The sequence below is a fragment of the Paracoccus zhouxuedongae genome (assembly GCF_041927815.1).
Classification (GTDB): Bacteria; Pseudomonadota; Alphaproteobacteria; order Rhodobacterales; family Rhodobacteraceae; genus Paracoccus.
This window is the reverse complement of record NZ_JBHFHM010000002.1, coordinates 277943-333708: the sequence shown is the minus strand read 5'-3', so window position 1 is coordinate 333708 and position 55766 is coordinate 277943. Positions and strand designations below refer to the sequence as shown.

Here is a 55766-nt window from a genome sequence, read left to right as displayed (position 1 = left end):
TCGGGGCGGCCCTCAAAGGATTGGCGCTCCAGCGCAACCGCATGGGCGCGGATCTCGGCCAGAAGGGCGCGCTGCATGTCGGCCACCCGTTCATGCCGCAGCGCGGTGTCGCGGCGGCGTGACAGCGCGTGGGTCAGGAACCAACCCAGGGCCACCACGCCGCCACCGACAAGCGCGGTGACAAGCGCGGCGGCCACGCGTTCGTTCCACATCAGGCCCCAGACGGTCACAGCGTCACGCGAACTCCATGATGACGTCATCGACGCGCAGGCTTTGGCCTGGCGCGGCGTTGATCTTGGCGACCACCCCCTTGCGTTCGGCGCGCAGGATGTTTTCCATCTTCATCGCCTCGACGGTCGCCAGGGCCTGCCCCTCTTGCACCTCGTCGCCCTCCTCGACGCTGATCTTGACGACCAGGCCGGGCATCGGACACAGCAGATATTTCGACGTATCCGGCGGCAGCTTTTCGGGCATCAGTTTGCCCAGTTCGGCCTGGCGCGGCGTGCGGATAAAGACCTTGAGGTCAGCGCCGCGCACCCGCACCCGCATCCCCGAAGGCATCTTGCCGACCTTCAGAACCAAGGGTTCGCCATCCACCGTCAGGCTGGCCAGCGGCTGACCCGGCGTCCAGTCCGATGTCACGCGCATCGACGTGCCATCGGCAAAGCGGATCGTGGACCCGTCATGGTCGGCGGCGATTTTCAGCGCGAAATCCTGACCTTGCAGGGTCACGACCCAATCTTCCCCGACATGGCGGTTGTGATTGCCCAGCGTGCCGGAAATGCGGGTGCGGCGGATTTCCGCAACACGGTTCATCGCGGCGCAGGCGGCGGCGATGCGGCGCAACAGCCGGTCATCCAGGGTCGCGCCCTGGAAGCCCTCGGGGTATTCCTCGGCGATGAAGGCGGTGGTGATATTGCCCGACACGAAGCGGTCGTGATCCATCACCGCGCTGAGGAACGGCAGGTTGTGGCCGATCCCCTCGACCTCGAACGTGTCGAGCGCGAGGCGCATTTCCTCGATGGCCTCGGCCCGGGTCGGCGCCCAGGTGCAAAGCTTGGCGATCATCGGGTCGTAATACATGCTGATTTCGCCGCCCTCATAGACGCCGGTATCATTGCGCACGATGCCGCCGCGGTCGGTTTCGCCTTCGACCGGCGGGCGATAGCGGGTCAGCCGGCCAATCGAGGGCAGGAAGTTGCGATAGGGATCTTCGGCGTAAAGGCGGCTTTCCATCGCCCAGCCGTTGATCTTCAGATCATCCTGCGTGAAGGGCAGCGGCTCGCCATTGGCCACGCGGATCATCTGTTCGACCAGATCGACGCCGGTAATCAGTTCGGTAACCGGATGTTCGACCTGAAGCCGGGTGTTCATTTCCAGGAAGTAGAAGTTCTTGTCGCCATCGACGATGAACTCGACCGTGCCGGCGCTGGTATAGCCCACGGCCTTGGCCAAGGCGACGGCCTGTTCCCCCATCGCGCGGCGGGTCGCCTCGTCCAGGAAGGGGCTGGGGGCTTCCTCGATGACCTTCTGGTTGCGGCGCTGGATCGAGCATTCGCGTTCATGCAGATAGACGGCATTGCCGTGCTGATCGGCCAGCACCTGAATCTCGATATGGCGGGGCTGGGTCACGAACTTTTCGATGAAGATGCGGTCGTCGCCAAAGCTGGCGGCGGCTTCATTCTTCGAGGATTCAAAACCCTCGCGCGCCTCTTGTTCGGTCCAGGCGATGCGCATCCCTTTGCCGCCACCCCCGGCGCTGGCCTTGATCATCACCGGAAAGCCGATTTCCTTTGAAATCTTCGCGGCCTCATCGGCATCTGCGATCAGGCCCATATAGCCCGGCACGGTGGACACGCCCGCCTGCTGGGCCAGCTTCTTCGAGGTGATCTTGTCGCCCATCGCCTCGATCGCGGGGCTGGGCGGGCCGATGAAAACGACGCCCTCTTTTTCCAGCGCGGCGGCGAAATCCATGCGTTCGGACAGAAAGCCATAGCCCGGATGCACGGCCTCGGCCCCGGTCTGGCGGATCGCATCCATGATCTTGTCGATCACGATATAGGATTGCGCGGCCGGGGGCGGGCCGATGTGAACCGCCTCATCCGCCATGCGCACATGCAGCGCATTGCGGTCGGCATCGGAATAGACGGCCACCGTCTGAATGCCCATCTTGCGGGCGGTCTTGATGACCCGACAGGCGATTTCGCCGCGGTTGGCGATCAGGATCTTCTTGAACATGGCCGTCCCTTCGGTCTTGCGGGGCCTTGCACGCGGCCCCGGATGGTCAAACGAAAACGGCCACCGGGGCAGATGCCCCGATGGCCGCGATGTCGGTCGGACGCGCCCGAAGGCGCGGGAAATCAGTAGGTGCAGACGCCCGCGTCGTCGCACAGCGCGCCAGCGGCGGCGCCCAGCAGCGCACCCTTGCCGACGCTTTGGTCAAAGGCTTTCGCGGTGACCGCGCCAGCCGCCGCACCGATAAGGGCGCGGTTGGTGTCCGGCGTGGTGCCCAGACCGCCGGGCTGTTGGCAAGCAGCCAGCAGACCGACCAGGGCGACCGCGGCGAGGGGTTTCGTGAAACGCATGTTGAACTGCCTCCGATGGACGTTGTTATGACGCACATATTGCCGCAGCCTGCCGCACGGGGAAAGTCACTTTTACGAAACCGTGATCCAGAGATCGTGCAGGTGGTCGCGACACGGGATGTCATTCGTCCCCCCAATCATCGTCGCCATCCAGTTCCAGGTCGGAATCATCGGCGAAAACCTCGGGGAAGCTGGCCATGGCCTTCTTCACATCGATTTTCAACAACGCCTCGTAAGAGGTTGGATCGAATGAATTTTCGGCCGGCACGACCTCGCGCCCGAACAGCCAGGACAGGCGCCCGCCGTCCAGATTGCCGCGTTCAAAGGGCTGGTCACCGAAATGCTGCCACAGCGCCGCCATGAACATCAGGTCGGCGCGCCGGTCGATGGCAGCGCGGTCACGATAGCGTTCGCGCGAAATCAGCTTGGTCGCGCCCTTGGGATTGGCGCGGCGGATGGTGAATTGCAGGTCGGATGAGGGAAGGCGGCCCGGAAAGCCGCGATGTTTCAGCATGATGAACCCCTGTCTTGCACAAGGGCATCAACATGCCGGGCGGCGCCCCGCCCGGCAAGATCGTAACGGCGTGGATCAGAACTTGCCGCGCGGATCGGGCACGTCAACGGTGACCGGGGCAACGACGACCGGCTCGGGCTTCGGGGCGCAAGCGGCGACCAGCAGGGCGAAGCCGACGACGGCAAGGATTTTCTTGGACATGACAGTCTCCTGTATGGCCGCCCGTTCGGGGCGGCGCTGCTCGGGGTTTTGACGCAGGCCAAGGCGGCCCCATCAGCCCCGACGATAACCCCGTGAGAATGATGGGCAAATCCGCAGCGCGTGGAATAGTTGCGCTGTTGCATGTGGGTGACAGAGGGCGCGGCGGGCATCAGAACACCTCCCACTGGCAGGTCAGAGGCGTCTGCGGGTCACTCGGGTCGGCACCTTCGGGGGCGGTCAGGCTGAAGCCCTCGAACGACTGGACCAGATCGCGGTCGCTGTCGCCAAAGGTGATCGGGCGCTGCATCAGGGTGATGACGACCTGCGCGGGCAAGGGGCCGGGGCGACCCAGGCGCGGCACCGCGAAGGTCTCGCACAGGGCGGTCATGTCGGCGCGCAAGGCCGCCTGTTCGGCCTCGTCGGGACCGGCGCCCAGCCAGGGCGCGACAAAGCGGAAACGATGGGTCAGCCCGGCGGTGCCCAGATTGTCCTGCGCGGAATCCGCCCACCAGACCTGCCGCCCCGAGGGCAGGTCGATCGGATCGCCAACCGGCTGGGCCAGGTCCGCCTGCGGCTGGCGCAGGGCTTCGATCAGCGCGGGGTTGTCGATCACCTCGCCCACCGGCTGATCGCCGGGCGTGCCGACCGGATCGGCACCGGGGGGCAGGTCGCCTTCATCGGTTTCGATGACCGGAGTGGTGGCCTCATGCGCGGCCAGTTCGGCATCGGTCAGGCCTGCCTCGGCCCCTTCCTGATCCAGATCGGGGGCCAGCGGCGTGGGCCGCAATTGCCAACCGGCAGCAGCCAGAGCCGCCACCAGCAGCGCCGCGCCAAGACCGATCTGACGGGGGGAAAGTGCCATGCTTACAACGGGATATTGTCGTGTTTCTTCCACGGGTTCGCCAGCTTCTTGCCGCGCAGGCTGGCAAAGGCCCGCGCCACCCGCTTGCGGGTCGACCGGGGCTGGATCACCTCGTCGATGAAGCCTTTTTCGGCGGCAACAAAGGGATTGGCAAAGCGGTCCTCGTAATCGCGGGTGCGCTCGGCGATCTTGTCCTTGTCGCCCAGCTCGCTGCGATACAGGATCTCGACCGCGCCCTTGGCCCCCATCACCGCGATCTCGGCGGTCGGCCAGGCATAGTTGAAATCGCCGCGCAGATGTTTCGAGGCCATCACGTCATAAGCCCCGCCATAGGCCTTGCGGGTGATGACCGTGACCTTCGGCACCGTCGCTTCGCCGTAAGCGAACAGCAGTTTCGCGCCGTGCTTGATGACGCCGTTCCATTCCTGGCTGGCGCCCGGCAGAAAGCCCGGCACGTCGACAAAGGTCAGGATCGGGATCTCGAACGCATCGCAGAAACGCACGAAGCGCGCGGCCTTGCGGCTGGATTCGATGTCCAGACAGCCCGCCAGCACCATCGGCTGGTTGGCGACGACGCCGACGGTCTGGCCCTCGATCCGGCAAAAGCCGATGATGATATTGCCCGCGAAATCGCGCTGGATTTCGTAGAAATCGCCCTCATCCGCGACCTTCAGGATGACTTCCTTCATGTCATAGGGCTGGTTCGGGTTGTCGGGGATGATCGTGTCCAGCGCCGGTTCGATCCGGGCCACATCGTCGAAGAAGGGCCGCACCGGCGCCTTGTCGCGGTTCGACAAGGGCAGGAAATCGAACAGGCGGCGGATTTCGTAAAGCGCCTCGACATCGTTGTCGAAGGCGCCATCGGCCACGCTGGATTTCTTGGTATGGGTGGACGCGCCGCCCAGTTCCTCGGCGGTCACGACCTCATTGGTGACGGTTTTCACGACATCCGGGCCGGTCACGAACATATAGGACGTGTCGCGCACCATGAAGATGAAGTCGGTCATCGCCGGGCTATAGACCGCCCCGCCCGCGCAAGGCCCCATGATGACGCTGATCTGCGGGATAACGCCCGAGGCCATGATGTTGCGCTGGAACACCTCGGCGTAACCGGCGAGGCTGGCCACCCCCTCCTGGATGCGGGCGCCGCCCGAGTCGTTCAGCCCGATCACCGGCGCGCCGTTCTGCATGGCCATATCCATGATCTTGCAGATCTTTTGCGCGTGGGTTTCCGACAGACTGCCGCCGAAGACGGTGAAATCCTGCGAAAAGACATAGACCATGCGGCCGTTGATCGTGCCCCAGCCGGTGACCACGCCGTCGCCTGCCGGACGGTCCTTTTCCATGCCGAAATCGGTCGAGCGATGGGCGACGAACATGTCGAACTCTTCAAAGCTGCCTTCGTCCAGCAAAAGTTCGATCCGTTCGCGTGCGGTCAGCTTGCCACGGGCATGTTGGGCGTCGATGCGGCGCTGGCCGCCGCCCTGGCGGGCGATCTCGCGGCGGCTTTCCAGTTCGGCCAGGATGTCTTTCATGCTGTCCCCCAAAGGTTTTGCCGGACCTTAGCTGCGCGCGGGCAGTCACAAAAGTGAAATCGGGAAGATTTGCAAAATCACCGCCGCAGAGAAGCTGCGAATTGCAAATCTTGTTGCGCAAAAAAAGGCCGCCCCCGAAGGGACGGCCAAGGTCTTGCCGCATCTGCGTGCGGCCTGCTGCGATAGGTTCGGGCCGGTTTCCACACCCCCTGCCCGTCCCCCGTAACGCCGTCAGCTACAACCCGAGGTCGCCCCGCAGGTGTTGCATTTCATGCAGGTGCCGTTGCGCACCAAAGTGAAGTTGCCGCATTCGCCGCAGGCCTCGCCCTCATAGCCTTGCAGGCGGGCCTTGGTGCGCGCGTCCATCGCGGTCACCGCCACGCTGCTGACACTTGCCTGCATCGCGGTGATCCCGGCGGTTTCCGGCACCAGCGTGTTCAGCGCCGCCACCGGGTCGGTGCCGGTCGCCTGAAGCCCGCCTTGCAGCACCACAAGCTCTTGCGGCAGCCGCTTGCGCAGATAGCCGGTCGAGCTGATCTGCTTCAGCATTTCCAACGATTTGGACGCGCGCCCCTCGCTGACCTCGGCGACATTGGGCTGACCCTCGGCCGAGCCGCCGCCCAGATCGTCGAAGCTGGCGCCCTTGGGCTGGACATGCGCCAGATCGGTGCGATCCAGATAGCTGACGGCCAGTTCGCGGAACACATAGTCCAGAATTGACGTGGCGTTCTTGATGCTGTCATTGCCCTGCACCATGCCCGCCGGTTCGAACTTGGTGAAGGTGAAGGCGTCCACGAACTCCTCCAGCGGCACGCCGTATTGCAGGCCCACCGACACCGCGATGGCGAAGTTGTTCATCATCGCCCGGAAGCCCGCACCTTCCTTGTGCATGTCGATGAAGATCTCGCCCAGCGAACCGTCGTCATATTCGCCGGTGCGCAGGTAAACCTTGTGCCCGCCGACATTGGCCTTTTGCGTATAGCCCTTGCGGCGGCCCGGCAGCTTTTCGCGGTGGCTGCGGACGATTTCCTTGACGATCACCTTTTCGACGATCTTTTCGGCCAGAACCACGGCCTTTTCCTGGGCCGAGCCGCTGGCCAGCACCTCGGCCGCGTTCTCGTCATCCTCGACCAGCGCGCTGGCCAGAGGCTGCGACAGCTTGGAGCCGTCGCGATAAAGCGCGTTGGCCTTGATCCCCAGCGAATGCGACAGCTCATAAGCGGCCAGCGTGTCCTCGATGCTGGCGCTGTTGGGCATGTTGATCGTCTTGGAGATCGCGCCCGAGATGAACGACTGCGCGGCGGCCATCATGGTGATGTGGCTTTCCACCGACAGATAACGCTTGCCGGTCTTGCCGCAGGGATTGGCGCAGTCGAAGACCGGGTAATGTTCGGGCTTCAGGAAGGGCGCACCCTCCAGCGTCATGGTGCCGCACACATGATCGTTGGCGGCGTCGATCTGGGACTTGGTGAAACCCAGATGGCGCAGCAGGTCAAAGCCCGGATCGGCCAGCTTTTCGGCGGGAATGCCCAGCGTCTGCTTGCAGAAATCCTCGCCCAGTGTCCATTGGTTGAACACGAAGCGGATGTCGAAGGCGGATGCCAAGGCGGCCTCGACCTTTTCGATCTCGCGCGGGCCGAAGCCGTGACCGGCCAGCGCCGTCGGGTTGATGCCGGGGCAGTTGCCGATGCTGGCATGGCCGACGGCATGGGCGACGATTTCCTCGATCTGGGCGCTGGAATAGCCCAGCGTCTCCAGCGCGGCGGGAACCGATCGGTTGATGATCTTGAAATAGCCCCCGCCCGCCAGTTTCTTGAACTTGACCAGCGCGAAATCGGGTTCGATCCCGGTGGTGTCGCAATCCATCACCAGGCCGATGGTGCCGGTCGGCGCGATCACGCTGACCTGCGCGTTGCGATAGCCGTGCTGTTCGCCCAGGGCCAAGGCCTCATCCCAGCTCGCGCGGGCCAAGGCGATCAGCGAGGGGTCGGGGCAATTGGCCGCGTCCAGCGACACGGCGGGGACGTTCAACCCCTCATAGCCCGCGCCATGGGCGGCGGCGCGGTGGTTGCGGATCACCCGCAGCATATGCGCGGCATTGCGCGCATGGCCGGGGAAGGCACCCAGTTCGGCTGCCATTTCGGCGCTGGTGGCATAGGCGACGCCGGTCATGATCGCCGACAGTGCGCCGCACAAGGCCCGGCCCTTGTCGCTGTCATAGCCGAGGCCCATGGTCATCAGCAGGCCGCCGATATTGGCATAGCCCAGACCCAAAGTGCGGAAGTCATAGGACCGCTGCGCGATCTCGCGCGAGGGGAACTGCGCCATCATCACGCTGATCTCCAGCGTGATCGTCCACAACCGGGTGGCGTGAACATAGCCCTCGGCGTCGAACTGACCGGCATGATGGAAGGTCAGCAGGTTCATCGACGCCAGGTTGCAGGCGGTATCGTCCAGGAACATGTATTCGCTGCACGGGTTCGAGCCGCGGATCGGCCCGTCCTCGGGGCAGGTGTGCCAGGCGTTCACCGTGTCATGGAACTGGATGCCCGGATCGGCGCAGGCCCAGGCGGCATGGCCGACCTGATCCCACAGATCGCGCGCCTTCACCGTCTTGGCGATCTTGCCATCGGTGCGGCGGATCAGTTCCCAGTCGGCATCATCCTTGACCGCCTTCAGGAAGGCATCGGTGACGCGGACCGAGTTGTTCGAGTTCTGCCCCGAAACGCTGGTATAGGCCTCGCTGTCCCAATCGGTGTCATAGGTCGGGAACTCGATGCTGGCATAGCCCTGACGGGCGTATTGCAGCACGCGGTTGATATAGGTTTCGGGGATCATCACCCGCTTGGCCGACCGGATCGCGGCTTTCAGCGCCTCGTTCCGGGCGGGGTCGGTCGCATCCTCCATCGACCCGTCCCAGGCCTTGATCGCGGCGAAGATGCCGTTCAGCTCGCGTTCGTGCATCTTGGAACCGGCCACCAGACTGGCGACCTTCTGTTCCTCGATCACCTTCCAGTTGATGAAGGATTCGATGTCGGGGTGATCCATGTCGCAGATCACCATCTTGGCGGCGCGGCGCGTGGTGCCGCCCGATTTGATCGCCCCCGCCGCGCGGTCACCGATCTTCAGGAACCCCATCAGGCCCGAAGACTTGCCGCCGCCCGACAGCTTTTCCCCCTCGCCGCGCAAGGACGAAAAGTTGGTGCCGGTGCCCGAGCCGTATTTGAACAGCCGCGCCTCGCGCACCCACAGGTCCATGATGCCGCCTTCGTTGACCAGATCGTCCGAAACCGACTGGATGAAGCAAGCGTGCGGCTGGGGATGTTCATAGGCGCTGGCCGATTTCACCATCTGGCCGGTCGCGGGATCGACATAGAAATGCCCCTGCGACGGGCCGTCGATGCCATAGGCCCAATGCAGGCCGGTGTTGAACCATTGCGGGCTGTTCGGTGCGGCCATCTGATTGGCCAGCATGAAGCGCATCTCGTCGTAATAGGCGCGGGCATCGGCTTCGGTGGTGAAATAGCCACCCTTCCAGCCCCAATAGGCCCAGGCCCCGGCCAGACGGTCGAACACCTGCTTGGCGCTTGTCTCGCCGGTGAAGCGGTCGGCTTCGGGCAGGGCTGCCAGCGCGTCGTGATCGGGGACGCTGCGCCACAGGAAATCCGGCACGCCCTTTTCCTTGACGCGCTTCATCGCGGCAGGAACACCGGCCTTGCGGAAATATTTCTGCGCCAGCACGTCAGAGGCGACCTGGCTCCAGCCCTCGGGCACTTCGACGTTTTCGTTACGGAACACCACCTTGCCATCCGGATTGCGGATCTCCGAGGTGGTCGTGGTAAAGGTCAACTCGCCATAGGCGCCGGTCGCGGCGCGGGTAAACTTGCGTTCGATCTTCATCTGCCCCGTCCTTTTGTCAGTCGCTGGTCGCAGGGTCATTGCCCCGCCACGCCGAAGCCGCGGGCATGGCGCAGCCAGCGCGGCCCAAAGGCCACGTCCACCGGGCATCCCGGCGCGCTGCTGTCCTGATCCGCGCGGGCTGGAACCACAAGATGTGGTGGCCTTGCATCCGGCCTACACAACCTGCCGTGGGTTCACGGGGCCGTCAACAAAACATTCACGGTTTTCCACAACGGATTTGGGTTGACCCGTTGACCGCGATCTTGGTTGGGATTCGTCCACAGATGGTTAATGCGCCCAAGCCGCGGGGCGCGTCTGGCAAAATCCAGCGATCCGGCCCACTTACCCGTCAAGGTTGCGTCTTGCTGTGAAGATCGGGGCCGGACGACCTGCCCAAGGACAGTGTTGCAACAAGTCAACGGCCCGGCTGCGGGACGTGTAAACCGCCCTGTAAACCGGTCGTCGTTGATGTCTGCTAAGTGATGGTCGGGGCGAGAAGATTCGAACTTCCGACCTACGGTACCCAAAACCGTCGCGCTACCAGGCTGCGCTACGCCCCGACGCGGCCTTCCTAACCCAGCCCGGGGGCGAGGGAAAGCGGCAAAGCGGCGGTCAGCGGCGGCAGGGCCAGGCGGCGGTCGCCTGATCGAGACGCGGATGGGCCATCGGCTGACCGACAGCCAGACCCAGGCGGCGGGCGGTGCCTGCCTTGACCTCAAGCACGGCCAGAACACCGGTGCCGCCGGGGATCGGCGTCTCGTCCATGGGCCTTGCGTTTTCGTGGATATGGGTGATGCGGCCCGTGGCATCGGCAAAGATCATGTCCAGCGCCAGCGGCGTGTTCTTCATCCAGAACCACGCCTCGCGCGGGGATTCATAAAGAAACAGCATTCCCGCATCAGCCGCCAGATCGCGCCGGTGCATCAGCCCCCGCGCGCGGCTGGCGGCGTCGGCGGCCAGTTCCACAGCAAAGACGCGCGAACCGGCGGCGGTGGCCACCAGCAGACGGTCATCGGCGCAGTTGGCGGGGGCGGCCACGGCGGGCGCGGCCAGCAGCGCGACCAGACCCGCCAGCACGGCAGCCCGCGCGCGCATCAGGCGTCCTCGGCCACTTCGGCCGGGCGGGCGGCGCTTTCCCAGGGCAGCACCTGCGCCGCCATCAGCCCGCGACGGCCATCGACGATGCGCAGCGCCACCGCCTCACCCGGTTGCAGATCGGCAAAACCCGAATGGCGCAGCACCTCGATATGCAGGAAAATGTCGTCGCACCGGCCAAAGACATTGGCAAAGCCGAAGCCCTTCACCTTGTCGAACCACTTGACCCGCGCAGGCTCCAGCGGGCGGGCGGTGATCTCGGACAGGTCGCAATGACACAGATCCTCGATCGGCGCGGGGGTGTTCACCTCGGGCGGGGCGATCGACAGCACCTCGACAGCCTGGCGGCCACGCGCGGTGTCCGAGACCATCACTGTAACCTGTGACATGTCCGCGACCGAGCTTTGGCCGAAATTGCGCAGCACATTGGCGTGCAGCAGAATATCGCGTTCGCCCGAATCATCGACGATGAAGCCGAAGCCCTTGGCCGGGTCAAACCACTTGACCCGTCCCACGATTTTTCGGGGCATTTCCACGGAATTATCCATGTGACCTTCCATAGCCGACCGGACCGGACCGGCCTGGGTCAGCGCCTTCCAAAGAACGGCGCGACCCGGTTTTCGGGGCGAACGCCGACAGAGTGTCAATAAATCATCTGTTTCCGGTTCGCGGTCAAGGATTAAGTCTGACTATAACCCACCCCGCCCCATCCGCCGCCTTCACGTCCGCGTCATCATCCGCGGCTAGGCTGCCGCGGGTCCAGCGGAATCGGTCGTGCAGGCGAAAGGCGCCATCGGCCCAGAACTCGATTTCCACCGGCCGGATGCGGAAGCCGCCCCAGAAGGGCGGACGTGCGGGAAACGGGCCGTGGCTGGCGGTGACGCGCGCCACCTCGGCCAGCAGCGCGAGGCGCGAGGACAGCGGCTGGCTTTGCCGGGACGCCCAGGCCCCCAGCCGGGATTTCAGGCTGCGGCTGGCGAAATAGGCGTCGGCCTCGGGGCCATCCTCTCGCATGACGGTGCCGCGCACCCGGATCTGGCGACGCAGCGCCTTGGAATGCAGCACGAAGGCGGCTGTGCCGCTGGCCTCGATCTCGCGCGCCTTGGCGGACCCGTAGTTGGTGTAGAACACGAACGATCCGTCATCGCCCTGCCCGTCGATGGATTTCAGCAAGACCATGCGGACATTGGGCAGACCATCGGCATCGACCGTGGCCAGGGCGATGGCATTGGGATCGTTCGGTTCGACCGCCTCGGCCTCGGTCAGCCAGCGGCGGGCAATGTCGAAAGGGTCGTCTCCGGCGAAGATCCCCGCGCGATCCGGGCCGTCGTTCTGCGAATGATCGTGCTGCGGATGGTCGGTCATCGGGCACCCCCTGTTGGCGCGAACAGCCGCGCTTGATGGTGGGCGGGCTTTCGCCTAAGACATATGCAACCTAGGGTTTCACTTATGCGGGACAGCACGATGACTGGCAAGCTGATGGACGGAAAACGTGGCCTGATCATGGGTCTCGCCAACGACAAGTCGATCGCCTGGGGCATCGCCAAGGCGCTTGCCGATCAGGGTGCGGAGCTGGCCTTTTCCTATCAGGGCGAGGCGCTGAAAAAGCGCGTCGGTCCGTTGGCCGCGCAACTGGGCTCGGACATCGTGCTGCCCTGCGACGTGGCCGACATGGACTCGGTCGATGCGCTGTTTGCCGGCCTGCAAGACCGCTGGGGCAGCCTGGATTTCGTCGTCCATGCCATCGGCTTTTCCGACAAGGAGCAGCTTCGCGGCCGCTATGTCGACACGACCCGCGACAATTTCATGATGACGATGGACATCTCGGTCTATTCCTTCACCGCGGTGGCGCAGCGTGCGGCGGCGATGATGCCGAATGGCGGCAGCCTGCTGACGCTGACCTATTACGGCGCGGAACGGGTGATGCCGCATTACAACGTCATGGGCGTGGCCAAGGCGGCGCTGGAGGCCAGCGTGCGCTATATCGCCGAGGATCTGGGCAAGGTCGGCATCCGCTGCAACGCGATTTCCGCCGGGCCGATCAAGACGCTGGCGGCATCCGGGATCGGTGATTTCCGCTACATCATGAAGTGGAATGAGCTGAACAGCCCGCTGCGCCGCAATGTCACCACCGAGGATGTGGGCAAGTCGGCGCTTTACCTGCTGTCGGATCTGGGCAGCGGCGTCACGGGTGAAACGCACCACGTCGACGCGGGCTATCACGTCGTCGGCATGAAGGCGGTGGACGCCCCCGACATTGACGCCGTGACCGGGCGCAAGGACGACTGATCCTGGACCTTGGGCCTTACCTGACGCTGATCGCCACGATGAGCCTGGCGATCCTGTCGCCCGGCCCGGCGATCATCTCGGCCATTCAGATGGCCTTCGCGCATGGCCGCGACAAGGCCATGCGCTATGGGTTGGGGCTGGCCTTCGGCGCGTCGCTGTGGGGGCTGTTCTCGCTGGCGGGGCTGGCGGTGGTGTTCCGCATCTATCCGGCGCTGTTTCACGGCATGAAGATCCTGGGCGGGCTTTATCTGCTGTGGATGGCCTGGGGGCTGTGGAGCACGGCGCGCGACGCGCTGCCCGCGCCCGCGCAAATGCGGTTCGGCAGCGGCTTTGTGGGCGGCGTGGCGCTGAACCTGTCGAACCCCAAGCCCGCGCTGTTTTACGCATCCCTGATCCTGACGCTGTTTCCGGGGCATCTGTCGCTGGCGCGGCAGGCCAGCATCTATCTGACGGCGCTGTCGACCGAGGTGTTCTGGTTTGTGGTCGTGACCGTTTCCATGTCGACAGCGGTGATGCGTGTGCGCTATTTCGCGGCAAAGTTCTGGATCGACCGCGCGACGGCTGTGGCGCTGGCGGCTCTGGGCCTGGTTCTGATGCTTGGTTAGAGGGACGACATGACCGACCGCCTGCCCCATGAAAAAGGATTCCACGTCAGCTGGGATCAGCTTCACCGCGACGCCCGCGCCCTGGCCTGGCGGCTGCAAGGCCACGGCCCGCTGGAGGGCGGCGAATGGAAGGCCGTGATCGCCATCACCCGTGGCGGCCTGGTCCCCGCGATGATCGTCGCGCGCGAACTGGACATCCGCACGATCGACACGATCAGCGTGAAATCCTATGACAAGTTCAAGGCCAAGGACGGTTTGCAGGTGCTGAAATCGCCCGACCCTTCGGTGGTCGGTGATGGCACCGGCGTGCTGGTGGTCGATGATCTGGTCGATTCGGGCCGCACGCTGGAACTGGTGCGCCAGATGTTCCCCAAGGCGCATTTCGCCACCGTCTACGCCAAGCCCAAGGGCAAGCCGATGGTGCAGACCTATGTGACCGAGGTCAGCCAAGACACCTGGATCTTCTTTCCCTGGGACATGGCGCTGCAATATGTCGAACCCTATCGCGGGTCGGACTAAGCCGTTCGCCATCCGTCGCGGCAGCGCGCGATAGGGGCCGCGCGCGGGGGCTGACTGCCCCCGCACCCCCATCCATGCCTCGCGTGCGTATTTTTACAAGAATGAAGGCGGCAGGATCAGGGTGGCGCGGAAGTCGTTCACATTGGTCAGGGTCGGGCCGGTGATGACCTGATCGCCGATGGCGCCGAAGAAGCTGTGGGCGTCGTTGTTTGCCAGCGCCTGTTCCGCGTTGGGTCCGCGCCTCAGCGTATCGGGGGCGATAATCGCGCCGGCCACCTCGGCCGCGCCGTCGACGCCATCGGTATCGCAGGCAATCGCGTGGATGCCCGGCGCGCCCTTCAGCGCCAAGGCCATGGCCAGCGCATATTCGGCATTCGGCCCGCCGATACCGGTGCCGCGCCGGGTCACCGTCACCTCACCCCCCGATAGCATGACCAGGGGCCGGGTCAGGCCGGGCTGGCGGGCGAGCGCAAGCTCTGCGTGGCGGGCGGCGATGTCGCGCGCCTCGCCCTCGATCGCGTCGCCAAGGATCGTGACATCGCAGCCCTGCGCGCGGGCCAGATCGGCGGCAGCGGCCAGCGACTGCGCCGGGGCGGCGATCACGCGGTTGGTCACGCCCGCCAGCCGGGGATCGCCCGGCGCGATCACCGCTGAGGCCGCAAGCGCCGCTGGCACCGCGGGGTCGGGCGTGATGCCCCAGCGAGTCAGGATCGCCTGCGCATCCGCGCCCGTGCTGGCCTCGGCCACCGTGGGGCCAGAGCCGATCACCGCAGGATCATCGCCCGGCACGTCCGAGATCATCAGCGCCAGCATCCGCGCCGGATGGGCCGCCGCCGCCAGTTGCCCGCCCTTGACGCGGCTGAGGTGTTTGCGGACCACGTTCATCTGGCCGATCGGCGCACCACTGGCCAGCAGCGCGGCATTGACCGCCTGCTTCACGGCCAGATCGACCGTCGGCGCGACCATCAGCGCCGACGCCCCGCCCGAGATCAGCGCCAGCACCAGATCATCCGGGCCAAGCCCGCCGAGCGCCGCCAGCATCGCCTGCGTCCCCGCCAGCCCCGCCGCATCGGGCACCGGATGCGCGGCGCCGATCAGCCGAATGCCGCGCAGCGGGCGTTCGTGCCCATAGCGGGTCAGCACCACACCCGCGCACGGCCCCCAGACCGATTCCACCGCCTCGGCCATGCGCGCACTGGCCTTGCCCGCGCCGATCACCACCACCCGACCAGGCGGACGGGGCGGCAAATGCGGCGGGATCACCCGCATCGGATCAGCCGCCGTCACCGCCGCGTCAAACAGCGCGCGCAGGAAATCTGGCGGGGAAATGCGGGGGTTGGGCATGGCAAGCCTTCGGTTTTCACCAGCACAGCCGCACAGCAGCCCCCTGTCAAGCGCGCGCCCGCGCACGTTCGGCGCTTTTCCTGCCCGCCGTTCCGGCCTATAAGCGGCAAAATCCACCCCGTGACGCAACGGCACAAGGCCCGCGCGGGGCCAACGACAGGCAGGAACGGCAAGGCCGAGGACCGCATGACCCAGAATACCCATGACAAAGACGTGGCCTTCATCGAGGCGCTGGCGGCACTTCTGAACCGCAATGAACTGACCGAGCTGGCGGTGACGCGCGAATATGGCGACCAGGATTCGCTGAAGGTGCGCGTCGTCAAGCAGCCCGCCCCGACGATGATGGCCGCCCCGATGGCCGCCGCGCCCGCAGCCCCGGCCCCGGCGACCGCCGCCCCCACCGCTGCCGCCGCCGCGCCGCAGGTCGATCCGGCCAGCCATCCGGGCGCCGTCACCTCGCCCATGGTCGGCACCGTCTATCTGTCGCCCGAACCCGGCGCGGATACCTTTGTCGGCATCGGCGCACAGGTGAAAGAGGGGCAGACACTGCTGATCGTCGAGGCGATGAAGACGATGAACCACATCCCTGCGCCCCGGTCCGGCACCGTCAAGCGCATCCTGGTCGAGGACGGCAGCCCCGTCGAATACGGCACCCCCCTGATGATCGTCGAGTGAGGCGCGGCCCATGTTCGACAAGATCCTGATCGCCAACCGCGGCGAGATCGCCCTGCGCGTCATCCGCGCCTGCCGTGAAATGGGTATCGCCAGCGTCGCGGTGCATTCAACCGCCGATGCCGATGCGATGCATGTGCGCATGGCCGATGAATCGGTCTGCATCGGCCCGGCGCCCAGCTCGCAAAGCTATCTGTCGGTGCCCGCCATCGTCTCGGCCTGCGAGATCACCGGCGCGCAGGCGATCCATCCGGGCTATGGCTTCCTGTCGGAAAACGCCAATTTCGTGCAGGTGCTGGAAGATCACGACATCACCTTCATCGGCCCCTCGGCCGAGCATATCCGCATCATGGGCGACAAGATCACCGCCAAGGACACCGCGAAAAAGCTGGGCATCCCGGTGGTGCCCGGCTCGGACGGCGGCGTGCAGGACGTGGCCAGTGCCAAGACCGTAGCGGCCCAGATCGGCTATCCGGTCATCATCAAGGCCACCGCCGGCGGCGGCGGGCGCGGCATGAAGGTGGCCCGCGACGAAAGCGAACTGGAAATCGCCTTCCGCACCGCCCGATCCGAGGCGAAGGCCGCCTTCGGCAACGATGAAGTCTATATCGAGAAATACCTGCAACGCCCCCGCCATATCGAGATCCAGGTCTTTGGCGATGGCAAGGGCCGCGCCGTGCATCTGGGCGAACGCGATTGCTCGCTGCAACGCCGCCACCAGAAGGTGTTCGAGGAAGCCCCCGGCCCGGTCATCACCCCCGAAATGCGCGCCCGCATCGGCAAGGTCTGCGCCGATGCCGTGGCCCAGATCAACTATATCGGCGCGGGCACGATCGAGTTTCTGTTCGAGGATGGCGAGTTCTATTTCATCGAAATGAACACCCGCCTTCAGGTCGAACATCCGGTGACCGAGGCGATCTTCGGCGTCGATCTGGTGCGCGAACAGATCCGCGTTGCCGCCGGCCTGCCGATGTCGTTTGCCCAGGACGATCTGAAGATCAACGGCCACGCGATCGAGGTGCGGCTGAATGCCGAGCGGCTGCCGAACTTCGCGCCCTGCCCCGGCCGCATCACCCAATACCACGCCCCCGGCGGTCTGGGGGTGCGGATGGATTCGGCGGTCTATGACGGCTATGCGATCCCGCCCTATTACGACAGCCTGATCGGCAAGCTGATCGTGCATGGCCGCGACCGTGACGAGGCTTTGGCCCGGCTGTCGCGCGCCTTGGGCGAGATCGTGATCGACGGGATCGACACCACTATCCCGCTGCATCGCGCGCTGGTCGACGATCCCGATGTGCGGGCCGGGGATTATTCGATTCACTGGCTGGAAAAGTGGCTGGCGCGAACCTACGGCTGACGCCCCGGCTGCTGCTGTCGGGCTATGCCCAGGGCATTTTTCCGATGGCGCTGTCGCAGGGCGATGACGAACTGCATTGGTTCGATCCGCCGCGCCGGGGCGTGCTGCCGCTGGATCGGTTTCATGCCAGCCGCAGCCTGCGCCGCACCATCGCGCGCGGCGATTGGCGCGCCACGCTGAATGCCGATTTCGCTGGCACCGTAGATGCCTGCGCGGCGCGGGATGAAACCTGGATCAACGCACCCCTGCGCCGCCTGTATCTGGATCTGCACGACCTGGGCCATGCCCATTCGGTCGAAGTGTGGCAGGGCGATGATCTGGCGGGCGCGGCCTTTGGCGTCAGCCTGGGCGGGGCGTTCTTTGGCGAATCCATGGTGTCGCTGCGGACCGGCGGGTCCAAGGCGGCGCTGTGGTGGCTGACCGATCAGCTGACGCGCTGCGGCTTCACCCTGCTGGATACGCAATATCTGACGCCGCATCTGGCCAGCCTGGGCGGGGTCGAGATCCCGCGCGCCGTCTATCGCCGCGCCTTGGCCGAAGCCCTGCCCCGCGCCGCCAATCTGACCCGCCTGCCCTTGGCCAGCAATCAGGAAATCCGGCAGCGGATCACCCAGACATCGTAGCGCGGGTGATCCAGCGCCGACAAAGCCGGGCTGGAGGCTACCATCCAGCCGTCAAACAAGGGCTTTGGGGATTTGTCATCGGTGATCGTCAGATGCACGAACGCATCCGAATTGGCATCGCCGGAGGGATAGCGGCATTCGCTGACCCGCACCTTGATATGGCCGAAGCCTTGTTCGCCGCCGGTATCGACATCCAGATCGGTGGTGGTGCCGGCAACCTTGTCCAGCGCCCGCAACAGCGCCCCCTGGGCGGCCTCGGTCTCGACGGCGGCGGCGGGGCTGGCCAGCAGCGCCAGCGACAGGATCAGGGGGCGGATCATCGGATGGCCTTCGGCTGCGTCACGGGTTGGTCTGGGCGGCATCGTCCTTGTTGCCACCGCTGGAATCAAGGAACTTCATCAGAAGCGAGATCACGCTGACGGCACCTTGGGTGTCCTCGATCTCATCGCCGGGGGCGTAATCGGTGGGGCTGCCGCCGGGGTGCAACTCGACAAAGGCGCCGCCCAGCAGGCCCTCGGATGACACCAGCACGGCGCTGTCATCGGGCAGCGCCACATCGGCGGGCAGGCTGATCGTCGTATCAGCGAAAAACGTCTGCGGGTTCAGGGTGACACTGGTGATGCGGCCCACCTTGACCCCGGCCAGACGCACATCGGTGCCGACGCGGATCCCCTCGACCGACCGAAAGGATGCGCGGTATTCGACGCTTGGCCCGCCGGTGCTGACGCCGCGCCCCTGCACCGCAAAGGCCAGAAAGGCGGCGGCGACGGCCACGACCACAGCGCCGGCCAGAACTTCTGCGCGGTTCTCGGCCATTATTCGGGCTGCCAGGCCTCATAATCGCGGCGCGGCATCGGCTCGGCGCGGCGCAGCGAACCGGCGGGCAGATAGGCCCCGGCGGTGCCGGTCAGGTTTTCCTGATGCGGCTGTTCCCAGCCCTTGCGCGGCAGGGCCACCTCGGTCGGCGGGTGATCCCAGGTGTAATGCAGCCAGCCATGCCATTCCGGGCTGATCCGGCTGGCCTCGATCGTGCCCTTGTAGATGACCCAGCGTTTGCCGTCTTTCGACTGGTAATAGACATTGCCCAGGGCATCTTCGCCCACCTTCTTGCCGCGCAGCCAGGTGCTGAAGGCCGTGTTCAGGGTCGAGGTGTTCCACCAGGTCAGCAGTCGCAGAAACATGGGCTGGGTCCGTCATTCGGGGCTTTGCTCCCCTATGCCCCATCGCGGCGGCCACGTCCAGCACCCGCAGGGCCACAGCCGCGCGATCGGCCTTTTCGCGCCGGGTTTTGGCGGCTAAGAAGGCCCCGACATCATCCGCCAAAGGAATGACACATGAGCACGATCATCGACATCCACGCCCGCGAGATCCTGGACAGCCGTGGCAATCCGACCGTCGAGGTCGATGTGACACTGGAGGACGGCACCATGGGCCGCGCCGCCGTGCCCTCGGGCGCCTCGACCGGCGCGCATGAAGCGGTGGAAAAGCGCGACGGCGACAAGGCCCGCTACATGGGCAAGGGCGTGCTGGAGGCCGTCGCCGCCGTCAATGGCGAGATTGCCGAAAATCTGGTGGGCGAGGACGCCACCGAACAGGTCGAGATCGACCGCATGATGATCGAACTGGACGGCACCCCGAACAAGGGTCGGCTGGGTGCGAATGCGATCCTGGGCGTGTCGCTGGCCGTGGCACGCGCCGCCGCAGATTACGCCAGCCTGCCGCTGTACCGCTATGTCGGCGGCGCGGGCGCGCGGGTGCTGCCGGTGCCAATGATGAACATCATCAATGGCGGCGAACATGCCGACAACCCGATTGACATTCAGGAGTTCATGATCATGCCGGTCAGCGCCGGTTCGATCGCCGAGGCCGTGCGCATGGGCTCGGAAGTGTTCCACACGCTGAAGAAGCAACTGTCGGCGGCGGGGCTGGCCACCGGCGTGGGTGACGAAGGCGGCTTTGCGCCGAACCTGTCCTCCACGCGCGACGCGCTGGATTTCATCCTGAAGTCGATCGAAAAGGCCGGCTACAAGCCGGGCGATGACATCATGCTGGCGCTCGATTGCGCCTCGACCGAGTATTTCAAGGACGGCAAGTATGAGATGAAGGGCGAAGGCAAGTCACTGACCTCGGCCGAAAACGTCGATTACCTGGCCGCGCTGTGCGCCGACTATCCGATCCTGTCGATCGAGGATGGCTGCGCCGAGGATGACTGGGAGGGCTGGAAGCTGTTGACCGACCGTCTGGGTGATCGCGTTCAGCTCGTCGGTGACGACCTGTTCGTGACCAATCCCGCGCGCCTGTCGGACGGCATCAAGAAGGGCGTGGCCAACAGCCTGCTGGTCAAGGTCAACCAGATCGGCACCCTGACCGAGACGCTGGACGCGGTGCGCATGGCCGACCGCGCCCGCTATACCAGCGTGATGAGCCACCGCTCGGGCGAGACCGAGGACAGCACCATCGCCGATCTGGCGGTCGCCACCAACTGCGGCCAGATCAAGACCGGTTCGCTGGCGCGGTCTGACCGGCTGGCGAAATACAACCAGTTGATCCGTATCGAGGAAATGCTGGGCGCGACCGCCGAATATGCCGGCCGGTCGATCCTGCGCTGACGTCACGCTCAGATGACGAAGGGGCGCCGCTTTGGCGCCCCTTTTTCATGCTCTGCGCCCGACGGCGGGATCGGACGAGTATTTATCGAACAGAAGAAGATGCGGGCTTCTTCTGTTTCCAAATACTCACTCCGAACGATCTCAGCCCGCGATCACGCTGTCACAGCGCGCGCAGGTGCCCGCGTGGGCATGGCTGCCGACATCCGGCAGGATTTTCCAGCAGCGCGCACATTTCTGGCCCTCGGCGGTCTCGAACACCACGCCGATGCCGGGCAGTTCGGGCAGACGGAAGGCCTCGGCCGGGGCCGGATCGGCGGTAAGGCTGACGCCCGAGGTGATGCAGAGATCGGCGAAATCGACCGATTTCAGCGCCGCCAGCAGGGCCTGATCCTCGACATGCACCACCGGCGCGGCCTCGAGGCTGGCGCCGATCACCTTCGCCGTCCGCTGCACCTCAAGCGCCGCCGTCACCACGCGGCGCGCGCGACGGATGCCGTCCCATTTCGCAGCCAGATCGGGATTGCGCCAGTCGGCGGGCGTATCGGGGAAGTCGCGCAGGTGGATCGAGCTGTCCTGACCGGGGAAGCGGCTCAGCCAGGCGTCTTCGGCGGTGAACACCAGGATCGGCGCGATCCAGGCGGTCAGGCGGTGGAACAGAATGTCCAGCACCGTCCGCGCGGCGCGGCGGCGCAAGCTGCCCGGCGCATCGCAATAAAGCGCGTCCTTGCGGATGTCGAAATAGAAGGCCGACAGGTCGATGGTGGCAAAGTTGAACACCGCCTGGAACACGCCCTGGAAGTCATAGGCCGTGTAGCCCTCGCGCACCTGCACATCGAGTTCGGCCAGGCGGTGCAGCACCCACCGTTCCAGTTCCGGCATGTCGGCCGGATCGACCCGCTCGCCATCCGCGAACCCGTCCAGCGCCCCCAGCAGGAAGCGCAGCGTGTTGCGCAGCCGGCGATAGCTGTCGGCCACGCCTTTCAGGATTTCCTTCCCGATGCGCAGGTCTGCGGTGTAGTCCGATTGCGCCACCCACAGCCGCAGGATGTCGGCGCCATATTCCTTGATCACATCGGCGGGCGCGACGGTATTGCCGAGCGATTTGGACATTTTCATGCCCTTCTCGTCCAGCGTGAAGCCATGCGTCAGCACCCCGCGGTAGGGCGCGCGGCCCTTGGTCGCGCAAGCTTGCAGCATCGAGGAATGGAACCAGCCGCGGTGCTGGTCGGTGCCTTCCAGATACAGATCAGCGATCCCGTCCGGCGTGCCATCGGCGCGGTCGCGCAGCACAAAGGCATGCGTCGATCCGCTGTCGAACCACACATCCAGCACGTCAAAGACCTGATCGTAATCGTTCGGATTGGCGATATTGCCGAACACGTCTTCCTTGAAGCCGGGGCGATACCAGACATCGGCGCCGTCTTTCTCGAAGGCGGCGATGATCCGGTCGTTGATCTCGTCGTTGCGCAAAAGGAAATCGGAATCCGTGGGTTGCGCGCCTTTCTTCACAAAGCATGTCAAGGGCACGCCCCAGGCGCGCTGCCGCGACAGCACCCAATCCGGCCGCGCCTCGATCATCGAGAACAGCCGGTTGCGCCCGGTTTGCGGTGTCCATTTCACCAGCCGGTCTATGCTGGCAAGCGCGCGGCTGCGGATCGTGTCGCCATATTCGCCCATGCCGTCATCCAGCACCTTGTCGATGGCGGCGAACCACTGCGGCGTGTTGCGATAGATCAGCGGCGCTTTCGACCGCCAGCTATGCGGATAGCTGTGCTTCAGCTTACCCTTTGCCAGCAGCGCCTCCGCGCCATGCAGCGCCTTGATATTGCTGACATTGGCCGGGCCTTCCTTGCCATCCGGGGTCAGGATCGCCTGACCGCCAAAGACCGGCAGGCTGGCGCGATAGCTGCCATCGGGTTCGACGTTATAGGTCATCGGGATGCCGAACTTCAGCGCAAGCTGATAGTCGTCATCGCCATGGCTGGGCGCGGTATGCACAAAGCCCGTCCCCGCATCATCGGTCACATGATCGCCGGGCAACAGCGGCACGTCGAAATCCCATTCGCCATTGCCGCCGTCGATGCCGCGATAGGGATGCGACAGGGTGATGCCCGACAGCTCATCCGCGGGGACATCGCGCAGCCGGGTGAAGCCTTCGACCTTGGCGGCTTGCATCACGCCATCGACCAGCTTGTCGGCCAGCAGCAGCACCTCACCCGTTTGCGCCAAAGCGTTTTCTGCAACCGTATCAACGCGATAAAGGCCATAGTTGATAGTCGGTCCGAAGGCTACGGCGCGGTTCTGCGGGATCGTCCAGGGGGTCGTCGTCCAGATCACCACCGATGCGCCGTCCAGCCCGGACTGCGGGCGGAACCGCACCCAGATCATGTGGCTGGTGTGGTCGTGATATTCCACCTCGGCCTCGGCCAGGGCGGTCTTTTCGACCGGCGACCACATCACGGGCTTCGAGCCCTGATAGAGGCTGCCATTCATCAGCAGTTTCATGAACTCGGCCGCGATCACCGCCTCGGCGTGATAATCCATGGTCAGATAGGGCGCGTCCCATTTGCCGGTGATGCCCAGACGCTTGAACTCATCGCGCTGGATGTCGACCCAGCCCTCGGCGAACTTGCGGCATTCCTGGCGGAAGTCGATGATGTTCACCGCATCCTTGTCCTGACCCTTGGCGCGGTATTGCTCCTCGATCTTCCATTCGATCGGCAGGCCGTGGCAATCCCAGCCCGGCACATAGCGCACGTCGAAACCCATCATCTGATGACTGCGGACGATGAAGTCTTTCAGGATCTTGTTCAGCGCATGGCCGATGTGCAGATGGCCATTGGCATAGGGCGGGCCGTCATGCAGCACAAAGGGCGGTCGCCCCGTCTGGTCGCGCAGCCGGTCATAGATGCCGATCCGCGCCCAGCGGTCCAGCCATTCCGGTTCGCGCGCAGGCAGGCCCGCGCGCATGGGAAAGTCGGTCTCGGGCAGAAAAACGGTGTCGCGATAGGCGGCGGACAGGTCGGTGTCGGTCATCGGGGAATCCTTGGGTCAGACGGCAGGCATCACAAATCAGACATGGCAAAACCCGGCGGCCAGGAACCCCTAGGCCGCCGGGCGGATAATTCGGATGATCCGGCCCGTCCTGAACATGGCCCGCTTATAGAAAGCGCGCGTCAGACCCGCAAGTCACCCGCGCCCGCGATAGGGTGCGACGCCCTGATCGGGCAGCCACAGCCCAGCGGGGGCGGCACCGGTCTGCCAGAACACGTCGATCGGCATGCCGCCGCGCGGATACCAATAGCCGCCGATCCGCAGCCAGCGCGGGGCAATCGCATCGACCAGGCGCTGCCCGATGCCGACAGTGCAATCCTCGTGAAAGGCGCCGTGGTTGCGGAAGGCGCCCAGAAACAGCTTCAGCGATTTCGATTCGACCAGCCAGTCGCCGGGCAGATAGTCGATGACCAGATGCGCAAAGTCGGGCTGTCCGGTCAGCGGGCACAGGCTGGTGAATTCGGGCTGGGTAAAGCGGACGGTGTAATCGACACCGGGGCGCGGGTTCGGCACCCGCTCGATCACGGCGCTGTCGGGATCGGTGGGCAGGGTGGTGGCCTGCCCCAACTGGGTCAGACCGTCGGTGTAATGGGTCATTCTCGGCTCCTGTTTTGTCCGGGTGGGCTGCGACCGGTGCCCCCGGATGCCCCGCATGGCCGCCTGCGTCAAGCCGCCGCTTGCCCAGGCAAGGTCGTCAGCTATGATCGCGCGATGAGCTTTGCCCGTTTCGACATCACCCCCGACCAGATCGACCGCGTAATGACGGCCTTTTACGCCGCCATCCGCCGCCACCCCGAACTGGGGCCGATCTTTGCGCGCCACGTCACCGACTGGCCCGAACATGAGGCCAAGATCGCCCGCTTCTGGAAGAACGCGATCCTGGGCGAACGGCAATATGACGGCAATCCGATGCAGGCCCATATCGCGGCCGGCGATGTGCGCGCCCAGCATTTCGGCCCGTGGCTGTGCCTGTTCGACGACACGCTGGCCAAGGCGCTGCCGCCCCAGACCGCCGCCGCCTGGTCGGCGCTTGCGCATCGCATCGGCGACAGTCTGTCGATGGGGCTGTCGATCCACGCCAAACCTCAGACGGCACCGCCGGTGTTACGCTAAGGCTTGAGTATTTGGACAAAGAGGAAAGACAGCGGGCTTCCTCTTTGAACAAATACTCACTTTTGGCGATCGAACAGCCCGGTTACGGCACGTTTGACCAGATTGCCGACGCGCGGGCGATCCAGCGCGACGAAGGGCAGCGGGCGGCAGACCTCCATCGCCGCGATGCCGACGCGGGCGGTCAGGGCGCCGTTCACCACCCCCTCGCCAAAGCGGCGGCTGAGCTTGGACAGAAGCCCGCCCCCGGCCATCGTCTCGATCAGGTCATCGCCCGCCGCGACCGCACCGGTGGCGACCAGATGGGTCAGCACGGTGCGCGCCAGCCGCCAACTGCCAAAGCTGCCCGCGCGCCCGCCGTAGATTTCGGCGATGCGGCGGATCATGCGCAGGTTGGCGGCCAGCGCGGCGAATACATCGGCCAAGGCCAGCGGCACCAGCGCGGTGACGGTGGCGACGGTGCGGGCGGCGGCCTCGATCTCGACGCGGGCGGCGGCGTCCAGCGGTGCCATCAGCTCGGCCTCGGCCAGATGCAGCGCGCCCAGCGCATCGGGCGCGTCGGGCAGCCGTTCGGCCAGCCGGGCGCGCGGCCAGTCCAGATCGGCGCGGCCCGCATAAAGCCGGTCAAGATCGGCCACCACCGCGCGGGCGTCCTTGGCATTGGTCGAGGCCAAGGCGCCGACCGCCGCCTTGTGGATGCTGTCCAGCCGACGCAGCCGCGAAAAAGCCGCAAGTTCGCGCAGCGCCAGCCCCGCCGCCAGCAGCAGGAACAGACCCACCAGCCCCGCCGCGATCCAGCCCAGCACCGGATAGGCGGCCAAAAGGCCGGTCACCCAGGTCCAGGCCGCCAGCGAGACGATAAAGCCGATCAGCGCGAAGGCTACCCGCCAGAACCATTTCGACAGCAGCGATTCCCGCCGCGCCATCAGGGCCGAGACTACCCGCATCGCCCGACCATCGGGGGGCAGCGCGTCCAGCTCCTCAGGTGCGTCGGTCACCGGCGGCGCCTCGGCCGGTGAGGGCGGCGCGGTCTCGGCAGCCTCGATCCGCGGCGCGGTGCGGCGGGTGGTGGGGGGGGCCTCGGGCGCAGAATAGTCGATCAGCACCGGGCCTTTGCGGGGTGTATCGGTCATCGGAACTTGTCCCCCAGCAGGAACTCGGCGGCGCGGTCCAGCCGGATATGGGGCGGGCCGTCGCCGGGTTTCATCGTGATCTTCGCCGGGGCAAAGCGCATCACCGCGTAATCGCCATCCAGCCAGGCCGCCGCGCCGTCCCGCGCGGGCGACAGCAGGGTGGCCGGATCAGAGGGCAGCTCGCCCGGATAGAAGGCCGCTTGTCGGGCGTCGATCAGCGTGCCGCGCACCGCGCCCAAAGCCTCACCGGCGGGGTCGATCACCTCCTCGGTGGTGGTGCGCAGGCTGGCGATGGCCAGGCTTTCGGTGCGCGCCCCGGCGAAATCGGCACGGTCGCGGGCGTCGCGCACCAAGGCCGACAGGATCGCGGTCAGCCGCGCGTGCTGATCGGAATGCAGGTGGTCGGCCTTGGTCGCGGCGAACAGGATGCGGTCCACCCGCCGCCCGCCGAACAGCGCCGCCAGCCACCCGATGCGGCCGGGGTTGAAGGCCGACAGGATCTCGGCCAGCACGCGGCGCATGTCCTCGACAGCCGGGGGGCCAGCGTGGATCGCGCCCAGCACATCGACCAGCACCACCTGACGGTCGATGCGGGCGAAGTGGTCGCGGAAGAAGGGTTTGACAATGCGCGATTTATAGGCCTCGAACCGGCGCTCGAACTCTCGATACAGGCTGCCGCGCGGGGCCTTGTCGGGCAAGGGCAAGGGGGCAAAGGTCAGCGCCGGGCTGCCGGCCAGATCGCCGGGCATCAGGAACCGGCCCGGCGTGCAATCGGAAAAACCAGCTTCGCGCGCCGCCGTCAGATGCGCGGTATAGGCCGCGGCAAGGGCCTGCGCGGTGGCATTGCTGAAATCGGCCGCTGCATCCGCGCCGCTCAATGCCGCAAGCGCCTGTTCGCCGCCGGGGCGGGCGGGCATCCGCGCCAGCACCTCGGCCGACCAGTCGGCATAGGATTTCTCCATCAGCGCGACATCCAGCAGCCACTCGCCGGGATAGTCGATGATATCCAGATGCAGCGTCCGCGCCCCGCGCAAGCTGCCCAGCATCCCCGAGGGCTGGATGCGGAACGACAGCCTGAGCTGGCTGATCGACCGCGTGCCATCGGGCCAGCGGGGGTCCGGCCCGGTCAGCGCCGCCAGATGGCCTTCGTAATCGAACCGCGCCAGCGTGTCGTCGGGCTGCGGTTGCAGGAAGGCCGCGCGGATGGTGCCGTCATGGGCGGCGCGAAACGCCTGCATCCGGCCGCGGTTCATCAGGTTCGCCACCAGTGCGGTGATGAACACCGTTTTTCCGGCCCGCGACAGGCCGGTGACACCCAGCCGCACCACCGGGTCGCTGAAGGGCGCGGTCACGGTCTCGGTCAGGGTTTCCACCCCGCGCAACAGCCCGTCCGCCAGATCGCCGATGCCCAAGGGCGCCTCCTTTGCCAATCAGGCCCCAAGATAGGGGCGCGGTCGCGGCTTGTGTAGGGTGCCTGCGCGGCGCTATGTCATCCGCATGTTCCGCTATGCGCTTTTGATCGAATATGACGGCGGCCCGTTCGCGGGCTGGCAGGCCCAGGCCGACCAGCCCAGCGTGCAGGGCGCTGTTGAGGCCGCGCTGTCGCGGCTTGACCCCGGTTTCGCGGCAGGCGCGCGGATCGCCGCCGCCGGGCGGACCGATGCGGGGGTTCACGCCACAGGTCAGGTCGCCCATGCCGATCTGACCCGCGACTGGGATCCCTTTCGGCTGGCCGAAGCGCTGAACGCCCATCTGCGCCCTGCCCCCGTCGCCATCCTACGCGCCGCCCGCGTCAACGACGATTTCCACGCGCGCTTTTCCGCCGTCGAGCGTCGCTATCTGTTCCGCCTGCTGGAACGGCGCGCCCCTGCGGTGATCGACCGGGGCCGGGTCTGGCAGGTGAAAAACGCGCTGGACGGGGATGCGATGCGCGAAGCCGCCGCGCATCTGATCGGGCGGCATGATTTCACCACCTTCCGATCCTCGATCTGTCAGGCGGCCAGCCCGGTCAAGACGCTGGATCAGATCACGCTGGAAAGCCACGCCGTGCCGGGCGGGATCGAGCATCGCTTCACCCTGCGCGCGCGATCGTTCCTGCACAATCAGGTGCGCTCGATCATCGGCACGCTGGAACGTGTGGGCGCCGGGGCCTGGCCGCCGGGCCGCGTGGCCGAGGCGCTGGAAGCGCGCGACCGCGCCGCCTGTGGCCCGGTCAGCCCGCCGCAGGGGCTTTACCTGACCGGCGTGGGCTATCCCGCCGACCCCTTTGCCTGACCTTGCCGACCGCGTGTCCCCGCGTTAGCGTGCCGCGACTTTCAGGAGGGACGACGATGGCCTTTGGCACCCATATCCGCACCTTTTTCGACGGTCGCTGGCACGACGGCGACATTGCGGTGATGCGGGCCGCCGATCACGGCATCTGGCAAGGATCTTCGGTCTTTGACGGCGCCCGCCTGTTCGAGGGCGTGACCCCCGATCTGGATGCCCATTGCGCGCGGCTGAACCGGTCGGCCGAGGCGCTGATGATCACCCCCACCGTCGCCCCCGACACCATGGTCGAGGCGATCCGCGAGGGGCTGTCGACCTATGGCGCGGGCGCCGCCGTCTATATCCGGCCGATGTACTGGGCCATCGACGGCTCTGATCTGGGGGTGGCCCCGGCCGAGAACTCGACCGGGTTTGCGATCAGTCTGGAACAGGTGGCCATGCCCGCGCCCGAGGCCGCGACGACCCTGACCACGACGCAATTCCGCCGCCCGGTGCTGGCCGACAACGTCTGTAACGCCAAGGCCGGCTGCCTTTATCCCAACAACGCCCGCATGCTGGTCGAGGCGCGGCGCAAGGGGTTCGGCAATGCCCTGGTGCAGGATGCCATGGGCAATGTCGCCGAAACCGCCACCGCCAATATCTTCATGATCCGCGACGGCGAAGTATTCACCCCTGTCGCCAACGGCACCTTCCTGTCGGGCATCACCCGCGCCCGCCACATCGCCAACCTGCGCGCGGCGGGCGTGACCGTCCATGAAACCGTGCTGAGCCTCGATGATTTCCGCGCCGCCGATGAGGTGTTCCTGTCGGGCAACTTTTCCAAGGTGATGCCGGTCACCGGGTTCGACGATGTGACCTATGGCATCGGGCCGGTGACGCGGCGCATCCGCGACATGTATTGGGATTTCGCGCACAGCCGATGATCCGCGCAATTGCCCGGCTGGCGCTGCTGATCTGGGCGGGCGTCACGGTGGCGGCGGCGGCTGGGGCGCTGTCGCAGCACCCCTTTGCGCAGCCGCTGGTCGAACGCAGCGCCGATCAGGCCCGCGCCGCGCTGAGCCGCGCGATGGCGCGGGCGGCGACACCCGAGGCGCTGGATGCGCGGATCGAGGCCGCGCTTGCCGCCGATGACGCCGATCAGATCGCGCTGATGCTGGCGATTGCCGATGACCAGGCCACCCCCCTGCCCGCCGATCTGCGCGCCCGCGCGACCGAACGGCTGGCGCAGGATCAGGGCTGGATGGCCACTGCCGGGGCCTGCCTGACCTGCATGGCCGACATCCGGTCCTGCCGCAGCCTGACGCTGATCGGGGCCTGCGCGATCCCGTTTGAAATCTCGCCCGCCGGGGATGTGAACGCGCTGCGCCGTCAGGGCATGGCTTGGGCCAGCGGCGATGATGTTGACGAAATCGAGGCGGCGCTTGCCGGTCTGGGCCTTGCCGCGACGGCGGCGACCGTGGCCACCGTGGGCGGCGCGGCGCCGATCAAGACCGGCGTCACCGCGCTGCGCGTCGCGCGCCGGGCCGAGGCGATCAGCCCCGGCCTGAACGCCGCCCTGATCCGCGCCACGCGCGAGGCGGGCGGGGCCGAGCGGCTGGCCGACATGGCGGGCGATGTCACGCGGATCGCGCGCGCGACATCGACCGCCGAGGTGCTGGGGGTCGTGCGTCTGGCCGATGACGCGCCCGATCTGGCGCGGCTTGCGCGGCTGGCCGAGGTCGCCGGGCCAGACAGCCGCAAGGCGCTGACCTTGCTGGGAAAGGCCCGCGCGCTGCGGGTGCTGAACCGGGTCAGCACGGCGGCGGTTGCGGCCATTGGGTTGGTCGCCCTTGCAGCGGCGCAAGTGACCGCCCTGGCCTTGGCCGCGCTGAAACTGGCCTTGCGTCGCGCGCTGCGTCACCGCCCCGCGCCCTCGGCCCGGCTTGCCCCGCCGCCGATTTCGCGCGATCATCGCCGCTGAAGAAGGGCGCCCGCCGCAAGGGTCGACCCAGGGGGAAGCTCGGATGCGCAAGTTTCTGGTGGTGCTGGACGACAGCCGCGAATGCCTGAACGCCATGCGCTATGCCGCGCTGCGCGCCGCCCATACCGGGGCCGGGGTCGCCATCCTGTCGATCATCCCCCCGGACGAGTTGAAGGGCTGGATCGGCGTCGCCGACCTGATGCGCGCCGAGGCCCGCGAACGCATCGAGGCCCATTTCGAGGTCTATGCGAAATGGATGCGCGACAAGCAGGGCATCAACCCCGAGCTGATCGTGCGCGAGGGCGAGCCGGTGGCCGAAATCCTGGCCGCCATATCGGAAGACCCGCAGATCGGCGTGCTGGTGCTGGGGGCCTCCACCGAAAAGTCCGGCCCCGGCCCGCTGGTCACCCATATGTCGCGCAACGCGGGCGCCCTGCCCTGCCCGCTGACCGTGGTGCCGGGCGATATGTCCAAGGAACGGCTTGAGGCGATCACCTGACGCGGCCGCCCGTCGCAGATCCGTCGCAGGCCCTGCGCCTTGACTTGACCCGGACCCCACCCCCATATCGGCCCCAAAGGAGCGCCCGATGTTCATCCAGACCGAATCCACGCCGAACCCCGCCACGCTGAAGTTCCTGCCCGGCCAGACCGTTCTGGCCCAAGGCACAGCCGATTTCCCCGAAGCCGCGGCGGCGGCGACCTCGCCCCTGGCCCGGCGTGTGTTCGCGGTCGATGGTGTGACCGGCGTGTTCCTCGGGTCCGACTTCCTGACCGTGACCAAGGCCAGCGGCGTCGAATGGGATCACGTCAAGCCCGCGATCCTGGGCGCGATCATGGAGCATTACCAATCCGGCGCCCCGGCGATCGAGGGCAATGGCAGCGATGATGGCCATGTCGCCACCGACGGTCCCGATGCCGAGGTGATCGAACAGATCAAGGAACTGCTGGACACCCGCGTGCGCCCCGCCGTGGCCCAGGACGGTGGCGACATCACCTTCCACGGCTTTGATCGCGGCGTCGTCTATCTGCACATGAAGGGCGCCTGCGCAGGCTGCCCGTCCTCGACCCTGACGCTGAAAATGGGGATCGAGAACCTGCTGCGCCACTACATCCCCGAAGTGACCGAGGTGCGCCCCGTTGCGGTCTGACCCCACGGTCCTTGCCTTTGACACATCGGCCGCGCATTGCGCGGCCGCTTTGCTGCGCGGCGGGGCCATCGTCGCCTCTGTGGTCGAGGCGATGGACAAGGGCCAGGCCGAACGGCTGATGCCCTTGCTGCAATCGCTGCTCGCGGGCGCGGGGATCGGCTGGGGCGATCTGGACGGCATCGGCGTGGGCGTTGGCCCCGGAAATTTCACCGGCGTGCGCATCAGCGTGGCCGCCGCGCGCGGCATCGCGCTGGCCGCCGGCATCCCCGCCGTCGGTGTCACCACGCTTGAGGCCGCGGCGCTGGACGCCCCCCGCCCGGTCACGGTGGCGCTGGATGCACGGCGCGGCGCGGTCTATGCGCAGGGCTTTGACCCCGACAGCCCGCCTGCGCTGCTCGACGTCGCACCCGCAGGCCCGCTGATCGGCGACATCCCCGGCGCGACACCCCCCGCCCATCCCATTGCCGAGGCCATCGCCCGCATCGCCGCGACGCGCCTGGACACGCCCCAGCCGCGCCCCGCGCCGCTGTATCTGCGCCCCGCCGATGCCGCCCCGCCGCGCGATCCGGCACCGGTGATCCTGCCATGAACCTGCACGATCTGGCGGCCATCCACGCCGCCAGCTTTACCCGACCCGCGCCGTGGTCGGCGGATCAGATCGGCGCGACCCTTGCCGCGCCCGGCGCGTTTCTGCTGGTCGAGGCGCAGGGCTTTCTGATTGGCCGGGTCATCGCGGATGAGGCCGAATTGCTGACCCTGGCCGTCGCGCCCCCGGCCCGGCGCGCGGGCATCGGCGCGCGGCTGGTCGCGCGGTTCCTGACCGCCAGCGCCGACAAGGGCGCGGCCACCGCCTTTCTGGAGGTCGCGGCCGACAACCCCGCCGCTATCGCGCTTTACCTTGCGGCAGGTTTCGTGGACGCCGGGCAGCGGCGCGGCTATTACCGTGACCCTGCGGGCGGCCCTGCAACCGATGCGCGCATCCTGACCCGGACGCTGCGTCCGGCCGATTAGGCACGCCCGAACCCCCGCCTTTTGGCGCAGATTCCTGTTGACCCTTCCTGGCCTTCCTGTCCCTAATCCTTGCCACAACAGGGTGGGCTGGCGTTGACTCGCCGCCCGGTAAAAGGTCAGGAGAACCACATGACCCAGATGAAACGCTTTTTCGCCGCGGCCACGGCGCTGGCGATGACCGCAGGCGCAGCGCTGGCCGATCCGGCGCTGATCTATGACCTTGGCGGCAAGTTCGACAAATCCTTCAACGAGGCCGCCTTCCACGGTGCCGAGGCCTGGAAGGCCGAGACCGGCGGTTCCTATAAGGAACTGGAAATGCAATCCGAGGCGCAGCGCGAACAGGCCTTGCGCCGCCTGGCTGAAAGCGGTGCCAACCCGATCGTCATGACCGGCTTTGCCTTTGGCGACGTGCTGGCCAAGGTCGCGCCCGACTACAAGGACACCAAGTTCGTCATCATCGACATGGTGGTGGAACAGCCCAACATCCGCAGCGTCGTCTTTACCGAGGAACAGGGCAGCTATCTGGCCGGGATCATGGCCGCGATGGCCAGCAAGACCGGCACCGTCGGCTTTGTCGGCGGCATGGACATCCCGCTGATCCGCAAGTTCGCCTGCGGCTATGTGCAGGGCGTCAAGGCGCAGAACCCCGATGCGAAGGTCATCCAGAACATGACCGGCACCACGCCGACCGCCTGGAACGATCCGGTCAAGGGCGCGGAACTGGCCAAGGCGCAGAAATCGCAGGGCGCCGATGTGATCTATGCCGCCGCCGGTGGCACCGGGATCGGCGTGCTGCAAGCCGCCGCAGATGAGGGCATCCTGTCGATCGGCGTCGACAGCAACCAGAACCACCTGCACCCCGGCAAGGTGCTGACCTCGGTCGTCAAGGGCGTCGATGCGGCCGTGATCGAGGCCTTCAAGGGCGGTGCCGATCTGGAAACCGGCGTGCATGTGATGGACCTGTCGCATGGCGGCGTCTCGGTGGCGATGGATGACAACAATGCAGCCCTGGTCACGCCCGAGATGAAAGCCGCGGTCGAGGCCGCCAGCGCCAAGATCGCCTCGGGCGAGATCAAGGTTCACGACTATCAGTCGGATGACACCTGCCCGGTGCAGTGATGGCCACGACCCAGACCAGCCACGGATCGGAGCGGCGCGAAAGCGCCGCTCCGGCCATTGAACTGATCGGCATTTCCAAGGCCTTCGGCACGGTGCAGGCCAACAAGGACATCTCGATCCGGGTCATGCCCGGCACGATCCATGGCATCATCGGCGAAAATGGCGCGGGCAAGTCCACGCTGATGTCGATCCTGTATGGCTTTTACCGCGCCGACAGCGGCGAGATCCGCATCAACGGCAGCCCGGTGCAGATCCCCGACAGCCAGGCCGCGATCCGCGCCGGCATCGGCATGGTGTTCCAGCATTTCAAGCTGGTGCCAAACTTCACCGTGCTGGAAAACATCATCCTCGGGGCCGAGGATGGCGCGCTCTTGCGCCCCTCATTGGGCAAGGCGCGGCGGGTGCTGCGCGATCTGGCGCGCGAATACGGGCTGGATGTCGATCCCGATGCCGTGGTCGAGGATCTGTCGGTCGGACATCAGCAACGGGTCGAGATCCTGAAGGCGCTGTATCGCCAGGCCGACATCCTGATCCTGGACGAACCCACCGGCGTCTTGACCCCGGCCGAGGCGGACCACCTGTTCCGCATCCTGAAAGGCCTGCGCGAACAGGGCAAGACGATCATCATCATCACCCACAAGCTGCGCGAGATCATGGAGATCACCGATACCGTCTCGGTGATGCGGCGCGGCCAGATGACCGCCACCGTCAAGACCGCCGAGACCAGCCCCGAGCAACTGGCCGAGCTGATGGTGGGCCGCAAGGTGCTGCTTGAGGTGGCGAAAGCCCCGGCGCGCGTCGGCGATGTCGTGCTGGAGGTCAAGGGCCTGCGCGTCGTCGATGAAAACAAGGTCGAACGGCTTCGTGGCATCGACCTGACGCTGCGCGCGGGCGAAATCCTGGGCATCGCCGGGGTCGCGGGCAACGGCCAGTCGGAACTGCTGCGGGTGCTCGGCGGGTTTCAGGACGCCACCGGCCAGGTGCGGCTGAACGGCGTCGATCTGCCCTTGTCGGGGCCGCAGTCGAACGGCCAGAGCCGCCGCGCCGCGGGCATCGCCCATGTCCCCGAAGATCGCCACGCGCTTGGCCTGATCCTTGATTTCGCGGCGTGGGAGGACAGCATCTTCGGCTATCACCACAACCCGCGCTTTCAGCGTGGCCCGCTGATGGACAATGCCGCAATCATGGCCGATTGCGAGGGCAAGATGGCGCGGTTCGACGTGCGCCCGCCGATCCCCGGCCTTGCCGCCAAGAACTTTTCCGGCGGCAACCAGCAAAAGATCGTGCTGGCGCGGGAAATCGAACAGAACCCCTCGCTGCTGCTGATCGGCCAGCCGACGCGCGGCGTGGACATCGGCGCGATCGAGTTCATCCACAAGCGCATCGTGGAATTGCGCGACGCCGGATCGGCGGTGCTGCTGGTCAGCGTCGAACTGGACGAGATCATGTCGCTGTCCGACCGGATCGCGGTGATGTTCGACGGCCGCATCATGGGCGAACGCCGCCCCGAGGAAACCGACGAACGCGAACTGGGCCTTTTGATGGCCGGCATCAACAACGAGACCGCGGCATGACCCCCCTTCCCCGCTGGGCCGATCTGGTCCTTGTGCCGCTGATCTCGCTGGCCCTGGCCGCGCTGATTTCGGCGCTGGTGATCCTGGCGATCGGCCAAAGCCCGCTTGAGGCGCTCAAGACCATGGTCGAGGGCGCGCTCGGCTCGCCCTATGCCTGGGGCTATACGCTCTATTACGCCACCAGCTTCATGTTCACCGGTCTGGCCGTGACCATCGCCTTTCACGCCAGCCTGTTCAACATCGGCGGCGAGGGGCAGGCCCAGCTTGGCGGCCTCGGCGTCGCGCTGGCGGTGCTGTTCATCCCTTGGCCGCATTGGTCGGTGGCGCTGATCGCGGCCAGCATTTCGGCGGCGGCCTTTGGCGCGGCCTGGGCGGCGATCCCTGCCGCACTGCAAGCCAAGCGCGGCAGCCATGTCGTGATCACCACGATCATGTTCAACTATCTGGCGGCGGCGCTGATGTCGCATCTGTTGTCCTACACCCTGCGCCCCGCGGGCCAGGCCGACCCGGCGACGGCCGGTTTTCCGCCCGTCGTGCATCTGCCCACGCTGAATGAAATCCCCGGCGTGCGGCTGATCTTCGACAGCCGGGTGCCTGCCAATGTGTCGCTGTTCATTGCGCTTGCCGCCTGTTGGCTGGTCTGGGTGCTGCTGTGGCGCACCCGGCTGGGCTATGAAATCCGCGCCTTCGGCAAATCCGAGGCCGCCGCGCGTTACGCCGGGATCAACGCCACCCGCGTCACCATGCTGGCGATGCTGATTTCCGGCGCCCTGGCCGGGATGATGGCGATCAACACCGTCATGGGCGGGTCGGAAAAGCTGCTGTTGAACAGCGCCGAGGGCGCGGGCTTCATCGGCATCGCGGTGGCGCTGATGGGGCGCAACCACCCGTTCGGCGTCGTGCTGGCGGCGGTGCTGTTCGGCTTTCTGTATCAGGGCGGGGCGGAGCTGGGCCTGTGGACCTCGATCCCGATCGAGCTGCGCATCGTCGTGCAAGGGCTGGTGATCCTGTTCACCGGGGCGCTGGATTACATGGTGCGGATGATGCTGGCGCCGCTGTTTGCGGGCCGCCGGGCGCGGGGGGCGGCGTGATGGATTACGATACCTTCCTGCAAATCCTCGCCTCGACCCTGCGGCTTTATACGCCGCTGCTGCTGGCCTGCCTGGCCGGGCTTTACTCCGAACGATCCGGCATTTTCGACATCGGGCTTGAGGGCAAGATGCTGGCCGCTGCCTGTGCGGCGGGGGCTGTCGCCTTTCTGACCGGCAATGTCTGGGCGGGGGTAGGCGCGGCGATCCTGGCCTCGCTGGTGCTGGCGGTGATCCATGGCATCGCCTCGATCACCTTTCGCGGCAATCAGTTGATTTCCGGGGTGGCGCTGAACTTCATCGCATCGGGGATCACGGTTCTGGTGGCGCAATCGCTGTTCCAGCAGGGCGGGCGGACGCCGCCGCTCAGCGGCGGGGCGCGGTTCAACGCGATCACCCTGCCCTTTGTCGATCAGATCGGCGCGATCCCGGTGATCGGCCCGTTCTATGCGCAGGTGCTGTCGGGCCACACGGCGCTGGTCTATATCGCGCCGCTCTTGGTGCCTTTGTCCTGGTGGGTGCTCTATCGCACGCGCTTTGGCCTGCGGCTGCGGGCGGTGGGCGAAAACCCTGCCTCGGTCGATACTGCCGGGGTGTCTGTGGTGCGGCTGCGCTTTGCGGCGGTCGCCATCACCGGCATCCTGTGCGGCCTGGCCGGGGCCTATATGTCGACCGGCCTGCAAGCGGGCTTTGGGCGCGAGATGACGGCGGGGCGCGGCTATATCGCGCTGGCGGCGCTGATCTTTGCCAAGTGGCGCCCCTGGTCGGCGCTGTGGGCGACGCTGCTGTTCGGCTTTTTGCAGGCGCTCGCGCTGCGCGGCGACGTGCTGGAAAACATGCTCGGGATGGCGGTGCCGGTGGCGCTGCTGGATGCGATGCCCTATGCGCTGACGGTGCTGGTGCTGGCGGGCTTCGTCGGCAAGGCGATCCCTCCGCGCGCCGGGGGTGAGCCTTATGTCAAGGAACGCTAGGGGGCTGCGGCCGAGGCCGGCCCCCGGAAAGGTGCAAAGATGACCGATGTGACCCGCCTGGCAAGCCTGATCCACGACCGTGCCGGCACAACGCCCCCCGATTTCGGCCTGATCCTGGGGTCGGGTCTGGCTGGCCTTGCCGATGAGGTCGAGGGCGTCTCGATCCCCTATGCCGATCTGCCGGGCTTTCCGCAGGCCGGGGTGTCGGGTCACAGCCCGCGACTGGTGATCGGCCAGTTGGCGGGCCGCCGGGTCGCGGTGTTCGGCGGGCGGGCGCATTACTATGAACATGGCCGCGCCGATGTGATGCGGCTGCCGCTGGCGGTGCTGAAGGCACTGGGCTGCGAAAGGCTGATCCTGACCAATGCGGCGGGCAGCCTGCGCAGCGACCTGCCGCCGGGCGGGCTGATGCTGCTGTCGGACCATATCGCCTTCACCGGCATGAACCCGCTGATCGGCGAGGTCAGCGACGCGCGTTTCGTGCCGATGACCGATGCGCATGACCCGGCCCTGCGCGCCGCGCTGCGCGATGCCGCCCAGGCCGAGGGCGTCACCCTGCCCGAGGGTGTCTATGGCTGGTTTTCCGGCCCGAGCTTCGAGACCCCGGCCGAGATCCGCGCCGCACGCGTGCTGGGTATGGATGCCGTCGGCATGTCGACCGTGCCCGAGGTGATCCTGGCGCGGTTCCTGGGCCTGCGCGTCGCCGCCGTGTCGGTGATCACCAATATGGGTGCGGGCCTGTCGGATGAGGCGATCAGCCACGACCACACCAAGGCGATGGCACCGCTGGGGGCGGAAAAGCTGGCGCGGGTGTTGCGGCGGATGCTGGCGGACAGCGTCTGATGGCGCGTGAAGCGGGGGTGCTGCCCCCGCACCCCCGGGATACTTCCGCCAAGAAGAACGAGGATCAGCCGGCGCGGCGGCGCGCCTGACCGCGCCAGAAGCGTGCCATCAGCAGCACGCTGGCCGCTGCAAGGCCGATGACCAGGCCCAGCCACAGCCCCTCCGGCCCCATGTTCAGGGTAAAGGCCAGCAGATAGCCCGCGGGGATACCAATCAGCCAATAGCTGATCCCCGCCAGCCACATCGGCACGCGCGTGTCCTGCACGCCGCGCAACAGGCCAAGCGCCTGACACTGCATGGCGTCGAACAGTTGAAACAGCGCCGACATGAACAGCAGTAGGCTGCCGATGGCGATGATGCGCGCGGCGGCCGGATCGGCGCGGTCAAGGAACAGGCCGACGATCTGGCCGGGGACGGTCAGAAAAACCGCCGCCGTGGCGACGACCATCGCCAGCGACAGCGCGATCGCCGCCCAGGCGGCGCGATCCATGCGGTCGATGTCGCCCGCGCCGAAGGCCCGGCCGACGCGCACCGTCGCGGCATTCGACAGGCCGACATGGACCATGAAGGTCAGGCTGGTGATCTGCAGAGCGATGCCATGGGCCGCCAACTCGACCGTGCCGATCCAGCCCATCATCAGCGCCGAGGCCTGGAACAGCCCGCTTTCCGACAGTCCGGTCAGGCCGATGGGCCAGCCCAGGCGGAACACTTCGGCCAAGGCGGCGCGGTCGGGTTTCCACAGGCGGTGGAACAGCCGTACCCGGCGCGATTCCGCCCGGCGCGCGGCATAGACGACTTGAAGCGCCAGCATCACGAATTGGGTGGTGACGCTGGCGATGGCCGCGCCCTGGACGCCCAATTCGGGGAACCCGCCATGGCCGAAGATCAACAGCCAGTTCAGCGCGGCGTTGACGACCAGACCGATCAGCGTGACGACCAACAGGATTGCGGTCCGCTCGATCGCGGCCAGGTAGCTGCGCAGCACCATCGAGACTTGCGCCGCGAACATGCCGATGGCCATGATCCGCAGGTAATCCTGTGCCAGGCCCGCCACCTGGGGCGACTGGCCAAGGGCGCGCAGGATCGGCGCCGAGGCCCAGAAAACCGGCAGGGCAAGCGCCGCGAAGATCACCGACAGCCAGATCGCCATGCGGGTGGCGCGGCGCAACTGGTCGTCGTCGCCGCGCGCCCGCGCCGCCGCAACGACGCCCATCACCGCCGTGCCGAAGCCGCCGCCCAGGATGAAGATGGTGAAGAAGGTCGACGAGCCGAGGGTGACGGCGGCAAGCTCGGGCACGCCATACCAGCCCATCATCACCGTGTCCGTGACGCCCAGCAGCATCGAGGCGATCAGCGACAGGATCAGCGGCAGGCCCAGCTGGACCGTGGTGCGAAGCTCGGCCAGGAAGGGTTTAGGCAAAGGGTGAGGAGAAGCGCGCATCATGTGCCAGCCTTAGCCTTGCCGGGTCGCGGCGGCAAGCGGCGCGCGGCAACGGATGCGCGAGCCGGGCGAAGCAAAGGCTGCCATGTGGACATGGCTGCGGTGACGGCGCTTGGGGAACGAGAAGCTGCCTTGAGAAGCGCGGGGTGCGGGTCCGACAACATGTTGGCCGCGCATGCAGAGTGATCCTCGCGAGAGGGGCTGAGCGCGGCGTCTGCGCGGAAAGGACGACATGCGTATCTTGCACGGATTGATGAAACTTGCTGGGCGTATCGTCGAGCTTGGCTCGACTGGTCACCAGAGGGCCGGGACGAGATCGTCAAGCATCGCCAGGTCGCGCAAATCGGCGGGAGCTTGCCGCAGTCCGGCTGCGTTGCAGAACTTTGTCCTGGCAAACCGGCAAGGCTGATGTCGGGGGGCGGGTTTATGAGTGGCTGGCGACGATGGGTTGACTGCAAAGCCACATCCAATGGCGGTCCGCATGCGGCGCGCGGATCAATGCGGCTACGTCTTAAGGGGCGACTGCCGCGCGCACAGGGCACAGAGGTGCCGACGAGCGGGTCATCGATCTTGTGCACGGCGCCCGTGCGGCGGGCAGCAGGTTTGACGTCGGTCATCGCCGCGAAAAACCCGGTGCCGGTGAGCGCGGGGATGACGCGCACGCGTGAGAGGGCGCTGAGTGAATGCGACGCCTGACCCGCATCGACCTATGTGGCTCTCGAGCACTCGGGCAAGAGCGGCACAGGCAAACAGTCGGGGGCGATGTAGCGGCGAGCCCGTGCGGTGTGAGGGAACCCGACGAGGTTGGCAGCCGCTCCTGCGACAAGCGCCTGCGGTTCGCGCAGGGTCCGGTGTGCTCTCCGGCCTCGGCCTGTTTCTGATGACGCCTGCCTTCCGCGCGCGCGGGGCGCGGGGGCAGAGGGGGCGAGAATGATTGACGATCTGAAGCTGCCTTCCGCGCGCGCGGGGCGCGGGGGTCAGCCTCGGGGCTATCCGCCAGCCGGTCAGCCTGCCTTCCGCGCGCGCGGGGCGCGGGGGAAGGGCGGGCGTGGGGTTGGGGGCCATGGGGCCTGCCTTCCGCGCGCGCGGGGCGCGGGGGGGCGATCTGCTGGATCGGGTGGGCCTGTCCCCTGCCTTCCGCGCGCGCGGGGCGCGGGGGGACCGCGGCGGCGGACATCAGCGCAGCCCTCATGGCGCGCGCGGGGTGAGAGTTCGGTCGTTTCCCACATGACCAGCGCCCGCTCGGTGGCGCCCACGTGCGCTGGGCTATCTAATACGCCGCCAAAACAACCGCAGCTCATCCGTCGGTGGCTCTCACGCGCGCGGGGCTATCTATAAGGTCGTTGGTTACGAACTGTGGCGGATCGCCTACGCGGGTCTCTCGCGCGCAGTTGAGCGTTGCATAGGCAAACGACCGGGGGCGGTGTAGCGGCGAGCCGGTGCGGGACGACAGGGGCCACGACGATGCCGCCGGTACTGCCTGCCACGGGTCACGCACGCACGGGGTGACAGGCCGGGTTGGGTCCAAGCTTTTCCTTCTCGGGCGGCGCCCGCATGCGCTTGGGGTGACATTCCTTAGCCGCGGGCGGCTGCCCTATCCTCGCCAGGCACCCGCCGGCGCGTGAGCTCACATCGCCTCGAGCCCATCGCCCTCGTCGAGGTTAAGGACGTCGCCACGCGCGCGCGTGAGTTCACGTCCTCACAATGTACTGCGATTCAACGGGCGCGCGGTGCCAGGGCGCGCGCGGGGATGAGAATCGTCACCGCGCTTCTGCGGGAACGGGCATCGCAGCGGCCGTTCGTCGGCGGAGTGATAGGGGCACTGCAACGCCTGTGCCGTCGCGGCCGGGCTGCGTCCGTAAGCGCGCGCGGTGACAGATGTAGCTCTCGTTTGCCGGCGCGCGCGAGCAGCGACCGTGCGCGCGGCGAGATAGCTGCGGGTGCCTTCGCGTGGTCTGCCAGCATCGCGGCCCCCGCGCGCGGCGTGACGCAGCAGACCAGCATCCTGCGGGCGCGCCACCGCGCGACATACGTGGGCAGGTGGGCAACACGCGGCCTTGGTGGGTCTCCGTGTCCGGAACAGGGCTATCCAGCCGCGCGTTCAGTGGCAGACGCTAGCATCTCGGGCCGCCTTCTGACGCCATGCTGGCGCGAATCGTCACCCCGAAGCTGCGGTCGTATGGGTCGGGCGCATAGAGGCCGGCCGCGCAAGCATGACCTGACCGTGAAAAGCTTGACCCCATGCGGTTTGCCAGATCGGAAGGCCCTGGCCCCGCAGCGACCTGCCGAGCAGCTGAGGACTGCCCGGCACCGCACACAGGGCTGCCCGCACGGCTTGCATGATCGCCCAGGGTCAGAACAGCTCCAACCCTGAGTCCGCGTCGTCCCTTGCGACCGGCAACGGCAGATCAACCGTGGCGGCCGTTTCGCGAAGCAGCTTTTGGCGTGCGCGGCCGGTGTCGGGCCAGAACTCGACGCGCCGCGCGTGGGTGCCGCCAAGGCTCTGGCTGAGGCAGGATATCCCCTCGGCCGTCAGGAAGCGCAGGATGAACTCGGCATTCTTCGCGCCGACATCGGATAAGCCCTGCACCATCCGCGCGCCACCGAACACCTTCGCGGTCAGCCGCGATTTGCTCGCGCCGTGCTTGATCAGGTCATTGATCAACAGTTCCATCGCGTTGACGCCATAGCTGGCCGCTGCGCCGCCGCGATTGGTCCCATCGGGCAGCAGAAAGTGGTTCATACCGCCGACCTGGGCGACCGGATCGTGAAGGCAGGCCGCAACGCACGACCCCAGCACGGTTGAAATCAACCCGAAGCCCGCGCCGCCGCTGGCATATTCGCCCTGCGTGATCGACCGGCTTGTCGAAGCGGGGCCTTGCCCAGCTCCAATCGGCGCGGTCGTCGTTGCGCACTGCGTCATCGGTTGGCGTTGTCCGCCGGCGGGGGTGGATTGGTCACTTGAGTTGCTGCGCATCCCGGCGCGCGAATACGCAGAATAGCGCGTCGCAGACTGGTGTCCTTGCATCCGGTTTTCAGACATGACGCGACCGATCGTCAGCGACGTTCGCCCCCGGCGGGAAACGTCGAGGCTGCGCCGCGATTGCGGCCTCGGGGGCGGCTGCCCCCTTTCCCGCTGCTTCAAGGATACGGGCGGCGATGCCACGAAGCGGCACGACCTGCTCGGCACCTCCGTTCTCGACCGCCGCGCGCGGCATTCCATAGACGACACAGCTGGCCTCATCCTGGGCAAGGCAACGCGCCCCCGCCTGCCGCAGGCTGAGCATCTCATCTGCACCGTCGCGCCCCATCCCCGTCAGCAGCGCTGCGACCACGCGGCTGGCCATGGGCACAGCGGATGCGAACAGCACATCGACCGATGGCCGGTGGCCAGAGCGTTTATCCGACTGCACCAAGCGGCAGCTTGGCGCGCTGCCGGGCAATACCGCCAGATGCGTCTCGCCGCCGGGGGCCAGGTACACACGGCCTTGTTCCAGCCGCGCGCCATCGGTCGCGAGGCTAAGATGCGGGGCGATGCGTTGGTCAAGCCGGGCCGCAAAGCTGGACAGGAACCCCGCCGGCATGTGCTGGGTAATCAGCGTGGGCGGACAGTCGGCGGGAAAGCCCGACAACACCGTCTCGAGCGCATCGACGCCGCCCGTTGACGACCCGATCAGCACGACCCGCCCGTTCCAGCGGAAGTTGCTTGGCGGGGGCGGGTTGTCCGGGCGCGGACCTGCCTGCCGCAGACGGGCCTGGGCGGCCATGCACAAGAGATCGGGAAGCTGCGCGAAACTTTCGGCAGAATGTGCGTTGATCGGCTTGCCGATGCAATCCACCGCGCCCAGCGACAGCGCCTCGAGCGCGGCGTGGGATCCGCGGTGGGTCTCGCTTGAGACCATGATAACCGGGGTGGGGCGCAGGCGCATCAGGCGTTCAAGAAAATCAAGCCCGCTCATCCCCGGCATCTCGACATCCAGGGTGATGACGTCGGGATTAAGCAACTTGATCTTTTCGCGCGCGTCGAAGGCGTCAGCGGCCTCGCCGACGACGACCAGCCGCGGGTCGCCGGCCAGGCGCAGGCGGATCAGCTGACGGATGGTGATGCTGTCATCGACGACCAGAACACGAACCGGTTGTTGAGGCATTTGCACACTCGATCAAAGGTCACAGGAAGGGTGTGGCGGCAGTTGCGGTTGAGACAAGCGGGGGGGATCAGAATTCTTCCCAATCGTCCTCGACAGCGGCGCGTTTGGGTGCAGCGGCACGGCTGGATGCAGCGGCGCGCACGGGTGGCGCGGCTGGCGCCGGGCGCGACGCGGGCTGCGGCGTGGCGGGGCGCGGAGGGGCGGCGGCACGGGCCTGAGGCGCAGCTTGGCGGGTGGCAGCCACGGCGGGCGACGGCGCGGGACGAACGGGCGACGGCGGTGCCGGACTGCGTGACGGCGCGGCTGGTGCGGGCCGGGGTTCGGCGGCGCGCATGTTTTTCGCGGGTGCGTTATTCATGGCAGGCGACAGGCGCAAAGGGTCACCCGTGCGGACGCGCTGCACCGGCTCGATCAGGCGCGCCAGGTCGGCCCCGGCGGACGCGACGGCCGCGAGCGCCGATTGCGCACCACCCGCCAGATCGCGGGCACCGCGTTCCAGCGTGCCCAGGTCGGCGGACATGTCCGCCACGTCGCCCGCCTGCTGCCGCGTCGCGGCTGCCATGGCACTGATCCGGCCGGAAATGTCACCCAGCGACTGCGCCACCGCCTCAAGCGCGGTGCCCGCCTGACCGACCAGGTTGACGCCGCGATTGACATGCGCGGCGGAATCCCCGATCAGCCCGCCGATTTCGCGCGCCGCATCCGACGATCGTTGCGCCAGCGCCCGCACCTCGGAGGCGACGACCGCAAAGCCGCGCCCGGCCTCGCCCGCGCGGGCGGCCTCGACCCCGGCGTTCAGGGCCAGCAGGTTGGTCTGGAAGGCGATATCCTCGATCACCGACACGATGCGCGAGATCCGGGTAGAAGAGTCGGAGATCTGCCCCATCACGGCGACAGCATCGCGCACGACATTCTCGGACCCTTGGGCGCGTTGCACAGCGTCAGAGGCGACGCGATCGGCATCGGCGGCACCATCGGCCACCGCCTGAACCGATCCGGCCAGTTGCTTTGCCGCACCTTGCGCATGGGCCAGAACCGCGCCCTGCTGATCGGAACGCTCGGCCAGAACCTGCGCGACACCGGCGACCTGATCCAGATCACCGCGCAGCGACTGGGCTGCCATTGACACCTGCCGCAGCGGGTCGCGCAGCCGGTCGACGGCCTGCGAAAAGCGGTCGGCAAGCGCCTGGCGTTCGCGGGTGCGGCCCCGACTGATCGAAGCGGTCAGGTCACCCTGCACCAGACGCGACAGGGCGGCGTCAACCTCAGACAGGTCGGCGGAAAGGTCGTCGGCGCGCGCCTGAAGCGCGGCGACCAGGGCAGGATCAGTGGCGGGCGGCGCGTCGATGATCGGGGCCACAACCGCCAGCGGTTGCGCTGCCGCCAGCCCAGCGGGCGCGCGGCATCCGGCGATACGGGCCGGGCGGCCATCCGGCAGGCGGCAATCGACGGGCTGGCCTGCTGCCAGATCATCCGGGCGGACCGGGCCGCGATCGCTGGCCACGACCAGGTCGCGCCCATCGGCATCCTGCCATCCCTGCGCCTCAACCCATCGCAGCACCTGCGCGTCACGAAGGCCGCTTTGCATCCAGCGGGCAATCGCCGCCAGGGGAAGCGGGGCGGCGTCTTCGGCCGGCACGCCAGCGCCCAGCGTCGCGGGCGGGTGGGACGCCGGGGTCGGCGGCGCGGCAGGCGGCGGGGCAACCGGCGCAGAGGGACGAAGGGCGGACCACAAACGGCGCAACAGGGTCATGCAAAGGCTCCTACGGGGTGCCGGACGAATCCGGCCTTGCAGGGGACCATGGCGCGAAGGTCTGAAGATTCGCTTAAGGCGCGACGGAAATCATGGCCGGCCCGTCAGCGCCAGCCGGGCCAGGATCGCGCGGCGACGGAACTCGGACAGGCTCAGCCCGCCTGCCTCGATAAGCGCCGGATCGCGGGCGGCCTGGGTCAGGATCGGCACCGCCAGCGCGCCCGGAAAGGCCGCCGCGCGCAGCGGTGCGGGCAGGCGCGCGCTTCGCCGTTCGGCCAAGGCCTGCTGGGCCAAATCGGCCAGATTGCCCGCCGACAGGCTGACCAACCGGTTGCGCCCGCGCCGGGCCAGAGCAGCCGCCGCACGCAGGTAAGAGGCCAGGCCCTGCGCACGGCCATGGGCGCGCAGCGCCGCCTGATCAGCAGGCCCAGCCCCCAGCGAGAGGCCCGCGGCCCACGCCACGTTGCCCGCCGTCTGATCAAGATAATCCATCAAATCCCGTGCATCGGCGAAAGGCTCGGCCCAGCAATCGCCGCGCCGGGCCTGGGCCACGCCGTGCAGGGCCGCCGCGACGGGCGCGCCCCGCGAGCAGAGCGCGCGCAGATCGGCGGGCGCGTCACCCTGCGGCGGCGCCGCCAAGCCGTCGATCCACCATTGCAGCCGCATTTCGGCCAACAGCGGCTGGTCCGAGGCCCAAGGCGCGCGCGCGATCTGAAGGTTGACCGCATAGACGGGCCACAAAAGATCCCGCAGCGCGGCGGGCGCGGCCATGGTCGGCCAGAAACGGTCGGGATCGCCCGCGCGCACCGCCTCGGCCAAGGCCACGTCAGACATCGGGTTCGACGACCATCAGCGCATAGGCGATCTCGCCGGGGGCGGCCTGCCATCGGGCGATTTCGGCCTCGGCATCGTCAAGGGCAGCGGCCAGCGCGCCCGTCGCGTCGGGGCGAAGCCGCGCGATACGGGCGGCGAGCGGCTTGTAATAGGCCTCCCACGGGGCGCCGATCATCAGATGTTCGCCCAGCACGCGATAGCCCGCCGCATGAACACGGTCGCGGATGCCCTGCGCATTGGTGATCTGGGGGTAATCCGCCCAGAAGGCCTCTGCCGCAGCGGACGGTCGCGGCAGCAGGCAGGGTTCGGAAAACGCGACCCGCCCGTGGGCCGACAGCGCCCCGCGCCAGCGCGACAACCCTTCGGTGACGCCCAGGAAATACAGCGCCCCCGCACACCAGATCAGATCATAAGGCCCTGACAGATCAGCCATATCGCCCTGCTGCACGCGGATGCGGTCGCCATAGGGCGCGGCGCGCAGCCGCGCGGCCTCGACCAGATGCGCGACGGCGTCGATCGCGTCGATCCGCGCCCCGGCGCGCGCCTTGGCCAAGCCAACCGTATCGGCGCCCGGCCCGCAACCGGCATCGCAGATCCGCGCATCCTCGGGCGTGCCCGCGACATACAGCGCCCAGGCCAGATCGGCCGACGTCCCCGGCCCCTCGCGCGGGAGGTCGCGGTGCAGCGTGTAAAACGCCTGTTCAGCGGTCAGTTCGCGCATGGCACGGCTCCGTCACGGATGAGTTTCCAGTTGATTGCATCCAGCAGCGCCTCGAAGCTGGCATCGACGATATTGGCGCTGACCCCGACCGTCGACCAGCGGCGGCCCTGGCCGTCCTCGCTGTCGATGATGACGCGGGTCACGGCCTCGGTGCCGCCATTGGTGATGCGGACCTTGAAATCGACCAGCTTCAGATCGTCGATAAGCCCTTGATAAGGACCAAGATCCTTGGCCAATGCCTTGGACAGCGCGTTCACCGGGCCACGATCCTGGCCGGTCGCATCCATGCTTTCGCTGACCGACAGCTTCTTGTCATCGCCGATCTTGACGACCACCACCGCCTCGGACAGCGAGACCATGCGGTCATGGCGGTTCTTGCGCCGCTCGACGGTGACGCGGTAGCGCTTGACCTCGAAAAAGCGCGGCATCAGGCCCAGTTCGCGCCGCGCCAGCAGCTCGAAACTGGCCTGCGCGCTGTCATAGGCATAGCCGTGATCCTCGGCGTCCTTTACCGCCTCGAGCAGGCGCGGCAGGCGCGGGTCGGTCGGGTCGATCTTGATCCCCGCCGCAGCCAGTCGGGCGCGCAGGTTCGACTGGCCGGCCTGGTTCGACATCGGGATGACGCGCTGATTGCCGACCTGCGCGGGGTCGACATGTTCATAGGTCGAGGGGTCTTTCAGGATCGCACTGGCATGCAGCCCGGCCTTGTGCGCAAAGGCCGACGCCCCGACATAGGGCGCGCTGCGCAGCGGCACGCGGTTCAGAATCTCATCCAGACGGCGCGACAGGCGGGTCATGCCGTCCAGCGCCGAATGCGGCACGCCCAGCGTCAGATGCGCATAGGCGGGCTTCAGCAGAAGCGTCGGGATCAGGCTGGTCAGGTTGGCATTGCCGCAACGCTCGCCCAGACCGTTCAGCGTGCCCTGGATCTGCCGCACCCCCGCCTCAACCGCGGCCAGACTGCCTGCGACGGCCATGCCGGTATCGTCATGGCAGTGGATGCCCAGCCGATCCCCCGGCAGACCGGCGTCGATCACCGCGCGCACGATGGCGCCGATTTCGCCCGGAAGGGTGCCGCCATTGGTGTCGCACAACACGATCCAGCGCGCCCCGGCCTCATGCGCGGCGCGCAGGCAATCCAGCGCATAGGCCGGATCGGCCTTGTAGCCATCAAAGAAATGCTCGGCGTCAAACAGCGCCTCTCGGCCCTTGCCGACCACATGGGCGACCGAGTCCCGGATCGCCGCGATATTGTCGGCGCGCGGAATGCCCAGTGCGGTATCGACGTGATAAACATGCGTCTTGCCGACCAGACAGACGGCAGGCGTCGCGGCATCCAGAACCGCCGCCAGCACATCATCATTGCTGGCCGACCGCCCGGCGCGCTTGGTCATGCCAAAGGCGGTCAGCATGGCACGGGTCGCGGGGGGATGGGCGAAAAAGTCGCTGTCGGTCGGATTGGCACCGGGCCAGCCGCCCTCGATGTAATCAAGGCCCAGGCCATCCAGCATCTTCGCGATTTCGACCTTTTCATCGGTCGAGAATTGCACGCCCTGGGTCTGCTGCCCGTCGCGCAGCGTGGTGTCGTAAAGATACAGCCGGTCGTCCATCATACCCCCGTCACAAGGGGGGCGCTGCCCCCCACCGCGCTTGCGCCGCGCCCCCCGGAGTGTTGGGAAACAGAAGAAGCCGATCTTTCTTCTGTTCTCAAATGCTCCCGCCGGAGGCGCAGGCCGGTCATTCCCGCACCGCCGGCAATTTCTGCGCATCAAAGCCCGTGCCGGGCACCAGCTCGATCCCGGCCTTGGACATGCGCACCTCGACCCCCGCCGTCAGCAGCGCGGATTTCAGCGCGTCGACCGCCGTGAAATCCTTGCTTTCCATCGCCTGCCCGCGCAAAGCGGCCAGCCGGTCTGCCCAAGGGGTAAGGTCGGCCTTGGGCGCGTCCCAGCCGGCGAGTTCATCGGTCAAGAGGCCCAGCAGCGAAGCCGAGGCCTTCAGCCCCGCCGCATCCCCCTGCCCCGCCAGATCGTGCAGCGCGGCGATCGCCCCCGCGGTGTTCAGATCATCGGCCAGCGCCGCGACGACTGCGGGGGCCGGGCTGGGCGCGGGCTCGATGCCCGCGACCAGACCCCGCCATTTGCGCAACACCGCCTCGGCGTCGCGCGCCTTGTCGGCGGTCCAGTCCATCGGCTTGCGGTAATGGGTTTGCAGGAAGACAAAGCGGATCACCTCGGGCGGCACGCCCTGATCCAGCAGGTCACGGACGGTGAAGAAATTGCCCAGCGATTTGGACATTTTCTTGCCCTCGACCTGCAACATCTCGTTATGCAGCCAATAGCGCGCGAAACCGCTGCCCGGATGGGCGCAGCAGGACTGCGCGATCTCGTTTTCGTGGTGCGGGAATTGCAGGTCGATGCCGCCTGCGTGGATGTCGAAGGACGGTCCCAGCAGGTCATGCGACATGGCCGAGCATTCGATATGCCAGCCCGGACGCCCCCGGCCCCAGGGGCTGCCCCAGCCCGGCATTTCGGCATCCGAGGGCTTCCACAGCACGAAATCCAGCGGGTCTTCCTTGTAGGGCGCGACCTCGACCCGCGCCCCCGCGATCATGTCATCGACCGAGCGGCCCGACAGGCGGCCATAATCGGCATAGCTGCGCACCCGAAACAGCACATGGCCTTCGGCGGCATAGGCGTGGCCCGCGGCGATCAGCCCGTCGATCATGGCGATCATCTGGCCGATATAGGCGGTGGCGCGGGGTTCGTGATCGGGGCGCAGTGCGCCCAGGGCGTCCATGTCGTCATGATACCAGGCGATCGTTTCCTCGGTCCGCTGGCGGATCAGATCTTCCAGTGATCCGGGCGCGCCCGCCGCGCGGCGGCGCTGCGCCTCGGCGTTGATCTTGTCATCGACGTCGGTAAAATTGCGCACATAGGTGACGGCATCCGCGCCATAGACATGGCGCAGCAGCCGGTTCAGCACGTCGAACACCACTACCGGCCGGGCATTGCCCAGATGCGCGCGGTCATAGACGGTCGGGCCGCACAGATACATCCGCACGTTATCCGCGCGCAGCGGCACAAAGGCCTCTTTGCGGCGGGTCGCCGTATTCGTCAGCCGGATGTCGACCATGGTTCAGACCCTTCCCAGCGGGTCCGGTCGGTCTGGCTTTGGAAAAGACGCAGAAGAACGGCCCGCCCGATTGCTCAGCCGGTAATGCACATGACGGTGGTGATGCACAGCGCGTTCATGGCCCGCAGCCTTAGCCGGTCGCAGGCCGCCTGCCAAGCGAAAACCGGGCGCTACGCGGGGATTTCCATACCCTTGTCGCGGGCCAGTTCACGCATCCGCTTTTGCAGCTTTTCAAAGGCGCGCACCTCGATCTGGCGGATGCGTTCGCGCGACACGTCGTATTTCGACGACAGGTCTTCCAGCGTCACCGGATCGTCGACCAGACGGCGCTGAACCAGAACATCGCGCTCGCGGTCGTTCAGCACATCCATCGCGCCCATCAGCATTCGGCGGCGGGTGTCCAGCTCATCGCTTTCGGCATAGGATTCGGCGGTATTGGCGCCCTCATCCTCAAGCCAGTCCTGCCATTGGCTCGTGCTGTCGCCATCGCTGGACCCCACCTGCGCGTTCAGCGAGGCATCGCCGCCCGACAGGCGCCGGTTCATCGAGATGACATCATCGGCCGAGACGTTCAGATCATGGGCGATCTTGGCCACATGTTCGGGGCGCAGATCGCCATCCTCCAGCGCGCCGATGCGGGATTTCGCCTTGCGCAGGTTGAAGAACAGCTTTTTCTGCGCACTGGTCGTGCCCAGCTTCACCAGCGACCAGGACCGCAGGATGTATTCCTGGATCGCGGCGCGGATCCACCACATCGCATAGGTGGCAAGGCGGAAGCCCTTTTCGGGGTCGAACCGCTTGACCGCCTGCATCAGGCCGACATTGGCTTCCGAGATCACCTCGGCCTGCGGCAGGCCATAGCCGCGATAGCCCATGGCGATTTTCGCGGCCAGCCGCAGGTGGGAGGTCACCAGCTTGTGCGCGGCCTCGCTGTCCTGATGGTCGACCCAAGCCTTTGCCAGCATGTATTCCTCTTCGGGTTCCAGCAGCGGAAACTTGCGGATTTCCTGAAGATAGCGGTTCATCCCCTGTTCGGGGCTGGGCGCGGGAAGGTTGGCATAACTGGTCATCGAACATCTCCTGTCTGCCCGCCGGTTCGGCCGGGCGGCCCGCGCGCAATCTGCCACGTCGGGGCGGTGATAGATGGGCGCGCGGCCGGTTGGCGTCAAGGCTGCGCGATATCAACCCGACAGCAATCATCGGGTTCCCCGCCCCGGTTGAACAGGGGAAAACCAGCCCTGTCACGCGGATGTCAGCGCGTGTCAAACGTTTGACAGTTTCGCGATCAGCCCCGCCATGTCGGCAGGCAGCGGCGATTCAAACCGCAGTTCCGCACCGGAAACAGGATGGACAAAGCCCAAAGTGGCCGCGTGCAGCGCCTGACGCGGAAAGTCCATCGCCGCCTGGGCCGCGCCGGGCGGCAGCGCGTTGGCCGAGACCTTGCGCCGCCCACCATAGGTCGGATCGCCCACCAGCCCGTGCCCGGCATGGGCCAGATGCACGCGGATCTGATGGGTGCGCCCGGTTTCCAGCCAGCAATCGACCAGACCGATCACCGGCGGCGTGCCGAACCGCTCGACGATCCGCGCCCGCGTCACCGCCGCCCGCCCACCGGCGCGCAGCACCGCCTGCTTCTGGCGGTCGCTGGGATGGCGGCCCAGTTGCGTGGCAATGCGCAGGATGCCGCCCGATTCAAACGCCACGCCCTCGACCCCGCGCAGGCGCGCGTCGCTGGCCTCGGGCAGGCCATGGGTCAGGGCAAGGTAATGGCGATGGACGGAATGCGCCTCGAACTGCGCCGCCAGCCCCTGATGGGCGCGGTCGGACTTGGCCGCGACCAGCAGGCCAGAGGTTTCCTTGTCGATGCGATGCACGATGCCGGGGCGGATGCGCCCGCCGATCCCCGACAGGCTGCCCGCGCAGTGGTGCAGCAGCGCATTGACCAGCGTGCCGCTGTGCTGCCCGGCACCCGGATGCACGACCATGCCGGCGGGCTTGTCGATGACGATCAGATCGGCATCCTCATGCAGGATCACCAGAGGGATCGGCTCGGGGCGGGCCTCGACCGGATCGGGTTCGGGCAAGGCGATCTGATAGACCTCGCCCTCGGCCACCGGGGCCTTGGGGCTGGTCACGGCGGTGCCGTCACGGGTGATCGCGCCCTCGGCCAAGAGTTTCGCCAGCCGCGACCGCGACAGGCTGGCCGCCTCTGGCACATCGCGGGCCAGCGCCTTATCAAGACGGTCGGGCGGGCTTGGCCCGATCACGATCCTGACCGCAGAGGCCGCACCGATGTCAAAATCGTCTTCATCCGAATCCAACGAACTGCCCCTTTCCGCGCTGCCGCCCGAACTGCGCTTTCTCAAGCGGCTGGTCACGGCGCTGGCGCTGGTGATGATCTTCGGGCTTTTAGCGATCGTCGCGCTGCTTGTCATCCGGCTGGGCAAACCCGCGCCGGTGCTGCCTGACCTGCCGGCCGCGATCAGCCTGCCCGCAGGTGAACAGCCACAGGCGCTGACCTTTGCGCCGGGATATACGGTGGTGGTCACGCAGACCGGGCGCGTGCTGATCTATGCCGCCGATGGCAGCCTGCACCGCGATGTGACCCCCTAACGCAGGCCCAAGTCGGCCAGCGCCCGGTTCAGCGCGGGCGGCAGCGCCGGTTCGGCGGCCCGGCCCTTGGGCAGATCGGGCGGGGCCTCGGCCGCGGACAGATAGCGCCAGCCCTGAAAGGCGCGCTTGGGTGTGGCGGCGACCGGCACGATCTCGGGGTCAAGGATCAGCGCACAGCGCGCGATTCCGTCCGCGCCCAGCCGTTCCTGCAACCCGATCAGCCGCTGGCGGGCCTGCACCACGCCCTTGATGACCCAATACAGCGATCCGCCGTCCAGCAGCTCATCCCCGCGCTTGGGCCACATCCGGGTGACATGTTCGGCCTGCGCCCCGCCAAACCGGCGTGCCTGCCAGGCCGACAGATCGGCCAGGCTTTCCGCGCCCACGCACAGCTTGATCAGGTTCAGCGAGTTTTGGCCCATCACCGCAATATAAAGCGGCAGCGTCGGGGTTCAATGCCACATCCGGTGTCAGGGCTTATCGACAAGCGCCGCGATCACGATTAAGTTGATCGCCTTCGCCAACCGCCGCCTGCCCGAGCAAGCCCGACAAAGGACCCGAGATGAGCCGCTTTGCCGCACCGATCGCCGAACAGATCTGGGACATGAAATACCGTCTGAAACAAGCGGATGGCACCCCCGTCGATCTGTCTGTCGAAGACAGCTGGCGGCGCGTGGCGCGCGATCTGGCCTCGGTCGAATCGGACCCGAAGCTGTGGGAAGACCGGTTCTATGGCGCGCTTGAGGATTTCAAGTTCCTGCCCGCAGGCCGCATCGCCGCCGGTGCCGGCACCGGGCGCAACGTCACCCTGTTCAACTGCTTCGTCATGGGCACGATCCCCGACAGCATGTCGGGCATTTTCGACGCGCTGAAAGAGGCCGCGCTGACCATGCAGCAGGGCGGCGGCATCGGCTATGATTTCAGCACCGTCCGCCCGCGCGGGGCCGAGGTGAAGGGCGTGGCCGCCGATGCCTCTGGCCCGTTGTCCTTCATGGATGTCTGGGATGCGATGTGCCGCACCATCATGTCGGCCGGTTCGCGGCGCGGCGCGATGATGGCGACGATGCGCTGCGATCATCCCGACATCCTGACCTTCATCGAGGCAAAGCAGGACGCCGCGCGGCTGCGCATGTTCAACCTGTCGGTGCTGGTGACCGATCCCTTCATGCAGGCGGTCAAGGCTGACGGCCCGTGGGATCTGGTGTTCAACGACACCGTCTATCACACCCTGCCCGCCCGCGATCTGTGGAACCGGATCATGCGCGCGACCTATGATTACGCCGAGCCGGGCGTGATCTTCATCGACCGCATCAACCAGCAGAACAACCTGGGCTATGTCGAACAGATTGCCGCGACCAACCCCTGTGGCGAACAGCCGCTGCCGCCCTATGGCGCCTGCCTGCTGGGTTCGGTGAACCTCGCGCGGTTGGTGAAAGACCCGTTCGGCCCGGATGCCGCGCTGGATGTCGCGGCGCTGGACGAGCTGGTGCGGCTGGCCGTGCGGATGATGGATAATGTCGTCGATGCCTCGCGGTTCCCCCTGCCCCAGCAGGCCGAGGAAGCCCGCAACAAGCGCCGCATCGGTCTGGGGGTGACCGGTCTGGCCGATGCGCTGCTGATGGTCGGTCAGCGTTACGGTAGCGTTGAAGCCGCGCGGATCGCCGGCGACTGGATGAAGCAGATCGCGCGCGCGGCCTATCTGGCCTCGGTCGATCTGGCGCGCGAAAAGGGTGCCTTCCCGCTGTTTGACGCCGACAAATATCTGGCCTCGGGCAATATGGAACGCATGGATGACGACGTGCGCGCCGCGATCGCCGAACACGGCATCCGCAACGCGCTGCTGACCAGCGTCGCGCCGACTGGCACGATCAGCCTTTATGCGGGCAATGTCAGCTCGGGGATCGAGCCGGTCTTTGCCTATGCTTATACCCGCAAGGTGCTGCAAAAGGACGGCACCCGGACCGAGGAGGAGGTCGTCGATTACGCCGTGCAGATGTGGCGCGACCGCTTTGGCGACAAGCCCCTGCCGGATTACTTCGTCAACGCGCAGACGCTGGCGCCGCTGGATCACGTTCGGATGCAGGCCGCCGCCCAGGAATGGGTGGATTCCAGCATTTCCAAGACCATCAACTGCCCCGAGGACATCAGCTTCGATGACTTCAAAGAGGTCTACATGGCCGCCTGGGATCAGGGCTGCAAAGGCTGCACCACCTATCGCCCGAACGATGTGACCGGCTCGGTCCTGTCGGTCAGCGAGAAATCCGACAAGGCCCCCGAGGCCGATACCGGCGCGGAGGTCGTCTATCTGACCGAACCGCTGGACCGCCCGGCGGCGCTGGAAGGCGCGACCTACAAGCTGAAATGGCCGGGGTCGGAACATGCGATCTACATCACCGTCAACGATATCGTCGAAGGCGGCAGCCGTCGCCCGTTCGAAGTGTTCATCAACTCGAAGAACATGGAGCATTACGCCTGGACGGTGGCGCTGACCCGGATGATTTCGGCGGTGTTCCGTCGCGGCGGCGACGTGTCCTTTGTCGTCGAGGAACTGAAGGCGGTGTTCGACCCGCGCGGCGGCGCCTGGTCCGAGGGGCGCTATATCCCCTCGATCCTGGCGGCGATCGGGGGCGTGATCGAACGGCATCTGATCGCCACCGGCTTCATGGCGGGCGAAGGCATGGGGCTGAAATCCGACCCCAAGGCTGAAATCGCCAGCAATGTCGTGGCGATGCAGATGGACGGCACCACCGGCGCCCCCCGCGGCGCGTCCTGCCCGCATTGCGGCAGCTATGCGATGCGCAAGGTCGAGGGCTGCATGACCTGCGCCGATTGCGGCCATTCGAAATGCGGCTGATGGGGGGCCTAGCCCCGCCCCAACCCGCGCCCCCGCAACAGCCGCGCCGCCAATACCGCCAGGAAGATCCGCAGCAGGTGGTGCGCGGTGACATAGATCACGCTGACATGCAGCGACAGCGCGATCAGGCTCATTTCCGCCAGCCCGCCGGGCGCGAAAGCCAGAAAGATCGCCGCGCTCGACTGGTCCATCACGCGCGACAGGGCCACGGCGACGCCCCCCGCGAGGGCCAGCATCATGGCGACGCTCAGCGTGGAAATCGCCGCCGCCTGCGC

At 66.8% G+C, this 55766-nt stretch carries 53 protein-coding genes, 1 tRNA gene and 1 CRISPR repeat array (2 of these 55 running past the window's edge); of the genes, 22 read left to right on the top strand and 32 right to left on the bottom strand.

Annotation, left to right across the window (positions count from 1 at the left end; all coding sequences use genetic code 11):
* The 12 genes from ACEYYA_RS04570 to pdxH all read right to left on the bottom strand — a co-directional run.
* On the bottom strand, positions 1 to 230 hold the 5' portion of the coding sequence (locus tag ACEYYA_RS04570; RefSeq protein WP_374798030.1) for a hypothetical protein. It extends 451 nt beyond the left edge of the window; 230 of the gene's 681 nt are visible here — the first part of the coding sequence; it begins with the start codon at positions 228 to 230; the stop codon falls past the left edge of the window.
* Between the two features lie 4 nt (positions 231 to 234).
* A complete protein-coding gene (locus ACEYYA_RS04565) occupies positions 235 to 2238 on the bottom strand; it encodes an acetyl-CoA carboxylase biotin carboxylase subunit (RefSeq protein WP_374798028.1) in 2004 nt (667 codons plus the stop codon).
* Between the two features lie 122 nt (positions 2239 to 2360).
* Positions 2361 to 2585 carry a YMGG-like glycine zipper-containing protein gene (locus ACEYYA_RS04560; protein WP_374798026.1) on the bottom strand — a complete coding sequence of 75 codons (225 nt, stop codon included), beginning with the start codon at positions 2583 to 2585 and terminating at the stop codon, positions 2361 to 2363.
* A 121-nt stretch (positions 2586 to 2706) separates the two neighbouring features.
* Positions 2707 to 3099 (bottom strand): hypothetical protein, encoded by a 393-nt coding sequence (locus tag ACEYYA_RS04555; RefSeq protein ID WP_374798024.1) that lies wholly within the window; start codon positions 3097 to 3099, stop codon positions 2707 to 2709.
* Between the two features lie 75 nt (positions 3100 to 3174).
* Positions 3175 to 3300: a hypothetical protein gene (locus tag ACEYYA_RS04550; RefSeq protein WP_374798022.1), complete on the bottom strand. Its 126-nt coding sequence runs from the start codon at positions 3298 to 3300 to the stop codon at positions 3175 to 3177.
* A 169-nt stretch (positions 3301 to 3469) separates the two neighbouring features.
* A complete protein-coding gene (locus ACEYYA_RS04545) occupies positions 3470 to 4162 on the bottom strand; it encodes a DUF6497 family protein (protein ID WP_374798020.1) in 693 nt (230 codons plus the stop codon).
* A 2-nt stretch (positions 4163 to 4164) separates the two neighbouring features.
* Positions 4165 to 5697: an acyl-CoA carboxylase subunit beta gene (locus ACEYYA_RS04540; protein ID WP_374798018.1), complete on the bottom strand. Its 1533-nt coding sequence runs from the start codon at positions 5695 to 5697 to the stop codon at positions 4165 to 4167.
* A 231-nt stretch (positions 5698 to 5928) separates the two neighbouring features.
* Positions 5929 to 9597: a vitamin B12-dependent ribonucleotide reductase gene (locus tag ACEYYA_RS04535; RefSeq protein WP_374798016.1), complete on the bottom strand. Its 3669-nt coding sequence runs from the start codon at positions 9595 to 9597 to the stop codon at positions 5929 to 5931.
* Between the two features lie 483 nt (positions 9598 to 10080).
* A tRNA-Pro gene (locus ACEYYA_RS04530) sits at positions 10081 to 10157 on the bottom strand.
* Positions 10158 to 10209: 52 nt separating this feature from the next.
* The gene (locus ACEYYA_RS04525; RefSeq protein WP_374798014.1) at positions 10210 to 10692 is read right to left on the bottom strand and encodes a DUF192 domain-containing protein; all 483 of its coding nucleotides are present in this window, start codon (positions 10690 to 10692) and stop codon (positions 10210 to 10212) included.
* Positions 10692 to 11240 carry a cold-shock protein gene (locus ACEYYA_RS04520; RefSeq protein ID WP_374798012.1) on the bottom strand — a complete coding sequence of 183 codons (549 nt, stop codon included), beginning with the start codon at positions 11238 to 11240 and terminating at the stop codon, positions 10692 to 10694. The genes ACEYYA_RS04525 and ACEYYA_RS04520 overlap by 1 nt, the downstream gene beginning before the upstream one ends.
* 124 nt (positions 11241 to 11364) lie before the next feature.
* Positions 11365 to 12057 (bottom strand): pyridoxamine 5'-phosphate oxidase, encoded by a 693-nt coding sequence (gene pdxH / locus ACEYYA_RS04515; RefSeq protein WP_374798010.1) that lies wholly within the window; start codon positions 12055 to 12057, stop codon positions 11365 to 11367.
* A gap of 99 nt (positions 12058 to 12156) precedes the next feature.
* On the opposite strand from pdxH, the gene fabI reads away from it, so the two are divergent.
* Genes fabI through gpt form a run of 3 tightly spaced genes read left to right on the top strand, consistent with a single transcriptional unit; the run spans position 12157 to position 14105 of the window.
* On the top strand, positions 12157 to 12981 hold the full coding sequence (gene fabI / locus ACEYYA_RS04510; RefSeq protein WP_374798008.1) for an enoyl-ACP reductase FabI: 825 nt from the start codon (positions 12157 to 12159) through the stop codon (positions 12979 to 12981).
* A 38-nt stretch (positions 12982 to 13019) separates the two neighbouring features.
* Entirely contained in the window at positions 13020 to 13586 is a 567-nt protein-coding gene (locus ACEYYA_RS04505) for a LysE family translocator (RefSeq protein WP_374798006.1), read from the top strand.
* A gap of 9 nt (positions 13587 to 13595) precedes the next feature.
* The gene (gpt, locus tag ACEYYA_RS04500) at positions 13596 to 14105 is read left to right on the top strand and encodes a xanthine phosphoribosyltransferase (RefSeq protein ID WP_374798004.1); all 510 of its coding nucleotides are present in this window, start codon (positions 13596 to 13598) and stop codon (positions 14103 to 14105) included.
* Positions 14106 to 14198: 93 nt separating this feature from the next.
* On the opposite strand, the gene ACEYYA_RS04495 is transcribed toward gpt, so the two are convergent.
* Positions 14199 to 15449 (bottom strand): glycerate kinase type-2 family protein, encoded by a 1251-nt coding sequence (locus ACEYYA_RS04495; RefSeq protein WP_374798002.1) that lies wholly within the window; start codon positions 15447 to 15449, stop codon positions 14199 to 14201.
* A gap of 186 nt (positions 15450 to 15635) precedes the next feature.
* On the opposite strand from ACEYYA_RS04495, the gene accB reads away from it, so the two are divergent.
* The 3 genes from accB to aat are packed head-to-tail and all read left to right on the top strand — an operon-like array spanning position 15636 to position 18104.
* Positions 15636 to 16124: an acetyl-CoA carboxylase biotin carboxyl carrier protein gene (gene accB, locus ACEYYA_RS04490; RefSeq protein ID WP_374798000.1), complete on the top strand. Its 489-nt coding sequence runs from the start codon at positions 15636 to 15638 to the stop codon at positions 16122 to 16124.
* A gap of 10 nt (positions 16125 to 16134) precedes the next feature.
* Positions 16135 to 17481: an acetyl-CoA carboxylase biotin carboxylase subunit gene (accC, locus tag ACEYYA_RS04485; RefSeq protein ID WP_374797998.1), complete on the top strand. Its 1347-nt coding sequence runs from the start codon at positions 16135 to 16137 to the stop codon at positions 17479 to 17481.
* Positions 17457 to 18104, top strand: a complete 648-nt coding sequence (gene aat / locus ACEYYA_RS04480; RefSeq protein WP_374797996.1) for a leucyl/phenylalanyl-tRNA--protein transferase — start codon at positions 17457 to 17459, stop codon at positions 18102 to 18104. Before accC ends, aat begins: the two co-directional genes overlap by 25 nt.
* Here aat and ACEYYA_RS04475 read toward each other — a convergent pair.
* From ACEYYA_RS04475 to ACEYYA_RS04465, 3 genes are read right to left on the bottom strand one after another with little or no spacing between them, the layout of a single operon-like run.
* A complete protein-coding gene (locus ACEYYA_RS04475) occupies positions 18068 to 18424 on the bottom strand; it encodes a DUF2155 domain-containing protein (RefSeq protein WP_374797994.1) in 357 nt (118 codons plus the stop codon). The two genes, aat and ACEYYA_RS04475, sit on opposite strands and share 37 nt — an antisense overlap.
* A 19-nt stretch (positions 18425 to 18443) precedes the next feature.
* Positions 18444 to 18920: an outer membrane lipid asymmetry maintenance protein MlaD gene (gene mlaD, locus ACEYYA_RS04470; RefSeq protein WP_374797992.1), complete on the bottom strand. Its 477-nt coding sequence runs from the start codon at positions 18918 to 18920 to the stop codon at positions 18444 to 18446.
* The gene (locus ACEYYA_RS04465) at positions 18920 to 19285 is read right to left on the bottom strand and encodes an NADH:ubiquinone oxidoreductase subunit NDUFA12 (RefSeq protein WP_374797990.1); all 366 of its coding nucleotides are present in this window, start codon (positions 19283 to 19285) and stop codon (positions 18920 to 18922) included. The genes mlaD and ACEYYA_RS04465 overlap by 1 nt, the downstream gene beginning before the upstream one ends.
* A 153-nt stretch (positions 19286 to 19438) precedes the next feature.
* Between ACEYYA_RS04465 and eno the strand changes: the two genes are divergently transcribed.
* Positions 19439 to 20713 carry a phosphopyruvate hydratase gene (eno, locus tag ACEYYA_RS04460; protein WP_374797988.1) on the top strand — a complete coding sequence of 425 codons (1275 nt, stop codon included), beginning with the start codon at positions 19439 to 19441 and terminating at the stop codon, positions 20711 to 20713.
* 141 nt (positions 20714 to 20854) lie between these two features.
* On the opposite strand, the gene ileS is transcribed toward eno, so the two are convergent.
* Complete coding sequence (gene ileS / locus ACEYYA_RS04455) at positions 20855 to 23749, bottom strand: isoleucine--tRNA ligase (protein ID WP_374797986.1); 2895 nt, start codon at positions 23747 to 23749, stop codon at positions 20855 to 20857.
* A gap of 153 nt (positions 23750 to 23902) precedes the next feature.
* The gene (gene queF, locus ACEYYA_RS04450) at positions 23903 to 24364 is read right to left on the bottom strand and encodes a preQ(1) synthase (protein ID WP_374797984.1); all 462 of its coding nucleotides are present in this window, start codon (positions 24362 to 24364) and stop codon (positions 23903 to 23905) included.
* 114 nt (positions 24365 to 24478) lie between these two features.
* On the opposite strand from queF, the gene ACEYYA_RS04445 reads away from it, so the two are divergent.
* A complete protein-coding gene (locus ACEYYA_RS04445) occupies positions 24479 to 24880 on the top strand; it encodes a group III truncated hemoglobin (RefSeq protein ID WP_374797982.1) in 402 nt (133 codons plus the stop codon).
* Between the two features lie 56 nt (positions 24881 to 24936).
* Here the strand turns inward: ACEYYA_RS04445 and ACEYYA_RS04440 are convergent, their stop codons facing one another.
* Positions 24937 to 26010, bottom strand: coding sequence for a YcjF family protein (locus ACEYYA_RS04440; RefSeq protein ID WP_374797980.1), 1074 nt, complete (start codon positions 26008 to 26010; stop codon positions 24937 to 24939).
* A complete protein-coding gene (locus ACEYYA_RS04435) occupies positions 26007 to 27422 on the bottom strand; it encodes a YcjX family GTP-binding protein (protein WP_374797978.1) in 1416 nt (471 codons plus the stop codon). The genes ACEYYA_RS04440 and ACEYYA_RS04435 overlap by 4 nt, the downstream gene beginning before the upstream one ends.
* Positions 27423 to 27507: 85 nt before the next feature.
* Between ACEYYA_RS04435 and truA the strand changes: the two genes are divergently transcribed.
* The 12 genes from truA (at position 27508) to ACEYYA_RS04375 (ending at position 37992) form a co-directional block, all read left to right on the top strand.
* Positions 27508 to 28284, top strand: a complete 777-nt coding sequence (gene truA, locus ACEYYA_RS04430; RefSeq protein ID WP_374797976.1) for a tRNA pseudouridine(38-40) synthase TruA — start codon at positions 27508 to 27510, stop codon at positions 28282 to 28284.
* A gap of 56 nt (positions 28285 to 28340) precedes the next feature.
* Complete coding sequence (locus ACEYYA_RS04425; RefSeq protein ID WP_374797974.1) at positions 28341 to 29201, top strand: branched-chain amino acid aminotransferase; 861 nt, start codon at positions 28341 to 28343, stop codon at positions 29199 to 29201.
* Positions 29198 to 30238 (top strand): hypothetical protein, encoded by a 1041-nt coding sequence (locus ACEYYA_RS04420; RefSeq protein WP_374797972.1) that lies wholly within the window; start codon positions 29198 to 29200, stop codon positions 30236 to 30238. Before ACEYYA_RS04425 ends, ACEYYA_RS04420 begins: the two co-directional genes overlap by 4 nt.
* A 43-nt stretch (positions 30239 to 30281) precedes the next feature.
* On the top strand, positions 30282 to 30737 hold the full coding sequence (locus ACEYYA_RS04415; RefSeq protein ID WP_374797970.1) for a universal stress protein: 456 nt from the start codon (positions 30282 to 30284) through the stop codon (positions 30735 to 30737).
* An 88-nt stretch (positions 30738 to 30825) separates the two neighbouring features.
* Entirely contained in the window at positions 30826 to 31386 is a 561-nt protein-coding gene (locus ACEYYA_RS04410) for a NifU family protein (protein WP_374797968.1), read from the top strand.
* Positions 31376 to 31975, top strand: coding sequence for a tRNA (adenosine(37)-N6)-threonylcarbamoyltransferase complex dimerization subunit type 1 TsaB (gene tsaB, locus ACEYYA_RS04405; RefSeq protein WP_374797966.1), 600 nt, complete (start codon positions 31376 to 31378; stop codon positions 31973 to 31975). The genes ACEYYA_RS04410 and tsaB overlap by 11 nt, the downstream gene beginning before the upstream one ends.
* A complete protein-coding gene (locus tag ACEYYA_RS04400) occupies positions 31972 to 32397 on the top strand; it encodes a GNAT family N-acetyltransferase (protein ID WP_374797964.1) in 426 nt (141 codons plus the stop codon). The genes tsaB and ACEYYA_RS04400 overlap by 4 nt, the downstream gene beginning before the upstream one ends.
* A gap of 129 nt (positions 32398 to 32526) precedes the next feature.
* On the top strand, positions 32527 to 33516 hold the full coding sequence (locus tag ACEYYA_RS04395) for a BMP family lipoprotein (protein ID WP_374797962.1): 990 nt from the start codon (positions 32527 to 32529) through the stop codon (positions 33514 to 33516).
* On the top strand, positions 33516 to 35090 hold the full coding sequence (locus ACEYYA_RS04390; RefSeq protein ID WP_374797960.1) for an ABC transporter ATP-binding protein: 1575 nt from the start codon (positions 33516 to 33518) through the stop codon (positions 35088 to 35090). Before ACEYYA_RS04395 ends, ACEYYA_RS04390 begins: the two co-directional genes overlap by 1 nt.
* Complete coding sequence (locus ACEYYA_RS04385; RefSeq protein WP_374797958.1) at positions 35087 to 36181, top strand: ABC transporter permease; 1095 nt, start codon at positions 35087 to 35089, stop codon at positions 36179 to 36181. Before ACEYYA_RS04390 ends, ACEYYA_RS04385 begins: the two co-directional genes overlap by 4 nt.
* The gene (locus ACEYYA_RS04380; protein WP_374797956.1) at positions 36181 to 37149 is read left to right on the top strand and encodes an ABC transporter permease; all 969 of its coding nucleotides are present in this window, start codon (positions 36181 to 36183) and stop codon (positions 37147 to 37149) included. Before ACEYYA_RS04385 ends, ACEYYA_RS04380 begins: the two co-directional genes overlap by 1 nt.
* A 39-nt stretch (positions 37150 to 37188) precedes the next feature.
* A complete protein-coding gene (locus ACEYYA_RS04375; protein ID WP_374797954.1) occupies positions 37189 to 37992 on the top strand; it encodes a purine-nucleoside phosphorylase in 804 nt (267 codons plus the stop codon).
* Between the two features lie 64 nt (positions 37993 to 38056).
* Here the strand turns inward: ACEYYA_RS04375 and ACEYYA_RS04370 are convergent, their stop codons facing one another.
* The 10 genes from ACEYYA_RS04370 to ACEYYA_RS04325 form a co-directional block, all read right to left on the bottom strand.
* Positions 38057 to 39436 carry an MATE family efflux transporter gene (locus ACEYYA_RS04370; protein ID WP_374797952.1) on the bottom strand — a complete coding sequence of 460 codons (1380 nt, stop codon included), beginning with the start codon at positions 39434 to 39436 and terminating at the stop codon, positions 38057 to 38059.
* A gap of 884 nt (positions 39437 to 40320) precedes the next feature.
* Positions 40321 to 40592: a CRISPR direct-repeat array (repeat unit 29 nt; unit sequence CTGCCTTCCGCGCGCGCGGGGCGCGGGGG).
* Between the two features lie 1194 nt (positions 40593 to 41786).
* Positions 41787 to 42476, bottom strand: coding sequence for a chemotaxis protein CheD (locus ACEYYA_RS04365; protein WP_374797950.1), 690 nt, complete (start codon positions 42474 to 42476; stop codon positions 41787 to 41789).
* Complete coding sequence (locus ACEYYA_RS04360) at positions 42469 to 43581, bottom strand: protein-glutamate methylesterase/protein-glutamine glutaminase (RefSeq protein ID WP_374797948.1); 1113 nt, start codon at positions 43579 to 43581, stop codon at positions 42469 to 42471. Before ACEYYA_RS04360 ends, ACEYYA_RS04365 begins: the two co-directional genes overlap by 8 nt.
* Positions 43582 to 43648: 67 nt before the next feature.
* Positions 43649 to 45169 (bottom strand): methyl-accepting chemotaxis protein, encoded by a 1521-nt coding sequence (locus ACEYYA_RS04355; protein WP_374797946.1) that lies wholly within the window; start codon positions 45167 to 45169, stop codon positions 43649 to 43651.
* Between the two features lie 255 nt (positions 45170 to 45424).
* The gene (locus ACEYYA_RS04350) at positions 45425 to 46168 is read right to left on the bottom strand and encodes a squalene/phytoene synthase family protein (RefSeq protein ID WP_374797944.1); all 744 of its coding nucleotides are present in this window, start codon (positions 46166 to 46168) and stop codon (positions 45425 to 45427) included.
* Complete coding sequence (locus ACEYYA_RS04345; RefSeq protein ID WP_374797942.1) at positions 46161 to 46889, bottom strand: class I SAM-dependent methyltransferase; 729 nt, start codon at positions 46887 to 46889, stop codon at positions 46161 to 46163. Before ACEYYA_RS04345 ends, ACEYYA_RS04350 begins: the two co-directional genes overlap by 8 nt.
* The gene (gene cimA, locus ACEYYA_RS04340) at positions 46877 to 48502 is read right to left on the bottom strand and encodes a citramalate synthase (protein ID WP_374797940.1); all 1626 of its coding nucleotides are present in this window, start codon (positions 48500 to 48502) and stop codon (positions 46877 to 46879) included. The genes ACEYYA_RS04345 and cimA overlap by 13 nt, the downstream gene beginning before the upstream one ends.
* 124 nt (positions 48503 to 48626) lie before the next feature.
* Entirely contained in the window at positions 48627 to 50024 is a 1398-nt protein-coding gene (gene cysS, locus ACEYYA_RS04335; RefSeq protein WP_374797938.1) for a cysteine--tRNA ligase, read from the bottom strand.
* A gap of 170 nt (positions 50025 to 50194) precedes the next feature.
* Positions 50195 to 51094 carry an RNA polymerase sigma factor RpoH gene (gene rpoH / locus ACEYYA_RS04330; protein ID WP_374797936.1) on the bottom strand — a complete coding sequence of 300 codons (900 nt, stop codon included), beginning with the start codon at positions 51092 to 51094 and terminating at the stop codon, positions 50195 to 50197.
* A 192-nt stretch (positions 51095 to 51286) separates the two neighbouring features.
* Positions 51287 to 52345 (bottom strand): RluA family pseudouridine synthase, encoded by a 1059-nt coding sequence (locus ACEYYA_RS04325; RefSeq protein ID WP_374797934.1) that lies wholly within the window; start codon positions 52343 to 52345, stop codon positions 51287 to 51289.
* Here ACEYYA_RS04325 and ACEYYA_RS04320 point away from each other — a divergent pair.
* Complete coding sequence (locus tag ACEYYA_RS04320) at positions 52317 to 52637, top strand: DUF6476 family protein (RefSeq protein WP_374797932.1); 321 nt, start codon at positions 52317 to 52319, stop codon at positions 52635 to 52637. The genes ACEYYA_RS04325 and ACEYYA_RS04320 overlap by 29 nt on opposite strands.
* On the opposite strand, the gene ACEYYA_RS04315 is transcribed toward ACEYYA_RS04320, so the two are convergent.
* Positions 52634 to 53059, bottom strand: a complete 426-nt coding sequence (locus ACEYYA_RS04315) for a DUF1489 family protein (RefSeq protein WP_374797930.1) — start codon at positions 53057 to 53059, stop codon at positions 52634 to 52636. The two genes, ACEYYA_RS04320 and ACEYYA_RS04315, sit on opposite strands and share 4 nt — an antisense overlap.
* Before the next feature lie 140 nt (positions 53060 to 53199).
* Between ACEYYA_RS04315 and ACEYYA_RS04310 the strand changes: the two genes are divergently transcribed.
* A complete protein-coding gene (locus ACEYYA_RS04310) occupies positions 53200 to 55491 on the top strand; it encodes an adenosylcobalamin-dependent ribonucleoside-diphosphate reductase (protein WP_374797928.1) in 2292 nt (763 codons plus the stop codon).
* An 8-nt stretch (positions 55492 to 55499) separates the two neighbouring features.
* Here the strand turns inward: ACEYYA_RS04310 and ACEYYA_RS04305 are convergent, their stop codons facing one another.
* A protein-coding gene (locus ACEYYA_RS04305) for an AbrB family transcriptional regulator (RefSeq protein ID WP_374797926.1) crosses the window boundary here: on the bottom strand, positions 55500 to 55766 show its end. Its footprint extends 792 nt past the window's final position; 267 of the gene's 1059 nt are visible here — the last part of the coding sequence; the start codon falls outside the window, past its right edge; it ends in the stop codon at positions 55500 to 55502.

Coding starts and splice junctions, on each gene's coding strand:
- ACEYYA_RS04310 (WP_374797928.1), top strand. CDS start 53,200: ATGAGCCGCTTTGCCGCACCGATCGCCGAACAGATCTGGGACATGAAA.
- mlaD (WP_374797992.1), bottom strand. CDS start 18,920: ATGGCCGAGAACCGCGCAGAAGTTCTGGCCGGCGCTGTGGTCGTGGCC.
- ACEYYA_RS04465 (WP_374797990.1), bottom strand. CDS start 19,285: ATGTTTCTGCGACTGCTGACCTGGTGGAACACCTCGACCCTGAACACG.
- ACEYYA_RS04410 (WP_374797968.1), top strand. CDS start 30,826: ATGTTCATCCAGACCGAATCCACGCCGAACCCCGCCACGCTGAAGTTC.
- ACEYYA_RS04565 (WP_374798028.1), bottom strand. CDS start 2,238: ATGTTCAAGAAGATCCTGATCGCCAACCGCGGCGAAATCGCCTGTCGG.
- ACEYYA_RS04445 (WP_374797982.1), top strand. CDS start 24,479: ATGAGCTTTGCCCGTTTCGACATCACCCCCGACCAGATCGACCGCGTA.
- ACEYYA_RS04400 (WP_374797964.1), top strand. CDS start 31,972: ATGAACCTGCACGATCTGGCGGCCATCCACGCCGCCAGCTTTACCCGA.
- ACEYYA_RS04525 (WP_374798014.1), bottom strand. CDS start 10,692: ATGCGCGCGCGGGCTGCCGTGCTGGCGGGTCTGGTCGCGCTGCTGGCC.
- ACEYYA_RS04375 (WP_374797954.1), top strand. CDS start 37,189: ATGACCGATGTGACCCGCCTGGCAAGCCTGATCCACGACCGTGCCGGC.
- ACEYYA_RS04345 (WP_374797942.1), bottom strand. CDS start 46,889: ATGCGCGAACTGACCGCTGAACAGGCGTTTTACACGCTGCACCGCGAC.
- ACEYYA_RS04555 (WP_374798024.1), bottom strand. CDS start 3,099: ATGCTGAAACATCGCGGCTTTCCGGGCCGCCTTCCCTCATCCGACCTG.
- accC (WP_374797998.1), top strand. CDS start 16,135: ATGTTCGACAAGATCCTGATCGCCAACCGCGGCGAGATCGCCCTGCGC.
- cysS (WP_374797938.1), bottom strand. CDS start 50,024: ATGGTCGACATCCGGCTGACGAATACGGCGACCCGCCGCAAAGAGGCC.
- ACEYYA_RS04415 (WP_374797970.1), top strand. CDS start 30,282: ATGCGCAAGTTTCTGGTGGTGCTGGACGACAGCCGCGAATGCCTGAAC.
- ACEYYA_RS04550 (WP_374798022.1), bottom strand. CDS start 3,300: ATGTCCAAGAAAATCCTTGCCGTCGTCGGCTTCGCCCTGCTGGTCGCC.
- ACEYYA_RS04495 (WP_374798002.1), bottom strand. CDS start 15,449: ATGCCCAACCCCCGCATTTCCCCGCCAGATTTCCTGCGCGCGCTGTTT.
- ACEYYA_RS04520 (WP_374798012.1), bottom strand. CDS start 11,240: ATGGATAATTCCGTGGAAATGCCCCGAAAAATCGTGGGACGGGTCAAG.
- ACEYYA_RS04385 (WP_374797958.1), top strand. CDS start 35,087: ATGACCCCCCTTCCCCGCTGGGCCGATCTGGTCCTTGTGCCGCTGATC.
- ACEYYA_RS04355 (WP_374797946.1), bottom strand. CDS start 45,169: ATGCAAAGCGGCCTTCGTGACGCGCAGGTGCTGCGATGGGTTGAGGCG.
- gpt (WP_374798004.1), top strand. CDS start 13,596: ATGACCGACCGCCTGCCCCATGAAAAAGGATTCCACGTCAGCTGGGAT.
- ACEYYA_RS04425 (WP_374797974.1), top strand. CDS start 28,341: ATGGCCTTTGGCACCCATATCCGCACCTTTTTCGACGGTCGCTGGCAC.
- ACEYYA_RS04420 (WP_374797972.1), top strand. CDS start 29,198: ATGATCCGCGCAATTGCCCGGCTGGCGCTGCTGATCTGGGCGGGCGTC.
- fabI (WP_374798008.1), top strand. CDS start 12,157: ATGACTGGCAAGCTGATGGACGGAAAACGTGGCCTGATCATGGGTCTC.
- pdxH (WP_374798010.1), bottom strand. CDS start 12,057: ATGACCGACCATCCGCAGCACGATCATTCGCAGAACGACGGCCCGGAT.
- truA (WP_374797976.1), top strand. CDS start 27,508: ATGTTCCGCTATGCGCTTTTGATCGAATATGACGGCGGCCCGTTCGCG.
- ileS (WP_374797986.1), bottom strand. CDS start 23,749: ATGACCGACACCGACCTGTCCGCCGCCTATCGCGACACCGTTTTTCTG.
- ACEYYA_RS04360 (WP_374797948.1), bottom strand. CDS start 43,581: ATGCCTCAACAACCGGTTCGTGTTCTGGTCGTCGATGACAGCATCACC.
- ACEYYA_RS04535 (WP_374798016.1), bottom strand. CDS start 9,597: ATGAAGATCGAACGCAAGTTTACCCGCGCCGCGACCGGCGCCTATGGC.
- ACEYYA_RS04545 (WP_374798020.1), bottom strand. CDS start 4,162: ATGGCACTTTCCCCCCGTCAGATCGGTCTTGGCGCGGCGCTGCTGGTG.
- cimA (WP_374797940.1), bottom strand. CDS start 48,502: ATGATGGACGACCGGCTGTATCTTTACGACACCACGCTGCGCGACGGG.
- ACEYYA_RS04315 (WP_374797930.1), bottom strand. CDS start 53,059: ATGGGCCAAAACTCGCTGAACCTGATCAAGCTGTGCGTGGGCGCGGAA.
- ACEYYA_RS04475 (WP_374797994.1), bottom strand. CDS start 18,424: ATGATCCGCCCCCTGATCCTGTCGCTGGCGCTGCTGGCCAGCCCCGCC.
- ACEYYA_RS04395 (WP_374797962.1), top strand. CDS start 32,527: ATGACCCAGATGAAACGCTTTTTCGCCGCGGCCACGGCGCTGGCGATG.
- ACEYYA_RS04365 (WP_374797950.1), bottom strand. CDS start 42,476: ATGTCTGAAAACCGGATGCAAGGACACCAGTCTGCGACGCGCTATTCT.
- ACEYYA_RS04440 (WP_374797980.1), bottom strand. CDS start 26,010: ATGACCGATACACCCCGCAAAGGCCCGGTGCTGATCGACTATTCTGCG.
- ACEYYA_RS04540 (WP_374798018.1), bottom strand. CDS start 5,697: ATGAAAGACATCCTGGCCGAACTGGAAAGCCGCCGCGAGATCGCCCGC.
- ACEYYA_RS04505 (WP_374798006.1), top strand. CDS start 13,020: ATGAGCCTGGCGATCCTGTCGCCCGGCCCGGCGATCATCTCGGCCATT.
- ACEYYA_RS04560 (WP_374798026.1), bottom strand. CDS start 2,585: ATGCGTTTCACGAAACCCCTCGCCGCGGTCGCCCTGGTCGGTCTGCTG.
- ACEYYA_RS04390 (WP_374797960.1), top strand. CDS start 33,516: ATGGCCACGACCCAGACCAGCCACGGATCGGAGCGGCGCGAAAGCGCC.
- rpoH (WP_374797936.1), bottom strand. CDS start 51,094: ATGACCAGTTATGCCAACCTTCCCGCGCCCAGCCCCGAACAGGGGATG.
- eno (WP_374797988.1), top strand. CDS start 19,439: ATGAGCACGATCATCGACATCCACGCCCGCGAGATCCTGGACAGCCGT.
- ACEYYA_RS04380 (WP_374797956.1), top strand. CDS start 36,181: ATGGATTACGATACCTTCCTGCAAATCCTCGCCTCGACCCTGCGGCTT.
- ACEYYA_RS04320 (WP_374797932.1), top strand. CDS start 52,317: ATGTCAAAATCGTCTTCATCCGAATCCAACGAACTGCCCCTTTCCGCG.
- ACEYYA_RS04370 (WP_374797952.1), bottom strand. CDS start 39,436: ATGATGCGCGCTTCTCCTCACCCTTTGCCTAAACCCTTCCTGGCCGAG.
- queF (WP_374797984.1), bottom strand. CDS start 24,364: ATGACCCATTACACCGACGGTCTGACCCAGTTGGGGCAGGCCACCACC.
- ACEYYA_RS04350 (WP_374797944.1), bottom strand. CDS start 46,168: ATGTCTGACGTGGCCTTGGCCGAGGCGGTGCGCGCGGGCGATCCCGAC.
- accB (WP_374798000.1), top strand. CDS start 15,636: ATGACCCAGAATACCCATGACAAAGACGTGGCCTTCATCGAGGCGCTG.